We start from the raw sequence: 57,671 nt of genomic DNA, 5'->3' as shown, positions 1-57,671 counted from the left end.
TGTAGGTGTCACCAACACGCACGGTAGTGCCCGAGGTGACGGTTGCCACACCGGACGGGTTTGGTGTGTCGGCGTAGCGTGCGCCAACGGTGAGGGTGATTGCCTGAGTTAGCGGCACATCCTGACCGGTTGGGCTGACGCTGAGCACAGTGCCCGCCTCCGCATCAACGACTGGGCTGCCCTCCTCACAAACAATGTTGGTGAAACCTTTAGCCTGTAACGCTGCAAGCGCTGCCTCACAGGTTTGACCGACATAATCAGCGCCGGTAATAGCAGCACTGTCTTTCTCTTCTTCGGTCTTCTTTTCCGGTTTCTTCGGGGCGGTTGGGGCCGGCTCAGGCTTGCTATTCTGATTCGCGTTTGTCACCGCCCACAGTGTGCCGCCACCAATAAGCAGGAGGAACACTAGCAGAGCAATAAGCGGCCAGCGCCACGGGCTTTTCTTTTTTTCTTGCGGCTCAGCTTGGTTAGCGGCGCCGTTTACGCTCGCTGCGGCAGGAGCCGCGCTCGTCATTCCGGCAGCCGCCCCGAGGGGTGCGCCAGCTGCGGCGCTCGTGCGAGGGAGCGCGACAGTCGTCGCATCGTTCCCAGCCGGTGGCTGCAGCAGTTGCGTCTGCGCGGAGGTTTGTGCCGGCATTACAGTGGTTGCTGCATCGTTAGCTGTGTCTGCTGCGGCAGCGCCAAGCACCTGGGGCACAACCGCCGCCGCTGCATTAACGTCGCCACGGTGCAAAGCTGTGGCCGCACGGGCAAGTTTTGCGCAGGTTCCTGGCCGATCCGCAGCCTTTTTTGCTAGGCAGCTGTAAACCAAGTTGCGCACGGCAACCGGCACCTCAGCAGGTAGATCAGGCGGTGTGTCGTTTATCTGCGCCATTGCGATCGCAACCTGACTTTCGCCGGTGAAGGGGCGGCGGCCAGCGAGGCACTCGTATGCGACAATACCGAGTGAGTAAATGTCGGTGGCGGCGGTCGCGATTTGCCCTGAAGCCTGCTCAGGTGCGAGATACTGGACGGTTCCCATCACCTGCCCGGTAGCGGTGAGCGGCACCTGATCGGCGATGCGGGCGATCCCGAAATCTGTTATCTTCACGCGACCTTCGGGCGTGATCAGCAGGTTGCCCGGTTTCACATCGCGGTGCACGAGACCGGCATCGTGCGCAGCCTGCAGCGCGGTAGCAGTCTGCGCAATGATACCGAGCACCCGGTTAGCGGGCAGCTTTCCCTCACGTTCGATGATCGACGACAGGGGCTCACCCGGCACCAGCTCCATCACGATGTAGGCAGAGCCCTGCTCTTCACCGTAGTCAAATACGTTCGCGATGCCCTCATGGTTGACGAGCGCAGCGTGCCGCGCCTCAGCGCGGAAGCGTTCCAGGAAGCCTGGATCACCCATGTACTCGTCTTTTAGAATCTTGATCGCGACTGTGCGACCGATGACGCTGTCACTCGCCTTCCAGACCTCACCCATACCGCCTGTGGCGATTCGTGAGCTCAGCTCGTAACGGCCACCGAAGATAATTCCCGCTGTAGGTCTCATTCGCTCAACACCGCTTCCATCACTTGTTGTCCAATGCTTGTAGGTACATCACCGCTTAAGGCAGAGAAATTGTGTGCGGCACCGCCGCCCTCTTCGACCACCACCGCAACGGCAATTTTGCGCCCGTCACGCTCGGCAAAACCGGTAAACCAAAGATTGTAGGGGAGAGGATTGCCCGCCGCATCGTTGCCAATCTCTGCGGTGCCTGTTTTGCCACCGACGACAGCGCCGGAAATTGCAGCGTTACGCGCCAAGCCAGCAGGGTCGACAACACCGGCCTGCATCATCGCTTTGAGCTGCGCAGCAGTGACTTTTGAGATCGGGGTTGCAAGCACACTTTCCTCACGCTGTGACTCAACCCGGAAATCTGGGGTGATGACGCGCTCTACCAGTGTTGGCTGCATCATCTCGCCACCGTTTGCGACAGTCGCGCTAATCAGCGCCATCTGCAGCGGGGTGACTCGCACATCAAGCTGGCCAATTGCGGTGATCGCGCGCTGCGCTGCGTCACTCGGAGCGCCCACTGTGCTCGGCGCTACCCGTAACGGCACCTGAATTTCGTTTCCAAAACCAAACTTTGCAGCCATATCTTGGATGGCGTTTGCCTCTAGCCCACCCGCCAACTCAGCAAACGGAATATTGCAGGAGCGCACAAACGCTTCGGTAACGGTCGCCTTCTCACCGTTTACACACACCCCGCGGCTGGCATTGCGCATCACAGAAGAAGTGCCAGGCAGGGTGAAGGCCGCAGCGTCATCAAGAGAACTGTCGGGGGTGTATTTACCACTCTCGAGAGCCGCCGCAGCAGTGATGATCTTAAACACAGATCCTGGCGTGTAGAGATCACCGCTAACGGCACGGTTAAACAGCGGCTTATCAGGGTTCTGCTCAAGCGCCGAATAGTTTTCGATGACCTCGGCGTTGTTGTTCAACGACAGAGTGTTTGGATCATAGCTCGGAGTGGAAGCCATGGCGAGAATCGCGCCGGTTTCAGCGTCCAGCGCAACAACCGCGCCCTTCATTCCCTGCAAACTCTCAAACGCTTTTTGCTGCGCGACCGGATCAATAGTCAGCTCAACCGCGCTGCCCATCGGCGGCTGGCCGGACAGCACACGCTGAATACGAGTAAAGAACTGATTGCTGGCAACCCCAGAAAGCGCCTGATTCTCAGCCTGCTCGATACCGGAAGAGCCTTGATAGTGCGAAAAATACCCGGTAATTGGCGCATAAAGCTCACCGTTTGGATACTGCCGTTGAAAACGGAATGTGTCGTTGGTGGGGATCGAATAGGCCACAGGCTGACCCGCAACAAGAATCGTGCCGCGTTCAACAAGAAAAGCGTTGCGGTGAGAGCGCTCGTTTAGCTCGTTTGCGCGATACTCATCAGCTCGCACAAACTGCACCATCGAAACCCCTAAAAAGAGAGCCAAAAATAGTGCGAAAATAACGCGGGTAACGCGCTTCAACTGTTTATTCATGCGCGGATCACCAACTTCGGACGGTTTCGAATAGCGTTTGACATCAGCAGCAGCAGGCCAACAATTAACCAGTTAGACAGCAGCGATGAACCACCGGCGGCGAGGAAAGGAGTGGTGAGACCTGTCAGCGGAATAATGCCGGTCACACCGCCAACAATCACAAACACCTGCAGCGTAATAGTGAACGCGAGGGCAAGCGCGAGAAGTTTACCGAAATCGTCCTGCACCGCGAAACTAATGCGCATACCGCGAGCCACCAGTATCAAATATGTGGTGAGAATCATGAATGCGCCCACCAGGCCGAGCTCTTCAGCAACGCTCGGGAAGATGTAATCGCTGTATGAGAGAGGCGTGATTTGCGGATATCCGGCGCCTAAGCCCGTGCCTGTGATCCCGCCATTAGCCATGCCGAAGAAACCCTGCACGAGCTGATAGCTGGCACCCTGCGGGTCGCGGAAAGGATGCAACCAGTTATTGAAGCGCGCCCCAACGTAGCTAAAAGTCTGCGCAGCAATAAACCCACCCACAAGGAACAGTGAGAGACCGATCAACACCCACCCAATACGACCGGTAGCGACGTAGAGCACCGCAAGGAACAGGCCAAACACGAGCACCGAGGTGCCAAGCTCACGCTGAAAAATAAGGATGCCCATAGCGATCAGCCACACAATCAGCAGTGGGCCGAGGTCGCGCGCTCGCGGTAACCTGACCGGGCCGATTTTGCGCCCCACCAGCGAGAGCGCATCGCGGTTGCGCACAAGGTAGCTGGCAAAGAAGATCGCAAGCGCGATTTTTGCCAGCTCAACAGGCTGGAAGGAGAAACTGCCGATCCGAATCCACTGTTGCGCACCGCCAGCAGCGTGGCCGATACCTGGAACGAGGGGCAGAACTAACAGCAGCACGCCCACTAGCCCGAAAATATAGGTGTATCGCAGCAGTGTGCGGTGGTTCTTCAAAAGCCACACGAGTGCACCGGTGGCGACCATTGCAATTATCGACCATAAAATTTGACGCGCCGCAGCTCCCGGCAGGTCACGCACCTCACCGGATATTTCAATGCGGTAAATCATGACGATGCCCAGTATGTTGAGGATCGCCGCAAGCGGCATAATCAGTGGGTCGGCATCTGGTGTGATTCTGCGAACCACAAGGTGCAGGCCGAAAAGAATTGCAATATATGCCGCACCGGGAATAAGCAAAGCGGTGCTGAGAGTTTCTTTGACTGTCAGGTCGACGATAACGATAGCGCCGATACCTATTGCAATCACAGCCAGGAGCAGCACAAACTCGAGCGCACGCAATTTACGTGGCGCACGAATTGCGGTGAGGCGCTGCAGCACATTCTCACTGCGCGTGGCGCTCGCAAAGTCACGTTGTGCGGTTTCGGTGGTCATTATTCACTTCCTCCGCTCAAACGCAGCACGATATCGCGTGCCTCTGTGAGTGAGTTGGCGCTGATTGTGCGCTCAACCTGGATGCGTTCATAGATGCCGAGCTCACCCAGCGGGATGCTTGTGTTCTCTTCCTCTTTGTTGAGAGAAATAGGGCCGAGATCTGCCTGAATGCCCTGGTAGATGATGACGTTAACGCCGTCAGTTCCAACGTAGTAGCGTGATTGCACCCACTGGTAACCGACAAAGATAACACTTAGCGCGAGTGCAATGGCGACCATTGCGCCGAGTGCCCAGATTGCCCGGCGCCGCCAGGTGCGGCGTTTTGTTTCTGCGATGAGTTCTGCGAGATACTCATCAACTTTTGGCTCGAAGTGTGCTTCGGGGGCGGGCGCAACTTTGCGCCTACGGCGGTTTAGAATACGCGTGCGCTGAGTTGAAGTTTGCAGAGCCGAGTCGTCGCCGTCTCGCGCGGCTGAACCAACGAACTTAGTGACCGGCAGGGTGGCAGTGTCGGCGAGCTCGCCCGCAACAGGTTTGGGGGCGGCACTTGCCCGCACAAGCGCGATGGTGACGTTATCTGGTGCACCCACCTCGAGAGTGCGGTCGATGAGGTTGTCGACGGTCTGCTGGAGACCCAACTCACGACGCAATTCGTTGGTGATTGTTTTTTCGTCGACATAGCCGCAGAGACCATCTGAGCACAGCAGGTAGATATCGCCCGCCTCAGCGTCAAGCACTTCAGTGTCGATCAGGGGCCGTGAGTCAACATCGCCGAGCACTCGCATCAGCACTGAACGGCGGGGGTGCACGCGCGCCTCATCTTCGGTTATCTGCCCCGCGTCGATCAGTTTTTGCACGAATGTGTGGTCTGAAGTGATCTGCCGCAACTTGCCGTCGCGGAAGAGGTAGAGGCGGGAATCCCCAATGTGGGCGACGCCAAGCTGGTTTCCGACGGTGAAGAAGCCGGAGAAGGTGGTGCCAAGACCGGAGAGTTCCGGACGTTCTTCAACCTTCTCAGCGAGTTTCAGATTTGCCTTCAGCAGTTGCTTACGGAGCGCTTCAGAGGCATCTTCGGCGGTTTCAAACTGTTTTGCGGTGGCGTCTGCGTCGGCAACGAAACGGGTGACGGTTGCGCTTGCAACATCGCCTCCTGCGTGCCCTCCCATGCCGTCTGCCACAAAGAAGAGGTGCGCGCCAGAAAACCCGGAGTCTTGGTTATTGCTGCGGGCGAGGCCTACGTGCGAGGCGATTGCGGCGTCAAAGTTCAGGGTCACGTTGGTTACGGCCTCAACTCGAATGAAGTAGCCCCGATAGTTACCGGAGTGAAAGTCTTAAGGTCTACCGCGCCGGTGATGCGGGTGCCGTCAACCTTTGTCCCGTTTGTTGAGTCGAGATCGACTAGGCGCCAGCCGTTGCTGAGGCGCTCTAGCTTTGCGTGGTGGGTTGAGGTGTATTCATCGACGATTACGAGGGTTGAATCTGCGGATCGGCCGATGGTCACGATCTCTTCGTCGAGAGTTATCTCGGTGCCGCTAGCCACACCTGAGGTGATCACAAGACGGCGAGCCGGCCCGGTTGTGCCCGCTGACGGAAGCTCGTCGTCACTGTTCGACTGCGTGACACCCGCGCTGGCACCGCCAGATGTGGCGCTACGCTGCGGGGCGGGCTGTGGCGCGGAGGCTCCCGCTGGTGCCAGACTTGGCGCTTTGAGGACTGCGGCTGCGCTGTCGTCACGCACGCGCCGCACGGGCGCACCAAACAGATCGCTGCGCAGCGCGTAGATTGTGCCGAAAACGAAGAGCCACAGCACGATTAAGAATGCGATGCGAATGATTATGAAAGTAAGCTCACTCATGCGCCCTCCCAGAAAGAGCTGTTGGCGGATCGAGTAGGGGTCGGTTTGTGCGACCCGACTGCGGGATCGGCGGTTGGGGTGAACCGGAATGTTAGAGGGGTCTGGCCGATGTAGACGACAGAATCGGGGTGCAGTTGCACTTCTTGAAAACGCTGCCCCTCGATTTTCGACCCGTTGGTTGAACCAAGGTCTCGAGCGATTGCCCGTTTGCCGTCCCAATCTATTTGGAGGTGTTGGCGGCTGGCGGCGCTGTCACTGATCTTGATATCGGCGGCAGAACCGCGGCCGATAATTGTTGTGCCGAGCTTGAGCGGGTGACGCTGCCCCTCAAGGTCTAGGGTTGCCGCCCAGCTGACGCTATTGCTCGGTTTGTGCGACTTTAGTTCAAAAGTGCCTGTGGGGGTGTGCTCATCGGCACGCAGCTCAATAACCGCCGGCCCTATTAACTGGTAGCCCTGCTCAGATGCGTGATTGGTGACCACGCGACGCAGCTCGTCGTCGAGTGTTTGGCCGATCTGTTCGAGGTGTGCGAGATCTGCCGTCGCTAATTCGAAGGTGAAAATGTTGGGTGCGAGGACGCGGTCGCGGTCTACTGCAACCGCTTTTACATCAAGCTCACGTTTCAGCGCAGCTGCGAGCTCAACGGGCTGCACACTGGCGCGGAATGTGCGGGCAAAAGCACCGTTTACGGCACGCTCAAGACCTCGCTCAATGCCGTCTAACAGTCCCATCTCGCCTCCTTAAAAGCATGGATCAACTTTCGATGCTACCTTCTTTGGCTGGAAATACCGATCCGAAGAGCTGTTTTTTCGCCTATTTCTGGTGTTCTGTAGTCAACTTGTAACCTTGCGGCTTAGGTGCTGCTGTGAGAATCTGTTGTCGTTAGAGCGCAATGAACATTTCGTGACGCAGCGCGTCAATGTGCTTGCGGGCCACTGCGACCGCTGCAACAGGGTCGTGTTTTTTAAGTGCAGCAACTATTTGCCGGTGTTCATCGAGTCCGTGTTCGAGCTGCTCTTGCGGGTAGGGAACAAAGTAATTGTGCAGCGCCGTATAGACGGCTAGATATGTGTCAGTCTCGGGTAGGCCGCTAATTTTTGCGATGTGCCGATGGAAGGCCATATCGGGTTTTGCGTGCTCGATCCATCCGGGTGCGGCCGCTGAATCGGCAATGAATTTTTCGAGCAGCTCGCAGTCTGCCGGAGTTGCGTTTAAAGCGGCGGCGTGCACAATGGCAGATTCCATGAGGCTGCGCTGATCTATTAGGGAGTTGATCGCGGCATTATCAGCACGGAAGGCCGCTACCGCTGTGTCTTTTGCGCTTGGGGGAGGATCGGCGACAAATGTGCCGCCCCCTCTGCCGCGTTTGCGCAGCAGGTAGCCGTCAGTGACGAGCGACTCTAAACCCCGTCTGGCGGTAATAATGCTGACCTCTAGCCCCTGCGCGATCTCTTCAAGTGCGGGTAGCTTGTTTCCTGGCTGCAGCAGACCGTGCTCGATTGCGAGAATAATTCTGGCGCGCACCGTTTCAACGGCAGACAGCCGACTTCTGTGCGCTGCGCCGGGCGCTAACTCGAGTACCGCAGGGAGAGCTTGCTTGAAGTGCACCGCCCCTAGAGCTTCAGTCATGCTGTTGAGTTTAGCGGGATATCACATATACTCATTTATGATCATATTGATCACTTAAGAGTACTGAGGCGCGAACACAGCGACAAGGGGGCCGCTATGACTGGCAAACTAACCATTGGATTGGCGCAACGCCACCCGTTGCCGTTTGGGAGTGGACTGCCTGAGTTTGCCGCAGACGTTGCTGCGACGCTGGCAGCGCACCCGCAAATCAACCTGCTGGTCTACCCGGAAATGCACTTGCATGACGCACATGCTCTGCCAGAAGCGCAGCGAGATAGCGCACTGCGGAGCCTCGCCGTGAGTTTAAAGAGCGACTTTATACGTGAGATCGGAGCGGTCGCGCAGCAGCATAAAATCTGGCTTGTGCCGGGCAGCATCGGCGAAATTACTGCAGGTGGCAAGTATTACAACACCGAGTTGGTGTTTGATCCGCAAGGAAATCTGGTTACCCACTATCGCAAAATGTTTCCCTGGCGGCCCGATGAGCCCCACGACTATGGCACAGAATTTGTCACCTTTAACGCGGAGCGCATCGAGTTCGGTCTCTCAAACTGTTACGACAGCTGGTTCCCTGAGCACACCAGACAGCTTGCTTGGTTGGGATCCGATGTGATTTTAAACGTCGTAAAAACCACTACACCAGATCGCGAACAGGAGTTAGTGCTGGCGCGCGCAAACGCTATCGCAAACCAGGTTTATTTTCTAAGCATCAACTGCGCCGGCCCAATCGGGCAGGGGAAAAGTATCGCGGTTGGCCCTGAGGGAGAGGTGCTCGCCCAAGCAGGGACGGATCAAGAGACCCTCGTGGTTGCAGTTGATACGGAAATCAACCGGCGTGTGCGCCGCCTCGGCACTGCGGGAGCAACCCGCCCCTGGTCGCATTTTCACGCAGCTGACCCTGAGATTCCACTGCCAATGTACGGTGGCGCAATTAGACCGGCACACTGGCAGCCCAAAAAACACCACGAAAAATAACCATCAACACACAGTGCAACGGAGCAATCTTGACTAACACAACCCTCGAACGAACCCTAAATCTGCGCTCACTCGTTCTTTTCGGGCTGGCATATCTAACACCCTTGATCGTTATTGGTATTTTCGGTGTTATCGCCTCGACATCCGCAGGCGCCAGCGCTAGCGCATATTTACTTGCGCTGGGGGCAATGCTCTTCACCGCCGCAAGTTATGGGCGCATGGCGGCTGCCTATCCGGTATCGGGCAGTGCATACAGTTATGTGCGGCGCACGATTGACGGTCGGGTAGGGTTCCTGGTTGGTTGGGTGACCCTGCTTGATTATCTCTTCCTGCCGATGGTTATTTGGCTTATCGGCGGTTCATATCTGCAGGCGCAATTTCCCGCTGTGCCAATTTGGGTTTGGATCTTGGCCTTCATTATCCTAACTACGACCCTAAATATTATTGGGCTCAAAGTTGCCGACAAAATTAATTTGGTGCTGATGAGCTTCCAGACACTCGTAATAGTGCTGTTTGTGGCCTTCTCACTCGCTGCTGTTGTGAGTGAGAAGGGCGCAGCCGGTGTTTTCTCACTCGCACCGTTCACCGGTTCGGGGGCAAGTATCGGCGCGATCGCAGCTGGGGCGGCGGTTGCAGCGTACGCATTTCTTGGGTTTGATGCGGTCACAACTCTGACTGAAGAAACTGTGAATCCGCGCCAAACTGTGCCGCGCGCAATTATGCTTGTAGCGCTGATTGGCGGCGGAATTTTCGTCGTGGTCTCATACGCTGTGCAGCTTGTGCACCCGGGCGGAATTTTTGAAAATCAAGACGCAGCAGGTTTCGAAATTGCAGAGCGGATCGGCGGGGCATTCTTCAGTGCGGTGTTTGTTGCCGCCCTGGTTATTGCACAGTTCACCTCAGGGCTTGCGGCGCAGGCTGCGGGCAGCCGCCTGCTGTTTGCGATGGGGCGGGACGGTGCGATACCTGGAAAATTTTTTGGGATCCTAAGCGAGAAAACCAGAACCCCTGTTTTCAGCATTGCCGCAATTGCGGCTGTGGGGTTGATTGCGATCTTTATGGACGTTGCCACTTCGACATCGTTTATTAATTTTGGTGCCTTTACCGCCTTTGCGATGGTAAACCTGTCGGTCATTGTTTACTGGGCTAAAAATCGTAAGGACCAGCGACTAAATCCGCTGCTCTATATTGTTTTCCCAGCGATTGGTTTTCTTGTAATTATTTATTTAATGCTGCAGCTCGACAGCAATGCGCTGATACTCGGCAGCGTCTGGTTGTTAGTGGGTGCGGTGATTTTAGCTGCCACAACCCGTGGTTTTACGAAACAGCCGCCTGAGCTGCAGGTTGCCGGGCGCGCGTCTTAAATTTTGCTGTGCAACAGGACGCCGTTGGCCTCCGCCTTTTCAATCTCACGCTGGAAATTATCGAGCGCGAGCTCCAAAACCTTTGAACGCTGTTTAGAGCCCTCGGTGGTTTCTTTCAGGCGGTCTCCGGCATAGCGAATCCCGCGCTCAACGCCAGCCGATCCGAGCAGTGAGAAAGCCCACCGCAGCGGAGCGGGCAGCACCTTAATTTTGCCGCTGAACAAAGCCAGAGCAGCAAAGCTTGCGCCTTGCACGAGCATGCTTGTTAGCGGTGCCGGAAGAGCCAGACGTTTCGCCCATTTCATGTGCCGTTCAAACGGGAGCACCGCCGCTAACGGCAACAGAATTTCTAAGCCGTTCGGGAGATTGGATCTGCCGCGCCCTTTATGACTGTCGGTCGTTATCTGCTGCAGCGTGTCTGGGTGGGTTGAAAGCAGTAGGTAGTCTTCACCAACAGAGAGCGCCTTATCGACCTTTGCATATGTCTTGATCGTTTCATGCAGGGCGGCAATCTCATCGCTCGCGTGGCGCAAGATCAGTTTACGAAGCTGCGCAGCAGTGACATCCGGCAAAAGGTCTGCCTTGCTTAGACCGATAACCCAAATGCGTGGAAACTTAAGCAGCTGTTTCCCATTTTCGAGAATATCGTCGCGTGCGTCCACCAGGGCTCGGTTGTAGGTGCTGAGCGCCTCGCGCAGATACGAACCCTCGTTACCTGTGTGATCCGCCAGCTTTTGACCGTCTATGAGCAGCAGCGCAACCTGTGCGGTGAGCATCGTTTTTAGCGTGCTGATGCGCTTTGCGCGCTCCGCCTCGTCGGTGGGTAGTTCTTCTAACCACTCACCCGGATAGTCGTGCCACACCAGCTGCATTGCTGCAAACGGCTTGGAGTTTTTAGTGGGGGTGATTTCTCTTGTGCGGCCGAAAAGACCCGTGGTGATGTCGTTGCGTAAAAATACCGAAAAGCGATGTTCGTGTGCGCCAAGCCTGTCGGTGACCTCTGGGAATGCGCCACTGTCGCGCACCTTTGTGTAGTTGCGCTTAAGCTCTGCCGCCTCGCCGTGATTGCTTGGCACAACTGTGTATGGCTTATCTCGGAGGTATCCCGCCTCCTGCGTAATCCCGTAGAACGCCGACAGCAGAGTGGTTTTACCGCTGCGAGCCGTGCCAAACACGGCGATATGCTGCTCAGCGATCGGTTTAGTCTTTGCCTTTACCATGCAAAATAGCCTAGTCTGACCCGGGCGCAAACCCTGAGCAAACCATCACAACATCTGTGCGCGAGGGGGGACTTGAACCCCCACGCCCTTGCGGGCACTGGCACCTGAAGCCAGCGCGTCTACCAATTCCGCCACTCGCGCGTTTGCCACCCTCAATGGAGACAACTATCGAATTTTACCAGGTGGCGGCAAGCGGTTGCAAATTTTATGCTGGTTTCTGCGATGGCGGGCTAAGGCTGATGGAAACTCATATATCCGGGTGGTAACTTAGCTAGCAGCTAGAGACGCTTACCGGGCGCGGTTAACCCGGTAAATTCAGTGGCGTCAACCCTATTTTAAGGAATGATAAAGATGTCTCAATACCGCACACAAAACCCGGCAACCGGCGAGATTCTTAAAACTTTCGATGCGCTAACTGACGCGCAGGCGGCAGAGGCTATCACCAGCGCCGACGCTGTTTATCGGGAATGGCGCACAAAGAGTGTGCAAGAGCGTGCAAAGGTTGTGCGTCGTGTCGCAGAGATTTTTACAGAGCGTGGTGAAGAGCTCGCGCGCGCTATCTCTATCGAAATGGGAAAAGAGCTGCAGGAGTCGCGCGAAGAGGTCGAGTTTGCCGCCAGCATTATTGACTACTACGGTGTGTACGGCCCCGGCTTGATCACCGACTATGAAATTCCGAGCACAGTGCCGGGCAAAGCCTACATTGAGCATCTTCCGCTCGGTGTGCTGCTTGGCGTTATGCCGTGGAACTTCCCCTATTATCAGGTCGCGCGTTTTGCCGCGCCAAACCTGCTGCTCGGCAACACGATTCTGCTAAAACACGCAGAAGTGTGCGCGGGATCGGCCCTTTTAGTGCAGGAGATTTTTGAACAGGCGGGCGTGCCCGTCGGCGGTTATCAGAATATTTTTGCGACACACGAGCAGATCGCTAACATCATCGCAGATCCGCGCGTGCAGGGAGTTTCTCTCACCGGCTCCGAGAGAGCGGGTGCGATTATCGGCGCGCAAGCGGGCAAACACTTAAAAAAGTGCGTGCTCGAACTCGGCGGCATAGATGCGATGGTGGTGCTCGATGCTGACAGTGTCGCAGAGGTGGCGAAGCAGGCGTGGGATTTCCGCACCTACAATGCTGGGCAGGTGTGCAACTCAAACAAGCGCATCATTGTGATGGACACAATCTATGATGAGTTCGTTGCTGAGCTGCAGCGTTTGGCTGACGGCTTGCAGCCGGGTGATCCGTTAAATCTTGGTGATGGCGAGTTTGTGCCGCTGTCTAGCCGTGCGGCGGCTGAGAACGTTGATAAGCAGGTGCGAGCGGCGGTCTCTGAAGGAGCAACTCTGGTTGCTGGCGGGGTGCTTTCTGAAGGCGCAGGCGCATACTACTCACCCGCTGTGCTAACCAATGTGAGCCGCGACAGCAAAGCATACCGGGAAGAGATTTTCGGTCCGGTTGCTACCGTTTATAAAGTGTCGAGCGATGCAGAGGCGCTGGAAGTTGCCAACGACTGCGCGCTCGGCCTGGGAGGCTCGGTGTTCTCCACCGATGAGGCGCGTGCGCGCAAGGTTGCCAGCCAGTTAGAGTGCGGAATGGCGCACGTGAACACAATTGCAGCCGAGGCCGCTGAGCTCCCATTTGGCGGAGTAAAACGCTCCGGCTTTGGGCGCGAGATGGGACCATTGGGAATTGGTGAGTTTGCTAATAAGCGATTCTTTTTCATCGCAGACTAAAAAACGACGCTAACTAATCATTTCAGTAACAGCAACCCGGAGTAATTAAGACAATGACTATCAACTATGCAGCGGCTGAGACCGTTGAAGATTTTAAACACAACCTCGCGGTGGTTGAAGAAAAGATCGCAGCCGCCTGCAAAGCTGCCGGGCGTGCGCGCGATGAGGTGCGTCTGCTGCCGGTGAGCAAAACTGTGCCGGAAGAGCGCCTGTTTAACGCCGTTGCCGCCGGAGCTACTCGCCTCGGAGAAAACAAAGTGCAAGAGGCGAAACGTAAGTGGCAGAACATGCGAGAGGCCACGAACGACCAGCTGGAGTGGGCGGTCATCGGTCATCTGCAGCGCAACAAAGCAAAAGACGTCGCTGAGTTTGCGGCTGAATTTCAGGCACTCGACTCGGTGCGTCTCGCAGAGGCCTTGCAGCGCCGTCTGGAGATGGTCGAGCGAGACCTAGAGGTTTATGTGCAGGTGAACACGAGCGCAGAAGAGTCAAAATTTGGTCTCGACCCGCAAGATGTTGACGCCTTTTTAGACACCCTGCCAAACTACCCGAACCTAAAAGTGCAGGGCTTTATGACCCTGGCGATATTCAGTGACGATAGTGACCGCGTGCGCACATGCTTTGAACTGCTGCGTCAGATTCGGGATCGTGCGCTCTTAACCCACGGTGACTTGATTGGGTCGGGTTTGCTTTCGATGGGCATGTCGGGTGATTACGAGCTTGCAATAGCTGAGGGCGCAAACTGCGTGCGCGTCGGGCAGGCAATTTTCGGATCCCGCAAATACCCAGACTCCTACTACTGGCCGGGTGCGGCGGGCACCAACTAACCTGCATCGGGCCGGTTATCGCCCGAGTTCCTCTTTAATCTTTGTGGTTGAAATGCCCTCTGTGCGCTCTAGAAATATGAGCTCGCAGTGCTCGCGGAGGATCTCGAAGCGCTCATCACCGGTCCAATCGGCCCCCATTACAACCGCGTCAATCTCATAGCGCTTAACGTCGGAGACTTTCTGATCCCACCGCTCCTCAGGAATCACTAAATCTACGTAACGCACCGCTTCAAGCATTTTTTTCCGCGTCTCATAGTCGTGGTAGGTGCGTTTACCCTTGCCCGCATTGAACTCTTCAGTAGACAGCGCGACAATTAAATAATCGCCCTGTGCCCGTGCGCGCTTCAAGAGGCGAATATGCCCCCAGTGCAGTAGGTCAAATGTGCCGTATGTGAGAATGCGCCGCATTAGTTTGCTCCCTGCAACAGCCCGATGACGCCGCACACGAGGCTTGCCGCCGCTAGTGTTAGAGCGCTAACAATCAACACCAGGTGCACCTTAAAGAACCGAGTTGGGCGACCAGCGGTGTCAAAAGCGCGCGGATCCTGCTTCACCCGACGTAAAAACGGTGGCCACACAACACAGTTAAACACTGCGTTAATAATCAACAGAATCGAAAGCAGAATGTGCACACTAAACTCCAGCCTCTAACTTGCTTGCGGTAATTTCTTCGCCACCGAGCACCAACTCAACAAATTTGCGCAAAATAACCTGTTTTGCAGAGCCCGGGTTCAGCTCGATTGCGACAAATGGCTGCGTGCGGATCAGCGCTAGCGCTTCTTGAGCCGGCATAATTGCGCCTTTTGCCTCACCTTTAACAACCGCTTTGCGCAGTTCATTCATCGAGGTGAAGATTGGTAGCACCAGCTGACCTTTTGCGGTGCGCAGGGTGCGGGTGCGCGTCCCTTTTCGCTTTGAATTTGTGCCACCTGTCACATCAACTACGAGCTGTTCGGTGCGCAGCGCATTCAGGAGCGCGGCAAGTTTTGCGTAATCTGGCGCGGTTAACAGGTCGTCTAGTGCGCTCTCTGCCGGCAGGTTGACGTAGTTTGGAAGATCTATTTCTGGTGCGCTCATTTGCTTCTCTAATCGTTTCTGCCGTTTAAAACAGTGCGTTCATATCTTCTATGCCGCGCATCGCGTCATAGTCGAGAGTGACACAACGGATGCCGCGATCCTCTGCGAGAGTGCGCGCCTGCGGTTTAATCTCTTGGGCAGCGAAAATACCCTGCACAGGTGCGAGATTGGGGTCGCGATTCATCAGCTCCAGGTAGCGGGTGAGCTGTTCTACGCCGTCAATCTCACCGCGACGTTTTATCTCAACCGCGACGGTTCTGCCGTCACCGTCGCGCGCCAAAATGTCGACCGGCCCGATTGCGGTCATATATTCGCGGCGCACAAGCTGAAAGTCGGTGCCAAGCAACTCAATTTGATCCGCAAGCAGTTCCTGCAGGTGGGCCTCCACACCGTCTTTGCGTAAACCAGGATCAACCCCCAGTGACCACTCGTGATCGGCAATTATTTCATAGATAGAAATTAGTAGACGGTCTGCGGTTTTTGTTTGTGTGATCTGCCAAACTTCTTGAATTCCTGCTGCCGTCTGCTCTGCGGTAGGGGTGAGTGTTTCAAAACTAGCTGGCGGGTTCATCCAGTTCAGCGGTTTGTAGCTGCCGCCGTCTGAGTGGATGAGGATCGATCCGTCCGCCTTTAAGATTAGCGCGCGTCGTGCTGGTGGCAGATGCGAGGTGAGCCGACCGGCATAGTCTACAGAGCAGTTTGCAACAACAATTCGCACGCCTTTAAGGGTAGCGGAATCTAGCTGATTTAAATCCCCATCCACGCAGAACCGCGGGTGCGCAGACTGAGTGTTGTGAGCCGTGACAGCATCCACAGATGATAGTTAGCGATCAGCAGAATAGAGATGTACGTAATTTCGGGGAGATTTGCGCCCCAGATGAGAAGCGAAATTGAGACCGGGGCGAAGCACGCGAGGTTTATCAGTGACGTGAGGGCGAGATAGCGTGAGTCGCCGGAACCCATGAGAATCCCGTCGTAAACAAAAACAAGCCCGCAAACCGGTTGTGCTAACGCGAGAATAATCAGGGCTGGTGGGGTGAGCGTCAGCACTCTAGGGTCGCTGGTGAATACGTGGCCGAGCACGGGGGAGAGCAGTAGCAAACCAGTGCCGATTATTGCTCCAAAACCCGCACCCCAGCGCAGTGTGTAGCGCATCACCTGCCGCACATTATCTTCGCTGCCGGATCCCAGTTCTTTACCCACGAGAGCCTGCGCCGCTATTGCAAGAGCGTCCAGTGAGAGCATGAACAGGCCAAAAATTGCGGTACTAATTTGGAGGGCAGCGGTGACCTCATTGCCGCGGATCGTGGCGGCTGCCAAAACCAGCAGCAGCCCGACACGCATACTGAGTGTGCGCAGAAAAAGCCAGCCGCCGCTGATACCGGCGGCGCGCACGCCCGTAAGATTTGGGCGCCAACTGGCCTGTATCTGTGTGACGCGCCGGGCAATTATGACGAAAAACGCCACAGCCATGCCGTATTCAGCGATAACAGTGCCGATTGCGCTGCCGGCAACACCGAGGTTAAAACCGTAAATAAAAATTGCGTTGAGAATAGCGTTTGCGGCAAATCCAACAACGGTGATGATGAGCGGTGTGACCGTGTTTTGCATTCCCCGCTCGAGACCTGTGGCGGCCATTGAGAACAGCATTGCTGGAATACCCAGCGCGCAGATTGTTGCGTATTGCACAGCGAAGATCGGGCTTTCAGCACTGCTATCACGCATCATCAGTTGTGTGAATGGTGTCGCGATAGCCGCTGTGATAAGAGCAGCGGCAAGACCGACAGCGAGCGCAACCCAGATGGAATCAACACCCGCTTGGACTGCGCCTTTTGTATCCCCAGCGCCGAGCTTGCGCGCCACCAGCGGTGTGGTCGCGTAGGCGAGAAATATCATGAGACCAACAACGGTGTTGACCAGTGTTGAACCAACCGCAAGGCCAGCGAGGGCCGGAGCACCAAGATGGCCAACCATTGCTGTGTCGAGCAATACAAACAGTGGCTGGGCGATGAGGGTGCCGAGCGCAGGTAGCGCAAGCCGCAGAATTTCGCGTCGCATAACAGTAGTCTAGTTGTATGAAAAAATCAGGTATCGATATTGCCGAATTGAACCCAGATATCAGGCCACAAGACGACCTGTATCGACACGTTAACGGGAAGTGGCTGGATCGCACTGAGATTCCTGCTGATAAGGCGCGATACGGCTCATTCCATATTTTGCATGAAAACGCTGAAGCAGCGGTGCGAGACATTATCACTGGAAACAGCGAGGTTAATGACGAGACAACCGACGACGACCGTGACGCTGCTGATCTTGTGAAAATTCAGCTGCTGTTTAACAGCTACATGGATGAAGACCGGCTGCGTGAGATCGGCCTAGCGCCACTGCAGCGAGAGCTTGACCGCGTGAGTGAGGTTGAGTCGTTAGATGATCTTATTCGCCTTGTTGCGGCGAACGATATGCGCGGGTTTGCAAGTTTTCTTAGCGCCTACATTGATAATGATCTTGAAGACCCAACAAAATACATGCTCTTCGTCAACCAGGGCGGCATCACTCTGCCGGACGAGTCTTACTATCGGCAAGAGCAGTTCGGCGAGATCCGCAAGAAATTCATTGCACACATTGAGCGTATTTTTACGCTTGTCGGGGTTGCGGATGCGGCTGCGAGAGCGCAGGCGATCTTTGAGTTGGAGACCAAAATAGCGGCGGCACACTGGGATCAGGTGCGCTCGCGGGATGTGCAGCAGACATACAACCCTATGTCTTGGGCCGAGTTTGATAAGCTCACACCTAATATTCTGTGGGAGGAATATTTCGATATTCTCGGTGTCAAGCTGCCTGCTGAGGTGGTTGTGCGGCAGCCCTCTGCGGTGGCCGAGTTCTTTAAACTTTTGGGCAGCGAGCCCCTTGCAGCTTGGATCGACTGGTATCGCTGGCGTGTTGTGCAGGGTGCGATAAGCAGCTTGCAACCGGAGCTTGCCGAAGCAAACTTTGAGTTTTTTGGCACCGTGCTGACAGGCGCACAAAAGCAGCGCGAGCGGTGGCGGCGCGGCGTGAACCGTGCTGAGGGCGCGATGGGTGAGGCTGTCGGCCGCATTTACGTTGCTCAGCACTTTAATGAGCGCGCTAAGTCTGCAATGGATGAGCTCGTCGACTACCTGATTTTGGCCTACCGGCAGTCGATTCAGGCGCTTGACTGGATGAGCGAGGAAACAAAGGCGAAAGCATTAGATAAACTCGCTAAATTTACGCCGAAGATTGGCTATCCGGTGAAGTGGCGTGACTATTCAGAGCTTGCAGTGAGTGAGGATCTGCTTGCGACATCCGCCGCTGTTGCGGAGTTCCACGCGCGCATTGAGTGGGCAAAGTTAGGCTCGCCTGTTGATCGCGAGGAGTGGTTTATGACTCCGCAGACTGTGAACGCCTACTACAACCCTGGTTTTAATGAAATCGTATTTCCGGCCGCTATCTTGCAGCCCCCTTTCTTCAGCGCTGATGTTGACGCAGCAACAAACTTCGGAGCAATCGGGGCTGTTATTGGGCATGAAATTGGCCACGGTTTCGATGATCGGGGTAGCCAGTATGATGGCGACGGTCAGCTCAACAACTGGTGGACGGATGCGGATCGGGCAGCTTTCGAGGAGCGCACCGCAGTTTTGATCGGGCAGTATGATGCGCTTTCCCCGGAGGGAGCCGAGGGGCAAACCGTCAACGGCTCACTGACAATCGGTGAAAACATTGGTGACCTGGCTGGCTTGTCGATAGCGTGGAAGGCCTATCTGCTCTACCTTGCAGATCAGGGTATTTCGCTCGCAGAAGCGCCTGTGATTGACGGTCTGTCAGCTGCAGAGCGATTCTTCTACTCGTGGGCGCAGTGCTGGCAGCAAAAGTCACGACCGGAAGAGACGGTGCGACTTCTAACAACCGATCCACACTCCCCAAATGAGTTCCGCTGCAATCAAATCGTGCGCAACCTCGATGTGTTCCATGAAACATTCGGCACTAAGCCTGGTGATCAACTCTGGCTAGATCCCGCCGATCGCGTGCATATTTGGTAGGTTTTGTGGTTTCCACCGTGCCCGTTCCGTAATGTCTGCGGGGCGGGCACAATAATTTTCATCAGCTTGCTGTGTGTGCTCGATCAGATCTGCGTAGAGCACTCAACCCGCGGGTGTCAGAGATAAGAGTGAATCACGATTCAGTTCAGAAATCTCCGTAGCGCCAAGGGTATTTTCCTTCGCAGGATTTTTAGAATAGGCCCTTCGTATCGCAAGCTTTCCAGGAATGGCTTGGATACCAAAGATTTCAGCCGCAGTTGTAGTAGCAAGCGTGACAGTGTCAGCTGCTGAAATCCCGATATGGGCAAGAAGCGCAAGCTCCTCTAATAAACCGTAACCTGGAATCACAGCAAGTTGTGGGGCCTTTGAGGCAGGTAAGAAGATTACCCCTGCTTGCGCTGCATTCCCAATCCAGCCAACGAGTCGCTCCCACCCTTTGTCCAGTCCTTGACGTTCTTTCCCGGTAGGTTCTCTCATTCCTGAGTGAGCCTCAAGAGCTCGCTTTCCCGTAAGATACCCCATTCCTTGCCTCATCTGCTGCAGGTACCGAGTGTGAGGCACTATACTAGACAACTCTTGAAGATAGGGTGCCTGAATCGCCTCTTTAAGAAAGACTGCACGACGTAGCGACACGAGACCAGTGCAAATAGGCACTCCATGCTCTAGAAGCGTATTCGTTAGCTCAGACCATGAATCTTCTTTAACGTTGGAAGCAGAAGTGAGCGCCTCCCTAGGAGAGCTTTGACTCGGAAGTAAGGCGGCTACTCCATCAATAATTTGCACGTGACCAAGACGCGTCGCTTTAAGTGCCCCAGAACCACGTCCAGAGACTGAGATACCCTTCGGATTAGCTGTTTCCCAAACAGCTTGAAAGAAATCAGGGCGCGATGATCTAACACCAATCCAGCGCTCACCTGTTGCTAAACATAAAGAAACTATTCCATCCAATTGCGATCTGTTTGCAATGACAATTTCACTCCGAGAGAGCGGAGTCGAGTCTGTGATGGTTACAGTTCCACCTATAAGCCTAACCGGATTTAAATTTGCGTTAAATCGGAAACTTGCCGCTATTCCTGAACCTGTATCACGAATGGCAGCAACACCAAATTTCCGACATTGCAAAGCAATACTTTCAGAGTCAGCACAGAGGTTTCCGCATAGATCTTCAACATAACCCGTCACAGCACATGAGGAGTCGATGAGCATATAAGATGAAACGGCTATCATGAGCAGTTCCTTTCTTTCACCCTGAATTGCAGCAGGACGAGGAATTGATAGAACAGGTGGACTAACAGTGAAGCAATTGGTCCGCCTGCTACGGCAGTAACCCCAAGAATCAAGCCCAAAACAGACTTTCCGGCGACGGCTGGGATGCCGAACGCTATGTGGTTTACTCCGTATACCATCGCTTGTAGCAAAAGAAGGTGGAAGAGTAAATCTTCGTGCAAAAAGGTGAAGCCACCAAGAAGAAAAACTCCCCGGTAGAAAAATTCTTCTCCTCCTGCAGAAAGAATAGAAAGAGCGGTAAAAATAATTGAGTTTCGTTGGGCGAGCTGTCCAACTGCATTCATTGTCTCAGAGCGTCTAGCTACTGGCATATACAAGAACGATAAGTCACGACTAACACGGTTGCGGTACCAGCGCTGTGTGATAATCGCTTCCAGTCGAAACGCAAGAAATGCTGATATAGAGCCACCGGCGATGCTGAAAATAAAAATTTGAACATCAAAAACGCCTACGGCACCTGCAATAAGAACCTTTGATGCAATATTTTGAGTCACAATAAAGTAAGTACCGACAGCAAATGTTGTGGCGGCAAGTATGACAGGCATTACGCTAACAGTGCGGTGTCGCCATCTTGGCAGTACTGTTAAGCCGACGCCGACGAACGCCACTGTCATAGAGATGGCAAGGGCGCCACCGATCAAGGTTTGCAGATCCACGGGGGTATTTCCCTAATGTGGCTGGCGTGAGAGTAAAGGTGTCGCAGGTTTTCCCACTCCGATTACAAGTGACACATATTTATCTAAACCGTTGTATCCGAGTAGATCGTTTATTGGTTCGTCAAGAAAACCTGCTACCGCGCAGCAGCCGAGACCTGCAGAGGAAGAAGCTAAGTACAAACTTTGCATGGCAGCACCAACATCAATGTGAGCAATTCGATACCCACGCGTATGGTACTTCCATAGGAAAGAGTTCGCATCATGAACTAGGACTACAACAAAAGGTGCATACAGCAGCCAATCAGATTCAAAAGTCACATCTTGGAGAGCAAGACGAATATCTCCCGTGATCAGAGACTCAAGTTCATGACCTACCTGATCGTATCGATAATATCCCTGCGGAATACCATCAACGTTTTGTACGACAATTCCTACGTCGAAAGAGGAGAGTCCACCCATGGACGGGTAGGGGTAAAGCGGAATATCTCGAACCCCATAACCATCCTCTGAACCATTTTTGCCAAAACTGCGCTTGAGGACAGCAGCGAACTCTTCCTGTGAAAGGGCTGTGGCCATATAGTCGCGCACAGAGCGTCGCTGCCTAACTACGTCATCAAAAGAAATATCTACAGGCGCGTCAGTATCTGGGAGTTGAATCTGATGTGGATTCGTTGATGCCCGGTATCTTTGAAGACGCTCTTGCGTCATCTGCATACTTACATGTTCTGCTGTGAAAAATTCGTTAACCGAACGAACAAATATCCGTTGAATGATTCGTTGAAGGGTGACTTCGGAAATGCCGCTATTCACGATGTCATACGCAGACTCCGCAATTTCCTTCAGAGGTATTAGTGCGTGATCTGGTAGTGAGCCGATGATTTCATTGAGCTCAGCTTGCAGCATCTCACGTGGCGTCAGTGACAATTCAGTATCAGGCATAATCTCCCTTTCATGGTTAGTGGCCTGACAGTTTTACGTGTCGGCAACCGTCGCAGCAAAAATAGTTGCGACGGCTCGATCCACGCCATCAGCAGAAACAAGCCTATTTAGCGCGCTATTGTTGAAGTGTGAAATAATACTGGGACGCATGTGCAATGAGAGTGCTTGGTTAGTCAGTGCGCCAATTACCATGCCTGCTGACTGCATCATTGCTCGAGTGGCTTGGACTCCGTGAGTAAACTGCACGCGTACATGAGATCCCACTAGGATAAGAAGCGGACCGTGGGATAGGTCTTGTGAACTGTCATGAAGTTGTGCTGCTACTTGTTCAGCAAAATTTGATGGAACATTTTGCTCGAAGATAGCACCAGGCTTACTAGGGATTTGTCGCCAAAGTTGATCTTCGAACAGAACTAGTAAATCCACACCAAAAAGTCCTTGCGCGACTACCGGATTTGTCCATGCGGGACTCAGAAGTTGTCCTAGCGGTTCGTTCGGAGACCAGTTGCGCGCCCAGCGTGTTTCTAGAGATTTCTCGAAACCTTCAACTGTCGTTGAAAAGAAATAGTTACGGATATTCTGCGCTTCCTGAGCTGAAGGAAGCCTCTTGAGATCAGCCGCTGTAAATTCTGAGTTAACGAGATAAGACTCTGATGGTGAGCCAGATGTTGAGCTTAGCCGTGTTACTGCCGACTCAATGATGTCTGGATCAAGTTCTTGTACACTGACAGGAGGGATCAGCGTCTGTTCAAGAACACGATATATATGTTCTGGATGAAGTTCATTACGGAGTGTCATGCTGCTTCCTTACAGGAAAGGACTGCGAATATCAGCGCGGTTTTCGGTGCAGGCAGGGCAGCGGGCAAGACGGGTTGCGCGCTGCCTAATAATTTCAAGACGATCTAGATCAATACGAAGGAAATTTCCTTCGAGGTGGGATCCAACACCAAGAATATGCTGGAGAACTGAGGACGTAAGATATGATGCTGCAAGCGATGCTACAAATGCAGGAATTTGCGTCGGTATGCTAGCGGAGCCATTCATTTTCATATAGAGATGGTTGAGCTTCATGGACCGCCCAGCTTCTTCCATGACATCGAAATCATGATAACAACCTGTTTCAGCTGGGACAAACAACGGTCCAACAACAATCTCAGGACCATCAAGATAACCGCCATGCCATGGCACCCCATAAGAGAGCGCATATTCATTCATGTCATAAAACAAGCCGATGTTTGGGCTGTCAGCAACACAAACTGTGAAATCAGCCGGTTGTTCGGAAACCTCTATTTTTGATGATACAGAAATGGCAACTTTGTCTCCAAGCGCATCTTCAAGTAAGCGAGTGCACTCTACTGCGAATTTTCCTTCGCCGATCACCGCTAGTGAATCGATATCAGGAATCGCCGTGCCGTATCCAATCGTAAGGAATCCGAAATCGAGATCATCTGCAGGAACAAGAACTCCGTTGTTAACAAGAGCCTCAAGGAGCTCAGCACCCTCTTCACCATATTGCGTAAGAACACTATGCCGTGAAGCGCCGTTATCAAATGAGAATGCGAGGTCAGAGAGAATTCCACGACGACGAGGATCTACAATTCTTCTGGATGCACGTCCACGACTGCCGAATCGCACTATAACCTCATCGTTTGTTGAACGAATAAGTTGGATGGCAGGATTCAGAACAAGACGCGAATCTAAAGAAGTAGTCATGTCATTCATCTTTCGTTAGATAATGAGGGGTGTTTATTTGACGCAAGCCAAGGATAGTAAGGCCAACGAGCGCGAGGCTAGTAAGTGCTGCAATGGCAGACCATGCAAGGTAGTGGCCTGTAATAAAAGAAGACATTGCACCGTAGAAAGTAAGAGCACCGAATGTAGCGGTAGAGGCAAGTCCCAGTTTTGGTTTGATTGTAAGGAATACCATGCTTGATAAAACAAAAGCAAGAGCTACCCCAACTACAGCATTTGATGACTTAGGAACCCAGATCCAACCAGCTGCATGCGAAATCGCGGAGATTGCGATGCTAATGAGCTTAATAACAAGCACAGCATAGAGATAAAGTAGGGTATTCCTTGGAATTCGCATTCTACGCTCCATCACGGGTACGGGAGAGGATCGGCGGTGAGCTCAGAAAATTCTTGCAGAGATGACGATTCACCTATGAGGCATCGATACGTTGCGTACCGTTTGTGACCAAGCATTTGCATGTTCGGAGGAAAAGCTGGGGCAAGCTCTGGAATGAACACCTTTGTCAGGGAAATTGAACTGAAATTAACAGGAGTAAAATCAAATGCGATTGGTGTCAAACCTGAGCGTCTGCAAATCTCAAGAGCCGCATCAAGTTCGTTCATGTGTGCAAACTTGATAGATAGTTCACTTAGTCGAATAGGCTCGATAGTCTCGTCTCGCAAATACCAATCGAGTTTCTTTTGATTTTCCGCATAGCCATAAAAAGGAACTACTTGGATGAAATTGTCAAAATCATGATTACTTGCATCTCTGTTGATGCCAAATAGGCGATTGAATCCCTGGACGATTCTCCAATTAGGGGCAAGGCGAGGAATTCTAACCATTCGTTCTGATTGAACTAATTCCGCAATTGCGCTGCGGATTGCCTGCTCAGGTGTCACCCCTACCCCGCCACCTGCTAGATAACAAAAGTCATCCAGGCCTTGCTCCACCGATATAGCTGTAACTACAGTAACGCCCTCGCAGTCCGTACGGTGAGCATAAAAGGTGACGTCTACACCAGCGCGTTCAGCGCTTTCAATCCAACGGACAATATGTGGATCTGTCAATTTTCGGTCAAAAATGATAGGACGTGGTGGAATTTTGCAGTACCACGACAGATTGGCAGCATCGCGTTCAATGAGCTCTAAAATGCCGTGTGCTAAAGATGCTGCGGAGTCACGATGCGTTGCTAAACCACCTGAACTTGATACTCCAACTCGGGCTTCCCCTGATTGGCGGATGTAAAAAAGGTGAACGAGTTGCGAAGGCACATAGATTTTATCTCCGCTCAACAGATTTGTTCCGGAAATCCACAAAAGTTTTGCATCCTTATGCCAAGGTTCGCATAGGAAATTAGGATCTTCGAATTGCTCCGGTGCAAATAGTTGGATGTCATCAGGGCCGATAAACTTTTCGCCAGCACATTCAAGCTCATTTGCCGAAGCCCATCGCTCCAACTTGTCTGTTTGTGACGTCAACGAGGAAAATGAACCAATCATACGTTCAATGGCTTCGCCTAGGGATGACAAGATGGCATCTTCAAGAGTGAGACCTTTTCCGCCACCGTAAATATCTCTATCAAGACCAGTAGGGAGTGCCGGTAGGCCGATTAGGCGTCGAAGTGTGTGGTCCAAGGACATAGCAGTAGCAGAACCTTGATAGCCATTGAAACCAATGCCTGGACGAAGGGAGGTTAACACAGTGCGTACTTCGCCGAAGGGACTGTATGAATCGAGCATGTCTCCAATTGAAGACCATTCACGAGAAGTGTGCCGTACGTTTAACCAAGGTATGTCACGGTTATATTCTGTGACATTCAACGGCAAGATTTCAGCTGACTTTGCTTGTGAGAAAGGTTTAGTCATGGTAGGTTATTCCGTTCTCCGCCAACTTCTGAGAGAAATCAGTCCAAGGATGAGCCCTAGAACAAAAGTGATGGCGAGCTTCCACACACCGCCCGATGGGAACGGCGAGCTTGTGTATAAAGACACAAGACAGTCGAACCAGATTTTTAGCGGGTTCCACTCCAGTATCTTCTGTAAGAGTTTTGGCAGCGCATCTAACGGAGCCGCTGCACCGGAACCGAAAAACATGATGAAAAATACTGCGGCGGTGAGGGCATTAATCGTGCGTGTTCCAAATGGTAGCGTCCCAAGGAAAAAGCCAACACAGCATAAAAACGCGATAAGTCCTACGTTCAGCAGCAGGAACACGGGATTGATTGCTTCCTGGCGAAGACCGTGCATAAAGCTAACAATTACAACAATAAGACTAGAAGCGGCGATGGTTAACGTAAGCATCGCTAGAATTACCGCAGAACCGAAATTCAACCCAGATAGAGGTAGCGAGCGATATCTTTTGTCTACCTGCCGTGCACGTAATTCCGCAACATAAACCGGCAATCCCATAAGTAGTAGATTCGCTGCCACCGTTCCAATAAGTGAAGGAAACATCATATCGATAAATTTGATCTGAGTTCCAGGAAGTATTTCTTCTGCGTACGGGACACCGATGAACATGTAAATGATGATCGGAAAGGCCAGTGAAAAGAATACTGCTATCGGTTCTCTAAACAAAAGCACAAGTTCCTGCTTGTACCATACCCACAGTATTTTTACTCGTGATCCGGCCTTGCCATGCTGCACCATCATCATTCGTCTCCGGACATTTGTTCTATACCTGTAATGACAGCGAAGACATCTTCGAGCCTAACCGGACCGGTTAATATATCGGCAGCACTGTCAAGGTGATTTATTTGAGCGGATACGGCAGCAATTGCGTCCGCGTTTCCGATAGCAACGATGGACAATCCAGTATGACCGTAGTGAAGACCTGACTTTTTTATCAACTCGGTTATATGTTCGGGTGGTTCCGTTATGCGAAGTCTCCGATCTCCTCCAAGACTTGCTAGAACCTCGTCGACAGCTCCATTAAGACGAATTTTCCCTCGATCCATGACAAGAAGCACATCTGCAAATGCTTCCGCTTCAGCCATGTCATGAGTTGAGGCTAATACAGTACAACCTTCAGAGGTTAAGGAACGCACAAAATCCCAGACAACTGAACGCCCTTCGGGGTCGATACCGGAGGTGGGCTCATCAAGCACAAGCAAAGAAGGGCGGCCAATAGCAGCGCACAAGATATCAAGACGACGCCTCTGCCCGCCAGATAGATTGTCGACTGTTTTGTCAAGATAATTGTCCACGCCAAGCTTTGATGCCATTGTACGCCAGTCTGCGGGATCCGAATATAAACATTCAGTAGCGCGGATCACTTCCCTAGTTTTAATTCGCGAGGGAAAACCAGAGCTCTGAAGTTGGACTCCAGTATAGAACCTATGTTCTCCACCTGGGACAACTGGGATGTTGAGGATTGTAGCCGAACCTTTAGTTGGGGCGCGCAGCCCAACAAGCATCTCCATAGTGGTTGTCTTACCAGATCCATTTGGCCCCACAAGAACAGTAGTCTCGCCAGCCAGGAGGTCGAAGGATATCTCATTGACAACACTGAGGCCGTTGTAAACTTTTACAAGACCAGAGACTGACGCGATCTTCTGCTTCGTCCCTACGCAATCATCAGTTTTTGCGGATACTTCTAACATGGCTACCGCTTCTGCGTTCGAGTCGTTGTTTTGTATGGATGCTCAAAATTTAAGTTATTTATGGTGCGCAGAACTTGCGTACCATAAATCGAATTCTTATTAGAAGTTGAAGATGTTGATCCAGCACCAGCAGCAACAACAGCAGCACCAGCCACCCGGTGCTACAGCGGATTCTGCTGAGAAATGCTTCTCTTCTGCGAGAGGCGTAAAGTCCATGAGTTTCTCCAATCCAAATGACTAATAAGAATAATGAGTATTGTTATCACAATATAGCAAGAACTTAAATCTGCATAGAGTTTGTATTGACATTACGCTAAGTGAATAAATCTTTTACTTCCCTCAAAACCCGGCCGCGGGTATAAAAAAATGCTGGCTTGGAATGTACCCAAACCAGCATCTAGTTGGTGGCGAGTGAGGTGTGTGGTTTCATGACATCGTTCCGCCCTGACTGATCACCATGACAGCATTGATGTCTCACGAGATCGTTCCGGGGTGTCTCACGTGATCGTTCCGCTTTAGCAGGCATCGTACGATCATGAACAACACACAAAAGAACCGGGTCATCGTCATGGCCATTATCGAAGGAAACATGAGCACCACTGAAGCTGCTCACCGTTTCAAAGTCTCAACCAAGATGGGTACGAAAACTTCTCCAGCGCTACCACGAAGGAGGCTTAGAAGCCGTTGACCCGCAATCGAAAGCACCCCGATCAAACCCGCACCAATACACCGATACAACCACCACTCAGGTAGTGAGCATCCGAGACCAACTCACCAATCAAGGACTAGACAACGGACCACATTCCATCTGGCTTCAATTGCCCCAAGCCAACCGCCCGTCAGTAGCAACAATCTGGCGCATCCTCAAACGCCACAACCTGATCACACCCCAAGCCCAAAAAATGGAACGATGACGCGAGACATGCCAACACAAAATAAAAAATGTCTCGCGACACAGCCGGAACTATGTCGCGAGACATCACACTGTGGCGAGTGAGGGATTCGAACCCCCGAAGCTTGCGCGGCTGATTTACAGTCAGCTCCCTTTGGCCGCTCGGGCAACTCGCCAGTGGTCGAAAGTATTACGACCGAGTATTTATCTTACGGTAAACACACACGCTTTGTAAAGTTAGCGTGGGGTTTATGAACACAAGGGAGTGTGATGAGCGGTTTTATGAGGCTAAGGTTAATAGTCGCGCTCAGGAAGCACAGTATCGGGTGTGCTGAATTGTTCGGCGGCCGCGTCCAGAGCATATGCAATGGTTGTTAGCGCACAGTTAACCAATAGATCTAGCTGTGCGTCTGTCGCCCCAGCATGGAAATCGTGCGCAAATAATGCACGTAGCAATAGGTCACCGTCTGCTGTATCTTCATAAATTAGTTTTGGCCAATGGCGCTCACGATGCCAGTCGTCGATGAACGCCTCTAGTTCATCGCGCCGTGCCGGGTCAACTGATTCACGGGCAAAGGCGGTTATATGCAGGATATTGCTAGTGCCCTCATCGAGGTGGAAATAGTGTAGATAGTTGTTCCAAAGGCCTTTTATGTAGCCTTCCTCGTCAAGCTCATAGTGCCACTCGTAACTATCAAATAGTTTGATTAAGCGCCCCAACGTTACGACTGTCACCTGCTGCTGCAGAGGCTCCGGTGCGTCGGGATTTGTCGTAGATGATTCACGCACTGTTATCGCACCCCCTCTTTAAACATTAGATCTTCAAGCTCTGTCACAAAGTCGAGTGTGTTAATGACTGCGCGATCAATGTGTGTTTGCAGTTGATCGAAAGTTAATCCGTATTCATAGTCGACTGTAACTTCGGTGATGGTCTGCAGAGTGCCGTCATCATCTATACGTATATAAGCTTTTGGGAAGAGCTTATCGCGGTGCCAGTCAGAAATGAATGCACGCACTAGCTCTAGTGCATTAGCGCTGATTATGCGGTGCCACTGGCCAGATATGCACAGCAGCTCCTGCCTGTTGCCGGTAATTGCAAACAAAAACTGCACATCACGGAATGTGGCACCGAGCAGGCCCCTATCGGTTGTGAAGTAGTGAATTCCCTTATTGGTGAAGTGTTTAATTATGAGCTCTTGAGACAGCGGGTGCAGTTTATCGTCGAAACGTATCTGGTCGCTGCCGCTGGGTCGATTAGATTGCGTCGTCATGCCAGCCTCTCTGTTTATTGATATTTCCACTCTAGCTGTGGGGTGTATGACTTTATATCGGTCTTAAGCGCGGCAGGATAAAATAGGATCGTGACTTCGAAGATTTTGCTCTACTATGCTTTCCAGCCAGTTGCTGATCCTGACGCTATCCGTCTGTGGCAAAAAGAGTTGTGCGAAAAACTCGGCTTGCGTGGTCGCATTATTATTTCAAAACACGGCATCAACGGCACGGTCGGTGGTGAACTCGACGCATGCAAGCTTTACCTGCGTGCGACACGAGAGCGTTTTAATCTTGACGTGAAGTGGAGCGACGGCACCGGGCTCACCGAAAAACCACAGGTGATGCACGGCAAAGATCGCTCTCCGCGGTGGTTGCAGAGCGTAGATTTTCCCAAGCTCAGCGTTAAAGTGCGCGACGAGTTAGTTGCTTTCGGGCTGCCTGACGAAACTGAGGTTGACGAGAATGGTGTAGTCGGTGGTGGCACTCATTTGAAGCCCTGGCAGGTAAATGAGATGGTTGAGAACCAGGGTGATGACGTTGTGTTCTTTGACGGTCGCAACGCTTGGGAGGCTGAAATCGGGCGTTTTAAAGACGCGATAGTGCCAGATGTTACAACCACCCATGATTTCATTCGTGAAATTGAGTCGGGCAAATATGACCATATTAAAGACAAGCAGGTTATCACCTACTGCACTGGTGGAATTCGATGCGAGATTCTCTCTGCGGCTATGATCAAGCGCGGTTTTGAGAATGTGTACCAAATTGACGGTGGTATCGTGCGCTACGGTGAGCAGTTTGGTAACGACGGCCTCTGGGAAGGATCCCTCGCAATTTTTGACGGCCGTGAATCTATGGATTTTGCGCCGGGAGCTAAAAAGCTGGGTCACTGCAGAGTTTGTGGCACCGAATCAGTTTTCGTTGCAAACTGCAACATTAACAAGTGCAAACAGCGTTTTGTGTCGTGCGAAGAGCATAAAACCGCTGGTTGTGTAGAACACTCAACGCTCACTGCGACAAACTAACTCTGGGGTGCGAAGCGCGAGCTACCTGCGCTTCAGATAGCAGACGCTAAGCGTTAAAGAGTGACTGCCCGATATATTCGCCCGGCCCAACTCCCGGGGGCACCAACCACAGCCCTGAGCCGATATGGCGAATGTACTCGTTGAGCAGATCACTCTTCAGCGAGTTTTGCACGCGAATAAATTTTGCGGGGTCGTTTTGAAACGAGATAAAGAAGAGCCCGGCGTTAAGCTGCCCTAGATCATTCGAGCCGTCAACATAGTTGTAGCCGCGTCTGAGCAACTGCACACCCTCATTGTTTTCTGGATGTGCGAGCTTCACATGTGCATCAACGTCGATCAATGGTTCCCCCGTTGCGTCGCGCGCTGTAAAGTCTGCGGCGTCGTGCTCGCGCGCCTGCGATCCGCCACTGAGATAGGCGCCCTCAAGCTTGTTGCGCCCGATAACACGCTCCTGCTCCGCAAGATTCTGCCGATCCCATATTTCGATTGTCATTTGAATTTTCCGCGCCACCAGATATGTGCCTCCAACAAACCACTGGGGCACACCGACGCCTGCCTGCACAAAGACGTTGTTTGCGAGCGCCTCTGAGTCTTCAGCCTTAATTGAGGTGGTGCCGTCTTTAAAGCCGAAGAGATTGCGCGGTGTTGCTTGCGCCCTGGTGGTAGCTGATGTGCGCCCAAAGCCCAGCTGACTCCAACGCAGATGCGCACGCCCAACCGCAATCCGAGCGAGGTTGCGAATTGCGTGCACAGCAACCTGCGGATCATCCGCGCAGGCCTGCACACAGAGATCGCCGCCGCTAATTTCTTCTTTTAAAAGGTCGAAAGCAAACAGCGGTAGTTCCACAAACTCCGGTGGCAGCTGAGCGCGCAAACCGTATGGATCTGCAATAGTCTCACGCCCATTTTTCTTATCTGCAAAGAGTGAGCGGCCGAAGCCAAATGTGAGTGTGAGGTTTGCAGCACCCAAGCCGAGCGCTTCTCCGGTGTCATCGGGTGGCAAGAGAGCGGCTTCGGGTATTGCGCCGGTGCCAACCTCTTTCCCCTGTGTGAGCAAGCGGGCAGCGGCCGTCCAATCCTTTAAAAGTGAGATCAAATCATCGCGGGTGGCGCTGCGCACTAAATCAAAGGCTGCAAAGTGCAGCCGATCCTGCGCTTCGGTGGTGATGCCCGCTTGATGCTCTCCTTCGAACGGCACTGTGCCGTGCAGCACATCTACGGTTTTACTGCCACCGACTCCATTATTTCCCGAGAGGGCGCTCGCGGTTGCGATAGACCCGAATGCTGCTCCGACAACGCCGGCACCCAGAGCCCCGAGCACCGCACGCCGAGACGGCGCTAGGGCCGACGGCGTAACAGACTCGGGGCTGCGGGAGTTTTCTGGCATTGTCCTTAAATTTTCTTAGAGACCGAGCACGGTGTTTGTTAGCTTCGAGAGTGGCTCGCTGAGTGCCGACAGCTGGGCGCCCAGTTCGTTGCGCTCGGCGGTGGTAACAGTTTCATAGTTTACGAAACCTTTGTCATATGAGCCGTAGGTGTCAAGCAGTGCGAGCATTGCAGCAAACTGCTTATCTAGTTCGGCAACCAGGTTAGCACCTGTCTCACCCTTTGATTCTGCAAGCTTGCGCACAGATTCATACGCAACGTTTGCGCCCTCAACATTTGCGTAGAAATCAAAGAGATCGGTGTGCGCGAACTCATTTTCTTCACCGGGGAGTTTGCCGTCAGGGGCGGCTACCTCGTCGAGCAATCCGACAGCGCCGTTAGTGACGTCTGCGAGTGAGAGCTCAAAATCATCACTTGTTACCAGGTCGTGAAGTTCCTGCACAGCGCTCTTAAGGCCCGCTCCAAGCTCTGCTCGCTCGGCTTCTGTGAGAGGCTGAATATCCTCATCAGGGTAGTTAGCGCGGGCGGCATCGATCCACATATCCATTTCGATCCGGTGGAAACCCTCAAACGGAATATTTTCGGCTTCTGCGCCGGGCTTGCGGTAGTCGATCCGTGGATCCAGGTCACCAAACTGCTCTGCCGTTGGTTCGATGCGCTCATAGTGCACACGGGTGGTTGGGTAGAGTGTCTTTGCTGTGTCAAAGTCGCCGGCAACGTAAGCCTTCACAAACGCTTCGGTTTTTGGCAGAAGCTCTTGCACCTGCTGTTTTGTGTAGGCAATGTATTCGTTTAAGGCAGCGTCAATGGCTTCTTGCTCATCGGCTGGGAGTGCTTGCACTTCACCGCTCACCGTGAACTCTGCTTTGCCGATATCGGCGCCCACCATGCCGGGTTTGCAAGCGGTGAAGTAGGTGCCCGGATCGGCGACGTATGTGAGATCGCGTGAGGTGCCGGGTGCGATATTTTCTATTTCTGTTTTGATTGTGAGACCGTTCTCACCCAAGAGATAGAACTCGTTTACCTTGCTGCCCTCGTTTTTAATGCTGAACGTGATAACGCCCGCTTCCGCTTTGCTCATGGATACTGCGCACTCGGTGTCGGTTGCGGTAACGGCGATATTTTGGCTCGGATCGCTTGCGGCATCAACGTTTGGCACACAGCCAGCGAGTAGGAGGGATGCTGCTGCGGGCAGGGCGACACCGGCGCCGAGGTGTTTCTTAGTAGCGTTCAACGGCTGTCCTTTCGAAAGAGGCGTTGGTGGTGCCGCCACCCACTAACTGCTTTTTGTTAGAGGTGTGATTTGGATTTCGTGCTTCGACAACGCAGCGGGTTGCGGCGGCTGCAACCGAGGGTTTAGCCGGGCGTTTTTGGAGCACAATAAAGACTGTGAGGGTGATTGACAGATAGAGCAACCAGCCGAAGATTTCGAGTTTTGTCATTTCTGGGCTGAAACCGATTGTGCCTTTTAGCAGGGATCCCAGCAGGCCGTCTGGCGCAATAATATGGCCGATTTGGAAAGCCCAGGCATTTTCGCCCCATAAGCCGTGTAGGGCTGCGGGCGCCCAGCCCGGAGGCAGCGCAAACGGGCCGGGAAGCACGTCTGCTTCTTGGAGGTCGTGGATCGCATACGCAAGTATTCCGGCGGTAAAAATGATTAGCAAAAGACCCGACCAGCGGAAGAAGCGGCTAAGGTTGATGCGCACAAGCCCGGCCTGCAGCGCCCAGCCGAGAAGAGCAGCAACTGCGATGCCGGCGACCGCGCTGGCAAACCCTGCAAGCGGGCCAAGCTCAAAAGTTTTTGTGGTTGCCCAGATAAAGAGGGCTGTTTCAAGCCCCTCACGCCCAACCGATACGGTGGCGAGGGCGACTATGCCCCACGCAGAGCCCGTAATCATTTGTGTTGCGAGTTTTCCCTGTAGCTCGGTTGCGAGTGTTTTTGCGGTGCGCAGCATCCAGAAAATCATGGAGGTGACCATCGCGACTGCGATTAGGGAGAGGGTGCCACCAATGATTTCTTGCGCCTTAAAAGACAGTCCGTAGGCCCCATAGGTGAGAATGCACCCTGTTATTAGAGATAACAGAATCGCGAAACCAACTCCGAACCAGATGCGCCTTACAACATCGGGCCGTTCGCACTTCCTGGCGTATGCGATCAAAATACCCACGATGAGCGCAGCTTCAAGCCCTTCGCGAAAGCCGATGAGGAATGTTGCGAGCATCTGATCCTTTAGTGTTGGTTGCTTGTTTGAGCACATTGGTGCCCGAACTTAACCAATTGTACATAGATCTGATGAAGTTAGGAAGTCCTAACTCTAGCTAGCGACCGAGCTCGAGCAGCCAGTCGCGCACCTCAGGCAGTTCCCACATAATCCCGTAGCGGTGATTCGTTATCGAAAGCGACTGCTCTGCCAGGAATGTCAGCAGCTCTACCGGCCCTGCCAGAGTTACCTCCTCAGCCCAGACGCCAATATTTGGGCGGGCACTCAGCCACTCAGAGAGCTGGGCAGCATCACCGCCAATTAGGCGGATCCGCTCTGCAGGCCGACCGCCGGCATCAGGATGTGACACCGCAACACTCTCAAGCCACACGTCATCGCTCTCGAGACGGTAGTAGGCCTGCTGTCGTTCGAGCAGCTCTAGTATCGAGTCCGGGAGCACGGTTCCCGTTGAAACAGTAATTGGCGCGCCAACCAACAATGCGGCAGACAGCACACGCACAAGCGGTTCTAAGGGTTGGTCTTCGGCCAAACGAATCACAGTGGGCACCGGCCAGTATCGCAGCACATTGTGCTCGACACCGAGCGCCGCAACATCGCGCACAATACCTAATTGGGTGCGCCATGTCAGCGCATCCGAAAGGGCAGCGCGTCGCAACATGTCATACTCGTGGTAGCTCAGCCACTCCTGTGTGGTCTCAATCAGCGCGGTAATTTCTGGATCAAGGCCGCGTAGGTGCAGAGTTGAGCTGGCGGTTCCCTCGCGCAGCTTCCAAGCACCCAGACCCAGCAGCTCATGCGGGCCACCTGAGAGGGTGGCAACACCCGATCCGGCTAGACCCCAGGCTCCGCTCGGCAGACGCTCCACTCTCGCCTCAGTAGTGGCGCGATTGACGGTCAGGCTCGCCGCACGCACCTCTTCAGCCCACGGAATAATCTCATCGGGATCCCAACTGAAGAGCGCTGCCACCGCCCCAGAACTCACCTGGTTGCTGACAGAGATAACCTCCTGCATAGTGCTTACGCGCAGCACGCCAAGCACAGGAACTGTCGCCGCAACATCCCAAAAATCGCTCTCGGCTCGCACACCCAGTTTCACGCCCGGCGACCACACCAATCCGGCATCGTCAATCTGCCGCGGAGTGACAAGCCACGTTTCACCGCGCTCTAATGTTGTGAGCGCTCGCAACTGCGCTGCCGTCGGCGGGGTGCCTAATTTTGGCGCGAACACCTGCAAACTATCGACACCAACGCCCGATCCGCCCGTGAAAGCTGCTGCGGGGAAGGGAGAAACCTGCCGCACCGCATCAGCGAGCTGAGCGCGGAAGTGCTCAGAGCGATACATCGCACCCTGTGCCACCACTGCGCGGATACTCCGTAAACCGCTATCGGCGCCGGTAAATGCCGAAGCAACGATAGCGCGCACACTGCTGTCGATATCTGCCGCTGTTGTAACTGCCGCAACTCCAACCTGGGTGAAGCGCCCCTGCGTGCGCAGCCCCGGCGCATACCGTTGCAAACTCTCGCGCAGCGCAGAGCTGCCAAGCACAACAGAGTTTACGAGGCTGTCATCTAAGGCAAGAGCAGCTGGGTCGCTCGACGCAGTAATAGCGGCAGCCCCTGCGGGAAGCCCCGCGCTGCGCCACCCCTCTAACGCCTCATTAACGGCCTGTGCAAGTGCGTTAGGGGCGCCAATCAAATTGTGATTCCCCGCGGCAAAACTAGCTAAAAAGCTGACAAGCAAATCACCGAAGAGATTGGCAGAATCGCTAAGCAGCAGCGTGTTACCGAGCGGTAAAAAGTGGGCGCCGCGCACGCGGATCAAGTGCTCGGCCTGCTGCGCCAGATAACGCGCTGAGTCAATTAGCTTATTTACCTCAGCATCAATTGCGGCCGCACTCAGGGTGGTGGTGCGCGCAAAAAGCTGCGTGTAAGAATCGCGCTCAGCCGCGGTTGTTAAAGCAATCCGCCGCAGCACACGGGCGCGCAGAGCAAGATTGTCGTGCAGTGGTTTTGCGCCACTCTTGCGGATCACGGTTGGTTCCGTGGTGTCAGAGAGCTGCCCCGCGGCTGCAGCAGCACGATCCTGCAGCTGTTGCTTGAACCAGTCCCGGTTAACGGCAACTGTTGCATCCGTCTCCGGCTCATTAGCAAAACCAGAGTCGGAAACAATCGGCAGGCTGCGAGTCTGCGCCGCCTGGTCAAGAATAATCTCACCCGTTTCCTGGTTGCGAGAAAGCCCGAGCACGGCAGCGGTGAGCCCGCCCGTTTCATACATGTGGGTATCACCGGCGGGATGGAAAAACAGCGACGAATCCCGCACAGACGGATCCCACTCCGCAGTGCGATCCTGCGTGCGATGAGGCAGTGGTGGTGCGCTCGCCGCCAACTCACACACCCGTTCGAGATTGGCGAGTTCTGCTTCGCGCGCTGTCGCAGCGCCCGGGTGCAGCGGGTTCAGAGCGTGGCGGTACGCTAGCGCGGCCCCAGGATCGGCCGCTTCTGCCACCAAGCGTAGAATCTGCGGTACCACACCAGAAAATTCGTCCCGGCTGAGTACCGGCAGATGAACGCGAGTTGGCACCGCCGCAGCACGCAGGGCAATCAGTAGTTCAGCCGCCAGCCCGGAACGCACCTCAACTGTGAGCTGCTCTGAACCAAAGAGCTCCAATGCCGCAGCAACCAAGTAGGCAGAATCGCTCGCGAGCACAGTGCTAAGACCCGGCGTTAGGTGTGCCTGTCGCAGCAGCCGCAATGCTGCTGCTTCAACCTGCGCACGCGATTCGAGGACTGCAACCGGCTGCCCCGAAATAATCGCAGTGATGGATTCTTCCGACAGAGTGGATGCTGTGGCAATGCGCAGCTCCAGCGGGGCACCACCGTTTTGCATGCGACTTGCTGCCTGCACACTGTAGACGGTCAGCATCGACGCGGCCTCCGGCATCTCCGCTTGCAGAGTGACACCAAAGCGGTGCTGTAAAAGATCTGGTTCAGCCAGCAGTCGCAGCACGATACTGCGCAAAAGCTTTGCGTCAGCGTAGTTTCCGGCGGTAATGGTCACCTGCGTGCCGTGTTCGCTGCCTTCTTGGATTAACTGCCTGAGCGCGGTCACTGCACGCTGTGTGCGAGTTGCGGCACCCCATACAGAGCCCGGCACCAGCCGGGAAATATCAACAAGTAGGTGCTCTATCTCAGGTCGATAGGCGAGAGCGAGCAGCCGGCGCAGCTCGTGACTGGCGGCCACAGGCCCGAGCACCGGGGTGCCGGTTAAGGCGACCACAGCTGGGGTCTGCTGCGCAGTCAAAGCCTTGAGCGGTTCGAGCAGTGCTGCTGCGGGACTGTTTTTAGTTGAATCGCCCGGAAGAGTTGTTGTGACAACCAGGTGAGCGATGCGCTCACGCATCCATTTGCGCGCCAACGGCATCACCGCCCACGGCATACCTAGCGCCCCGATCGAGCCGGCTTGGAGTGTTAAACGGTCGCGGAAATTAACCGATTCGGGAATCTCTTGCGCAAGCTCACGCAGGCCAAAGGCAGCGGTTACTGCATCTTCGGTGCCGGCAATAAGTTGCAGCAGACGGTTTGCAAACGACAAATTATCTGGGTCTTGACTGACCTCTTCAAACAGTGAGTGCTGCTCAGGCTCGGCTGCTTTCACCCAGAGAGCGACGCGCGCTGCGGCACGGGCGGGAATCTCTGCCCACACTGCAGCAACTTGATTTATATCTTTGCCGGTTAGCTCTTCGGGAGTCTCCATAAATTAACTTTATGCGGCAAATGGCATATAGGCAGTTGTGACGCGCGAGTCTAACTCAGCATTGCCCGATCGTCGAGGCTAGCGCCCTTAATCTTCGCAAATTCACCAAGCAAATCTGCAACAGTGAGCTGGGCTTTTGCGGCCGCATCGGCTGTGAAAACAATCTGCCCCTCATGCATCATTAAGAGCTTGTTTCCCAGGCTTAATGCCTGCTGCATGTTGTGCGTCACCATTACGGTTGTCAGCTTGCCGCGTTTCACAATTTGATCGGTGAGATTTGTAACAAGCTCTGCACGCTGCGGATCAAGTGCCGCTGTGTGTTCATCGAGGAGCAAAATATCAGGGTGTGTGAACCCTGCCATTAGTAGCGACAGAGCCTGGCGTTGACCACCGGAGAGCACACCAACTTTTGCGGTGAGACGGTCTTCCAGCCCGAGGTCTAGACTTTTAAGCTCTTGACGGAAGAGATCACGCTTCGCAGCGTTTAAGCCGAGTCGCAACCCTCGCCCCTTGCCGCGTGAGAGTGCGAGCGCCATATTTTGCTCAATCGTTAGGTTTGGTGCCGTGCCCGCCATTGGGTCTTGAAAGACGCGGCCGACAAACTTAGCGCGACTGGGCTCATCAAGTTTGGTGACGTCACGACCCGCAATTGTCACACTGCCGCGATCCGGACTGTAGCGGCCTGCGAGTGTGTTTAACAGAGTCGATTTACCGGCACCGTTTGAGCCGATGATAGTGAGAAAGTCTCCCGGCTCGAGGCTCAGATTAATATCAACGAGAGCGCGCCGCTCATTGACCGTGCCAGCAAAAAAAGTCTTGTGGATGCCTGTCAGTTTAAGCATTAGCGAGTGCCTCCATCCGCGGGGATGAGTTTGCCTTTGGAGTTTAAGCGCGGGATCCACAAGTTTTTGAAGATACCGATGCGCGGTAACACCAGCGCCGCGAGCACCAAAAGTGCGGTGATAAGACGCATATCGTTCGGATTCAACCCGACTGCCAGCGCAAAGAAAATGATCACACGGTAGAGCACGGCACCAACCACAACAGCGAGCGTGGCCTGCCAGATGCGCGACTGACCGATAACCGCCTGACCGAGGATGACAGACGCGAGACCGATAAGGATCATGCCCACGCCCATGCTCATATCGGCGAAGTTTTGATACTGCGCGAGCATTGCGCCGGCGAGCGCGACAAGGCCGTTGGAGAGCGCCAGAGTAAGTATTTTGGTGGCGTTGGTGTTAACACCGAATGAGCGGATCATCGGTTCATTGTCACCGGTTGCCTGCACGGCTAAACCGAGGTTGGTTGAGAGAAACCAGTCGATGACGAGTTTTAATGCGATGGCGACCACCGCAAGCACAAAAACGCCACCCCAGGAGCCGAGACGCAGACCCAAGTCTGCTAGTGCGCCGTCTCGAAGCGGCGTAAACACTGTGTCTACCCGAGTTAGCGGGAGATTTGGCGAGCCCATGATGCGCAGGTTAATAGACCAGAGCGCAATCATCGAGAGAATACCGGCTAGCAAACCGTCAATTTTTAGGTATGTGTGAAGCACTCCCGTGATGGCCCCTGCAATAAGACCGGCGCCGAAACCAGCAAGGGTTGCCAGGAACGGATTTATGCCAGCCGTAATCAGGATGCCTGCGGTTGCTGCGCCGGTTGTGAAGCTGCCGTCTACCGTGAGGTCGGGGAAATTTAAGACCTTGAACGTGAGGTAAACGCCGAGCGCTACGACGCCGAAAATAAGGCCGAGTTCGAGGGTGCCAATCATGGGTTCTGCTTACCTAAATAAAACACAGTCGGGGGCGACCCGAAAGCCGCCGCCCGTTAGTGTTAGTGATGCGATTTTACTCGCTGATCTTTTCTGCCTTATCGAGGATCTCTGCCGGGATGGTCACACCCTGGCGTGCGGCAGCAGCTTCGTTCACAACATAGGTGTATTCGTTAGCGAACTCTACTGGGGTTTTTGCTGGGTCTTGCCCCTTGAGAATTTTCAAGGCCATCTGCCCGGTCTGGTAGCCGAGTGCGTCGTAGTCAATGCCCAGGGTTGCAACAGCGCCACCCTCAACGGTGCCTGCCTCAGCACCGATTACAGGGATCTTCTTCTGCTCAGCGACGTTAACGACAGCTGCGATACCTGATACAACGAGGTTGTCTGTTGGAACGTAAATTGCATCAACGTCACCTAGGGCATCGGTTGCCTGCTGCAGATCGCTTGCTACGGCAACGGTCTGGGTAACAATCTCAAGATCAAGATCTGCAGCTGCTTTTTTGGCGGCGTCAACCTGAACCTGTGAGTTTACTTCACCGTTGGCGTAAACGATCCCGACCTTCTTAGCGTCGGGCACGATTTGCTTCAGCAGCGCAAGCTGGTCTTTGATCTCAGCTAGGTCGCTGGTGCCGGTGACGTTGTTGCCGGGGGCGCTATTGCTTTTAACCAGCTCTGCAGCCTCTGGGTCGGTGACAGCAGAAAACAGCACCGGGATGTCAGTGATGGTTTGTGCGGTAGCCTGCGCAGCTGGGGTTGCGATTGCGTAAACCAGGTCAAGATCGCTGTTCGCAAAGCTTTGTGCGATGGTTAGCGCTGTGCCCTGCTCGCCGTTCGCGTTCTGCTCTGTCCAATCAACATCAACACCTGCATCGTCAAATGCGCGCTTGAAGCCAGCGTTTGCAGCGTCTAGGGCTGGGTGCTGCACAAGCTGGTTGATGCCAATCTTGTAGCTGTCAGCAGCGGTGTCGCTTGCGCCGTTAGTTTCGCTAGTGCCGTTCGCGCAGGCTGCTGTCGCAACTGCGGCGGCTGTGACCGCGACCAGGGCGGCCGCGCGCATGAAGGTTTTACGCATGGTTTGGGTCCTTTGTATATGAGTCACTAAAGTGACTATTTAACTGACGCATTTATTCTAACTTGAACGCAGCATTAAAGGTGAGGTTGTGCGCGCGTATTTGCCTCTTCCGCGGTTATACTTGTGAGTTAGTATTCAGTGACAATTACGGGAGCGAAGATGGCGACAGGTTCTGAGCGGGCACGCAGCTCACTGTCTTATTTACGCCGCAAAATCACAACAGGTGAGTGGGCGGTTGGGTCCCGTATTCCAATTGAGCCCGAACTCGTTGAGCAGATGGGTGTCGGCCGCTCCACAGTGCGTGAGGCGGTGCGTTCGCTCGCCAACATGGGAATGCTTGAAACGCTGCCGGGGCGCGGCACTTTTGTGCGTTCGGCGACCCCCTCAAGCGCGCTGCTGAATGAGTTTTTGAACGCTTTTACGCTTGAAGAGATTCTGAGCTATCGCCGGGCCTTAGAGATTGAAGCGGCGCAGCAGGCGACCATTCATCGCACCGAAGAAGACATTCAGGCGATGATTGTTGCTGCTGAAGAAGAAAAAGGCTGTTCGCTCTGCCCTATTGCCACAGCAAACAGCGCGACTAATGCTTTTGAGAGTAAGTTCCATTTGCTGATGTTTGATGCGGCGAAAAATCGCCTGCTTTCTGCGCTTTATGCGGGTATCAACGAGCAGCTGCGCACCCCACAGCATCGTGGCCGCCTGGTTAATATGGCCTCCGCGCAGGAGATGGAAAAGTATCACGCAAAGTTAATTGATGCGATCCAGCGACAGGATTTTATCGATGCCGTGCACGTTATGGCCGCGCATGTTGACCACGATGTTGTGATGGTTAGCGAAGAACAGCAGATTGTGCCCACGCTCGCACGCTCAGACGAACAGCAGCAGCGCATTGATGATCTTGGAATCGACGATTAGTATCGTCGCAGACGTGACAGAGCTTGAGATTAATTAATTAAAGGAGCTATTAAATATGAGCAACACCCCAGTTATTCCACACTGGATTAACGGTGAGCGCCGCGAAGGAGCAGGCGCTACCAGCCCGGTGTTTAACCCAGCCACAGGTGAAGAGATCGCCGCAGTCTCGCTGGCTACTGAGAGCGAAATCGCAGAGGCTATTGCTACCGCGCACACCGCGTATGAGAGCTGGAGCCGGCAGTCGGTGGCCCGTCGCCAAGCTATTATTTTTAAGTTCCGCGAGCTGTTGAACGAGCGCAAGGGTGAGCTGGCTGAGATTATCACTCGCGAACACGGCAAGGTGTTGTCTGACGCTATGGGTGAGATCCTCCGCGGGCAGGAGGTTGTCGAGCTTGCAACCGGGTTCCCGCATCTGATCAAGGGAGCTTTCAGCGAGAATGCATCAACCGGTATTGACGTCTATTCAATTAAACAGCCGATCGGTGTTGCAGGAATTATTAGCCCGTTTAACTTCCCTGCGATGGTGCCAATGTGGTTTTTCCCAATTGCCATTGCTGCAGGTAACGCGGTTGTTGTAAAACCATCCGAGAAGAACCCGTCAGCTTCAATCTGGCTCGCAGAGCTGTGGAAAGAAGCGGGGCTGCCAGACGGTGTTTTCACAGTGCTCAACGGTGACAAGCTTGCGGTAGACGGTTTGTTGCACTCAGATCAGGTTGCTTCTATCTCGTTTGTGGGATCCACCCCGATCGCGAAATACATCTACGAAACTGCTGCCGCAAACGGTAAGCGAGTGCAGGCGCTGGGCGGCGCAAAGAATCACATGCTGGTGTTGCCTGATGCTGATCTGGATCTGGTTGCGGATCAGGCTATTAACGCCGGATACGGTGCAGCGGGTGAGCGCTGCATGGCGATCTCAGTTGTTTTGGCAATTGAGAGCGTGGCTGATGAGCTCATCGAGAAGATCAAGAGCCGCATGGCAGAACTGAAGATCGGTAACGGTGCTGATGAGCAGGAACCGGATATGGGGCCACTGATTACCGCAGAACACCGCAATAAGGTGGCGGGATACATCGATATTGCTGAGGAAGATGGCGCAGATGTTGTTGTCGATGGCCGCGGCTTTAAGGTTCCTGGCTGTGAAAACGGGTTCTTCCTCGGGCCAACACTGCTCGACCGCGTGCCGACTGACTCTCGTGCCTACACCGAAGAAATCTTCGGCCCCGTGCTTAGCGTTGTGCGCATCCAGAGCTTTGATGAGGGTGTTGAGCTGATTAACAGCGGCGCTTTTGGCAATGGTACTGCGATTTTCACGAATGATGGTGGGGCTGCTCGTCGCTTCCAAAATGAGGTGCAGGTGGGCATGATCGGAATTAACGTGCCGATTCCTGTGCCGGTTGCTTACCACTCATTTGGCGGTTGGAAAGCTTCTTTGTTCGGTGATTCCAAGGCCTACGGTGTGCACGGCTTTGACTTCTTCACTAGAGAAAAGGCTGTCACCAGTCGGTGGTTGGATCCGGCAAAGCACGGTGGTATTAACCTCGGCTTCCCGCAGAACGACTAGTTTTGCGTAAGGGGAGGGGGCTAAGGCTCCCTCCCCTTTTTGTGCCCTAAATTCTGTGTTTTTCGGGGGGGGGGAGTGTTTTTGAGCAATTACCGATTTTATATTTATCTTTCTTGGGCGTAGGATTAATTTGCCTTACATAAATCTAAATATTGGAATTGATGATAATGCCTAGAAGAAAGTCCCCTCTTTCAAGCAGCCTCCATAAAGCTTTAAGCGCTATAGCGGCTGTATTTATCGGCAGCAGTTTGGCTTTTGGTACCGTCGCCCCCGCGATGGCGCAAACAGGCACTGCTGCTCTTAACGCTACTTTGACTGCGTTGAATCCAAACATTCGCTCGGGCGAGCAAGCGACATTTCAGGTTGCATGGGCCTGTAGCTCAGTCACTGTGGACTGTGCAGGAATGACGGTTAGTGTGCCCATCGATATGCCGAGCCCGGCAGATCGACATATTGAGAAGAGCCACCCGACCTTTGTGTCAGCTTCGCCTTCGTCAGGCGGCTTCTCCGGCAACCCTGTTTACAACGCTCAGACCAGAACCATTACATGGAAGATGAGTGACACTGTGCCGGCGGGTAGATCTGGCACGATGAACTTTACTCTGCAGACTTCACGTCCTTACACTATGGACGGGGCGACAATCTCACCTGTGGTTACAGTCGACGCTGACAACGTTGCCACTCCTGCAACTGCTACTGCATCTACAACGGTGACGGGCGAAGCCTACGTTGGAACCAGTTTTACACAGCCAACTGCTGCTACGCCAGCCGTTGGCTCTCCGGTTGAATATAGGGTTGTTGCTTCTCGCACCCCCAGCAGTGGGGCAACGCAGCTTGAGAACCCAGTGAGTCCAGATAAGAACCGAATTATTACACCGGGCACAATCGGGCTTACCGAGGTAGAAACTGTTGTAACTGTTCCTGCCGGAGTTACCAGCGTCGAAGCCTCACACGGTGGTGTGTATGATCCGGAAACTAACACAGTCACATGGCCAAAATGGAATGACAATGACGAGGGTGGCGACTACCTTGGGCGACCTGATTACACCTTGAAGGTTGTCTACCCGGAGTCCTTTATAAATCAGCAGGTAACTCTAACTGCTAAAACAACCGCAAAAGAGTTCGGAAGTGGTGAGCTTTTAACGAGCAACACAAGGACGATAACACACTCGTTCACAACGCCAACTCCGCGTGGAATTTTTGCCAAGTGGAACGGGGTTAGCTCTCCAGGTGATCCTGTTAGCGGTAACAGTTTGGCAGTGAGTGCGCGTGGCCTTGAGTTGCGGTCGTCTTGGTCGGTTTCGGCTAATAATACCGGAAACGTGCCGATTCACGTGCACACCGTTGACTACGTGCCGTGCGGTTTTGTGTCACCGAAAGACGGTTCGACTAACTGTAAGAATCCCGACTCGATTATTACTGCATTCAAACGAGCCGGCGCTGGTAAATCAGCGGCTTCGATGCAGGTGAGCTGGGTAACCAATCTCGGCAACACCGGGCAGGGCGTTATCACCTCTGATGAACCGTTAAAGGTTGAGGGGTTGGCGTCTGGCGAAGCTGTTACAAAGTGGGAAGTTCAAGCAGACTTGGGTGTTGCTGAACAGGCTCAAGTTGAAGCGGTGGCGACCACTGCAACGACTGTTCCTGAGTTTGCGCCAGACTCAACGCAGTATGCGCGGGCAGATGTGCCAAAGGGTAAGGGTGCGCCTGTTATCGTTGAAAACACTGCCACCGCAACCTTTACAAACCCAGCTACGGGCGCTGTTGTAGGGGAAACAACTGCTAACGCTTACATGCGTGTTGAGAACAACCCTCGGCCAAGCTTCAGTGTCGAGAAGGAAATTATCGGCTCAACTAACCTGCAGCCGGGGCAAACTGTTGGATTCTCATTAAATATTCGTAACAGCGGCCTTGAAAAGGCTTATCCTGTCTACACCGATCTGCTACCTAAGGGTTTGACATTTACGTCACTTCGAAGTGCACGTGCGCAGCTCCCGCAAATTTTCAACAACAGGGAATTTACTACAGCCAATGTCAATGTTGAAACAGTTGATGACTGGAACGGCACCGGCCGCCAGTTGGTGCGCTTCTCATTCCCTGAAGATATGGGATTCATAGGCGGCGGCTCCTTCTATCTGACCTTTAATGCTTTAGTAGGGAAAAGCGCTCCTGAGGGTGTAAACACGAACACCTTCCAGGTATTCGATCGCTTTGCAACGGGAATTGGTACTGAATCAGATCCAACTATCTGCAACAGAGGTAGAGGAATCTCTGAGCCTGATGCTGATAATAAAGCAAACCTTGGTGACCCTAACCGTGTTGGCTGTGAAGCATCTGTAAACTACACCGTTGCACCTTCACCAGCCATCGGTGGTGTGAAGCAGGTTAAGGGTTCTCGTGATAAAGAGTTTAAAAACTCACCTGACTTCGGTTACGTAGATCTTGGTGCCCCTGCCACCTTCCGATTGAATGTGACTAACGAGGGTAATACACCACTCAAAAACGTGATCGCTTATGACCTGCTGCCATTCGTTGGTGACACCGGTGTTGGCCCTGCTCATATGCTGCCGCGTGAATCTGAGTGGACGCCTGATTTGACCGGTCCAGTCAAGATTGCAAGCAACGGAGTCACCGCAGAGGTGCGCTACTCTACATCAAATAACCCGTGGCGTGAGGAAGTTACCGGCACAGGTGGAGCGGCCGCTCTCCCTGCAGACTTTAACCAACAGTGGTTGACTGCAGATCAGATCACAGACTGGTCCAGTGTTAATGCAATTCGTATCCAGTTTGATAAAGATCTTGTGCTAAAGCCACAAGAGACGTGGGTTGCAGAAGTTTCTATAAAGGCCCCAATCGAAGCGGAGGGCGTTGCGTGGAACTCATTCGCTGTAACCGCGCAGCAGGCTGCGAATGATCGGTGGTTGCTCCCTGTAGAGCCTCCAAAGGTGGGTTTGCAGCTCCCGGTAGATCTGAAGTTCTCTAAGAGCCTCAACCCGGGTTGGGTGATCGACGGGCAGGGCACAAATGCTACTACGGCGTCAAAGGGCGCTAAAGTGCGATACTCCTTAACCGTCAATAATGAGGGTCAGGGCCGTGCATCAGGGATTGTGGCGGTCGATAAGTTGCCAGCGGGCTTAACACTCCTACAGGAGGAAACAAAGGCCGATAACGGCACCTTTGATCCGGAGACATTCACGTGGACTCTCGCCGATCCGCTTGACCCGTTGGTGCGTCAGGGTGAGGAAGGCACATTCCCGAACACTGCGACTTTGGAACTTGTCGCAACAGTTACCGGTGAGCCTGGCCAGGAAATTTGCAATACTGCGACGATGACTTCAAGGCAAACTCCTGATCCTGTTGAAAGCAAGGCGTGCTTTACGATTGGTGCTGCTGTTACTGGCACGCTGTGGCACGACTCGGATGATGATGCTGTTATCGATGAGGGTGAGCAGCAGCGGTTTGCTGGTGTGACTGTTGAGTTGGTCAACGGCAAGGGTGAGGTTGTTGCTACTGCCGTTACAGCAGAGGACGGTAGCTACAAGTTCACTGGTGTCGAGCTTGGTGATTACACTGTGCGTGTAAACCCTGCTGGTCTGCCTGAGTCGGAGACTGAGTGGCTGAACAGTGCGAAGCAGTCTAATGAACGGAAGATCAGTGTTAAGGGTGACCTTAACGGTGTTGATTTCGGGTTCTTACAGCCTGCTTCTATTGGTGATACTGTCTGGCTTGATGAGAATAATGACGGTGTGCAGGGTGCGGGTGAGCGTCCGCTTGCTGATGTTACTGTCAAGCTTGTTGATGCCGGTGGTAAGACTGTTGCGTCTGTGAAGACGGATGCTGAGGGGAAGTACAGTTTCCCTGGCTTGCGTCCTGGTGCTTACACCGTTGAGTATGAGACTCCTGCTGGTTATGTTCCTGCGTCTGCTGAGCAGGGGGCTGATCGTGGGGTTGATTCAAATCCGAATAAGAGCGCTGTGACTGTGGTTTCTGGTGAGACTAATAACAGTGTTGATTTCGGTTTTGTTGGCGCTGGTGTTATTGGTGATCTCGTTTTTGAAGACACTAATGGTAACGGTAAGCATGATGCTGGTGAGCCTGGTGTTGCCGGTGTTGTTGTGACGCTGTTGAACGCTGCTGGTGAGCCGGTTGATGTGAACGGTAATGTGCTGGCTGATGGGGCTGAGCCTGTTACCGCGGTTACTGGCGCTGATGGTAAGTACCGTTTTGAGCGTGTTGTGCCTGGTGATTACAAGGTGCGTGTTGCTCAGCCTGATGGTTTTGTGCAGTCGTTTGGTCCTGGTGAGGGCGAGCTGTCTTTGACTTCGGGGACTGTGAGCCTTACGCCTGCGGCGATGACTAATTTGGATCAGGATTTTGGTTTCTATCGTCCTGCTTCTATTGGTGATACTGTCTGGCTTGATGGTAACGATAATGGTGTTCGTGATGCTGGTGAGTCTGGTATTGCTGGTGTTGAGGTGCATCTGCTTAATGCAGCTGGTGACCCTGTGACCGATGCAGCTGGTGACCCTGTTGTTGTGACCACCGATGCTGAGGGGAAGTACAGTTTCCCTGGCTTGCGTCCTGGCGACTATCAGGTGAAGCTAGTGCTGCCTTCTAAGAATGCGTATGCCGCGACTGTGACCGGCGCTGATAATAAGCTTGCTGAGCTGAATGCTGGTGAGGGTGTTATTACTCCTGTGACTGTTGTTTCTGGTCAGGAGCGTCTGGACGTTGATGCTGCTGTGAAGAATGCTGGTGTGATTACCGGCAAGCTCTTCAACGATGACAACGGTGACGGTGTGCAGGATGCCGGTGAGGGTCCGTTCAATGGTGTGACTGTTGAGCTGGTTGATCCTGCTACCGGTAATGTCATTGCTACCGCTGTGACGAATGATGCTGGTGGGTATCGTTTTGCTAATCTTGCTCCTGGTGATTACCAGGTGCGGGTTAAGACAGATACTCTGCCTGCCGGCTACTCGCAGTCTTCTGGCCCAGCAGCCGGTGGTGTTTACGATGTTGCTTTGAGCGATGAGTCTGCTGAAAGCATGGTTGTGAACGATCGTGACTTTGGTTACGCGAAACCGGTTAGGGTTGGTGACCGTGTCTGGCTCGATAAGGACGGTGACGGAATTCAGGATCCTGCTGAGCCTGGTCTTGCGGGTGTAGTTGTGAACCTGCTTGATCGTAAGGGTGAGCCTGTGCTGAATGGTGATGGTGAGCCGTTGACTGCGACTACCAATGAGCAGGGTCTGTACAGCTTTGATGAGCTGCCTGCCGGCACCTACACTGTGAAGTTTGATTTGCCTGCTGGGTTTACGGCTTCGCCAGCTGATGCTGGTAACGGCCGTGACGACTCACGCGGCGAGAGCTACACCTTCACTATCAGTGGTAAGGATGTTGCGCGTAGCGATATTGACTTCGGTGTTGTTGGCACCGGCGTTATTACGGGCAGCATTTTCAACGACGGTGATCGCGACGGTGTTTTTGATGGGGCTGAGAATACTTTCGAGAATGTTGTTGTAGGTCTTTATGATGCTGACGGTAATCCGGTGCTCGACTCTGAAGGTAAGCCGATTACTGCGGTTACTGATAAAGACGGCGGTTATGTAGTTGAGAAGCTGTGGCCGGGAGAGTACACCTTGCGCATTGTTGATGTGCCTGCTGGTTACAAGTTGACCACTGATGAGGTGCTTTCGGTAGAGCTTACGCCTGAGCAGATGACTGCTGAGCAGCAGGACTTTGGTCTGATTGGCGCTGGCAAGGTGACCGGCACTGTCTGGAATGATGCGGATCGCAGTAATCTGCCTGACCCAAGTAAGGGTTTCCCGAATGTGAAGGTTAACCTTTTCGATGCTCAGGGTGAGCTGATCGGGACTTCTGAGACTGATGAGAATGGTTTCTTTGAGTTCGGTGATCTTGAGCCTGGTAGCTACACGGTGAAGATTGATCCTGATACTGTGCCTGCTGGTTTTGAGTTCAGTTTTGGTGCTGACGGCTGGTCGGTTACCTTGGATGCGGGCAATGAGTGGACTGCTGAGGCTAATTTCGGGCTTGTGAAGTCGCCTGAGCCGATTAAGGCTGCGCCTCGGAAGCCTGGTCTGGCTATCACTGGTTCTAGTGGTGAGTTTGCTGTGATCGGTGTGATCTTGGTTGCGCTTGCTGCTGGTGTGCTGCTGGTGGCCGGTCGCCGCAAGGAGGAGCAGGAAAGCTAGCTAGCTGACTAGGTTAGTTGTTGGGGGTTCGGGTGTTACTCGGACCCCCAAACTATTACCCCAAGCTACCGCTATTTGTGAACGATTATCATTAAGGGGTATGCTGGAGGGTATGCTAAAAAACGGTTTACGAAAGAGAATCGCCACCCTAATCGGTGCTTTCGCAGTCTGCGGTCTCGCGCTTGCTGGATGCGCCACAGGCGGCACCTCTGACACCGGAGCAGCACAGAGTAGCGGCAGCGCAGAAGGCAAACTTAAAGTAGTTGCGAGCACCACCCAGGTGCAAGACTTTGTTGCGCAAATTGCCGGTGATCGTGTGCAACTCACCGGGCTTTTAAAACCGGGTGCCAGTGCGCACAATTTTGATCCAACCCCAGCTGATCTAGTCGCACTCGGCGAGGCAGACATTCTCTTTCTAAACGGAGTCGGGCTTGAAGAATTTCTCGACTCGGCAATTAAATCGAGTGGCTTTCACGGCAAAATTGTTGAGGCGGCAGACGCTGTAGACCTAGAGGCCGCTGCAGAGATAACCGCAAAATCTGCCGCGCAGGGTGAAGCTGATCACGACGGTCACGCTACCGAAGCTGAGGATCACGATCACGATCATGATCACGATCACGGTGGTGTCAATCCGCACATTTGGACAGCACCGAAAATGGCTCGGCAGATGCTTGACCCAATTGCAGAGGCGCTGAGTAAAGCAGACCCAGAAAACCGGGAGTACTATCACGAAAACGCGACAGCCTATGGTGAAAAACTAGCTGCGCTTGACAGCTGGATTGCGTCAGAATTCGCGAAGGTGGATCCTGCTAAAAAACGGTTTGTGAGCAGCCATAATGCTCTCCTGTACTACCTTGACAGTTATGGCATAGAGTTTGTTGGCAGCGTGATCCCGAGCTTTGAAGATAACTCCGAGCCGAGTGCTGCGGAAATTAACGAGCTTGTTGCCAACATTAAAAAATCGGGTGTGCAGGCTATCTTCTTTGAGTCAAGCGTTAGTGATCGGCTCAGCAAAACCGTTGCAAACGAGGCAAACGTGGTGCTTGTCACAGATCCGATTTATGCTGATGCTGTCGGTGTAGAACCGCCGGCAAACACCTACATCGGGGCAACGATCGCCAACACAGAAAATATCCTGCAGGCGTGGGGATACGATCCTTCTCCTGTGCCACAAGAAGTCACAAACTAGTGCGGGAGTAAAAGGCGGCATTCGATCTGGCACAACCTTGTTCGAGAACTGTCTAACCTCACACCCCAGTCAAGCGATACAGCGAGATGAGTAAAACTTTAACAAGACCGATCCCGCCACGAAAGCCTGCGCAGGCAGCAGCCGTGGTTGATCTGCGAGACGCCAGTTTTGGCTACGCCGGCAGGGCAGCGGCAGCAAACATCACCGCCACCCTGCATGCGGGCGAGTCGGTTGCTTTAATCGGGCCAAACGGCAGCGGAAAATCGACGCTGCTGAACGGTCTCGCCGGGCTTACTGAGCATCTTGGCGGCAGCGCGCAGGTGCTCGGGGTGCGGCCCGGATCCGCAAACAAACAACTGGGGCTGCTGCCTCAAGCAGACAGTCGCAACCTGCAGATTCCTGTGTCTGTGCAGCAGGTCCTCGCAATGGGTCTCTACAGTCACCGCCGTGCGCTGCAACCGATCGGAAAAAACGGCAAAGCCGCCATCAGTGAAGCCTTGTCGACTGTAGGCCTGACAGAGCACGCGAAAAAACTTTTCTCAGACCTCTCCGGCGGGCAGCAGCAGCGTGCAATTCTTGCTCGCGCTCTCGTCGCAAAACCACGCCTACTGCTGCTAGATGAGCCGTTTAACGGTCTCGACCGGCCCAATCGCGACGCCTTACTGCGCACTATTACAGCTCTTAGAGAGAGCGGATGTGCCGTTGTTGTGAGCACGCACGACCTTGAGATAGCGCGAGATGCCTGCACTCACGTGATGCTCCTCGACCAGCGTATGATCGCGTTCGGCACTATTGCCCAAGCGCTCACCCTTGAAAACGTCGCGGCCACATTCCACGACACAACTGTTGAGATAGACGCGCACAAACTCACTACTCGCCACGAAGACACCGGGCATCAGCACCACGTGCACCACGGCGACCACATTCACGAGATGCACACGCACGCCGCCGCAGATCCTGAAGAGTGCCCGTGACCTTCACAGACTTACTTGCCGCCTTTCAACTGCCGTTCATAATGCGCGGTTTATTAACCATGCTCATGCTCGCAGCTGCAGCCAGTATTATCGGGCTTTTCGTGAGTTTTCGAGACCTCGAGTTTGTCACTGACGGGCTCGTGCACGCGGTGTTTCCCGGTCTAGTAATCGGCTATATTATTGGCGGATCAACACTCCTCCTACCTGGCGCGCTTGTTGCCGCAACGATCGCGGTCGTGCTTATCACCCTCCTCACGCAGCGCGGCAAGCTCGGTAATGATGCGGCTGTCGCGGTGATCCTCACCAGCGCGTTCAGCCTCGGCATCGTGCTCGTTTCACGGCAGCAGGACTATGTGAGCGCCTTGAATGCGCTGTTATTTGGGCATCTGCTGACCGTCACCGCGACGCAGCTGATCGCCCTTAGCTGTGTAGCGCTGCTCTCAGTGCTCATGATCCTCATGACTTGGCGACGACAGATCTTCCGTGCGCATGATGTGAGCGGTTTCCGCGCCGCCGGTTACAGTGTGCTGGCTACCGACCTCATCCTCGGGGTTGCGATTGCGTTTCTGATAGTGGCTGGTGTGCAAGCGCTCGGTAATCTGCTGGTTACAGCGCTGCTTATCGTGCCAACAGCAGCCGCTCGGCAGCTCACTAACAGACTCTGGGGAACGGTGCTCCTGGCGTTTCTGATCACCGCATTCGCCAGTTTCGTAGGCATTGCTTTTGCAATTTGGTCGTCATTCGCGCTGGGCGTAAACACCCCCGCGGGTGCAGCGGTAGTGCTTGCCCTCATCGCAATATACGGGCTGACCCTGCTGCCTTCTCTAGCTCGCAAACTACAGAGCAGAAAGGTTGCGCAGTGACACTAAGCTATCTCGAACGCGCAGCCGTTGAACTTCTGCTGCTCTCCATGCTTGCTGCGATAGTCGGGCCGCTGATTGTGATGCGTGGGCGGGCTTTCTACTCGGTAGCGCTCAGTCACGCAACCTTCCCCGGTGGCGTAATAGCCGCAATGCTGGGGATTAATGTGCTTTTCGGGCAGGCGGTTGCTGCCCTCCTCCTGACAGTGTTGCTCGCTTTGCTCAGTCGTGTTAAGCGACAGGGGGCGGGCACGGCAACGGGTATCGTGCTGGTTTTCGGTTTTGCGCTCGGATCCCTGCTCGCTTCCCTGCAGGGTGGCAGCTCAATTCCGGTTGAATCGCTGCTTATCGGTTCTCTATTCGGTGTGCAAACAACAGATATTGTGGTTGCCGCAGTAGTGCTTGGCAGCGTTGTCGCAGTGCTCGGTTTCACACATAGAGCACTGTTTTATGACACATTCGATCGCATCGGATTTCGGGCGGCGGGCGGCAATCCACTGCTGCCTGAGTTAGTGGCGACAGCCATCACCGCCGCAACAATCGTTGTGGCAATGCCGGCCGTGGGCGCAATTCTTGCGGTCTCGCTTGTTGTTGGGCCGGCCGCAACCGCACAGCTTTTAGTGCGAAACATCGCCTGGGTGCCGCCGGTCGCATTCATTTTGGCGGTTACCGCCAGCGCAGTCGGCCTGTGGCTGTCATGGCATTTTGCAGTTGCCGCCGGAGGCGCAATCGGCCTGGTTGTCGCGCTCTTGTTTTTGCTGTCACTCGGTGTGCGCGCGATCCGCACCTGACATATTTAAACTAAACACATTACAATCTTGTGCAGAGCCCTAAGGAGCGAAAATGGTTGTAAAGCGGAACACCTGGCAGCGTGAGGCTGTGCGGGCGGCCATGGCGGCCGAGACCGGGTTTGTGAGTGCCCAACAGCTGCACGATCGTTTGCGCGCTGAGGGCAGCACCATCGGGCTTGCAACCGTCTACCGTTCGCTCGCCACCTTGGTGGAACTGGGTGAGGCAGACATGCTGAACTCACCCGAGGGTGAAAACCTCTTTCGATTTTGCAGCACAGACCACCATCACCACCACCTCATTTGCCGCAAATGCGGGGCAGCGGTTGAGATTGCGGCCGCCCCAGTTGAACGCTGGGCGCAAGAAGAAGCAAAGCGACACGGCTACAGTGACGTAAAGCACGTGATCGACATCTTCGGTATCTGCGCTAAATGTCGTTAATCTAGCGCGGTAATCAAACTTGCGCAGGCTGTGCTAACTAGCGTAAGCTTGATTCTTGGCTGTGTTCTCTCCTAGGAGCGCAGACCGTGACCCGTGCCAACCGGCCGGGACGCAGACAAGAGATCTTGGGAAGAATCACTGCGATTCTTCGGTACTGAGAGGAAACATTTATGGCAGCAGTGTGCCAGGTGACCGGAGCCGTTCCAGGCTTTGGCCACAACGTATCACACTCACACCGCCGCACCAAGCGTCGGTTTGATCCAAACATTCAGAAAAAGACCTACTTCGTGCCTTCACTCGGCCGCAAGGTTACCCTGACCCTGTCAGCAAAGGGAATCAAGGTTATCGATGCGCGCGGTATCGAAGCCGTAGTTGCAGATCTGCAGAAGCGTGGGGTGAAGCTCTAAAATGGCAAAAGCTCAAGACGTTCGCCCAATCATTAAACTGCGCTCTACCGCAGGCACCGGTTACACCTACGTAACCAAGAAGAACCGCCGCAACACTCCAGATCGACTCGTGCTCAAGAAGTACGATCCGGTAGTTCGTAAGCACGTTGAATTCCGAGAGGAGCGCTAATCATGGCGAAGAAAAGCATGATCGCTAAGAACAAACAGCGCCAGGAAGTTGTTGCGCGCTACGCAGAGCGTCGCGCAGAGCTGAAGAAAGCTCTCGTAGACCCAAACGGCACCCCTGAGAGCCGTGAAGCTGCTCGTCGTGGCCTGCAGAAGCTGCCACGCAACGCTTCTCCAGTGCGTGTGCGCAGCCGCGACGTAATCGACGGTCGTCCACGTGGCGTACTTTCAAAATACGGCGTCAGCCGTGTGCGTTTCCGCGATATGGCACACCGCGGTGAGCTGCCAGGCATCACCAAGTCAAGCTGGTAAACGCTTATACATATACTGACGTAAGGGCGGGCACTGTTAAGTGTCCGCCCTTATGCTTTTGCATTCTAGGTGTGCGGATGAAGCGGTATCGTTATGGATGGATTCAAAATCGAGAGCTGGGAGAAGTAAATGCTGCGACACGTTGTGATGTGGAAAATGAACGGCGCCACCGTCGAGGCGCGAGCTGAGCAAGCCGCCGAGTGCGCTGCGGCGCTTAAGGCTATGGACGGTAAAATTCCGACTCTAGAGCATATAGAGGTGCATGCGGAGAGTCTTGGAGCTGAGGGCAACTGGGATTTAGTTTTAATCACTGACTTTGCAGACGCGGCAGCCCTTGCAGAATACAGCGTGCACCCGGAGCATCTGCAGGTTGTCGAGATAGTGAAACCGCGCTCTGCTGCGCGCGCCGCAGTTGACGCCGAATATTAAAGACGATGTAACCCTTGCGCCTATCTCAGCTATGGAAATCGAAGATATTTGCAAGCCTCGAAAAGCGCAAAATCGGGTTAAAAACCATAAAAAACTCTGAGAAACCGGAAAATTGCGGGGCAAACACTAAAAAAGTCGCCGCAAAACACCGCTAATAGGCGATTACTGGGGTAAATTAGCGTCAGATCAACTGATCGACTCCGTGGCACCGTCACGGTGGAAACTCCCCTTGTGGGGCTTCCCTTGAGTCTTAAACAATTAGGGTGGATACCCCACTTTGAAAGGATGACAAATGTCACTCAACAAGACTGAACTCGTTGCAAAGGTAGCTGCAGAGACCGGTCAGAGCCAGGCAGCAGTAAACAGCGTAATCGACGGTCTCTTCAGCGCAGTTGCTGAGACCCTCGCTAACGGCGGTAAAGTTTCAATCCCAGGTTGGGTAACCTTCGACACCATCGAGACCGCTGCTCGCACTGGCCGCAACCCACAGACCGGCGAGACCATCAACATTCCAGCTGGTAAGCGTGCAAAGGCTACCATCGGTTCAAAGCTGAAGGCAGCTGTTAAGAAGTAAATCTTTTAAAAGAATTTAGATCCCGGGGTCGCAGCTATCGCGGCCCCGGGATTTTTGTCTCCGGTAGGCTAGACGGGTGAGTAAATCTGTCCGTATCTTTATACCAGCGCTAATACTGCTGCTGGTGACGACAGCGCTCACACTCGCCGCCGGTCTCGATATGGGTGGTGCTAGCGCTGCACGAGCGCTGCTGGATCCCGGTGTTTTTGTGCGTTATGCGGTGCCGGCCTCGCGCACGGTTGTAAACGTGGCTCTGGCGATAACGGTCGGCTCTCTCGTTCTTGCACTCTGGGCGCTCGACCCCAAGAGTAAACTGTGGGGAAAAACGATCGACCTTGCCGCCGGTGCGGCAGCAGTGCTGACAGTTGCCGGGATGCTCGCAACAGTGACAACCTTTATTGATGTCAGCAATCAGAGCTTCAGCGCAGACGCACAGTTTGGCGCGGCGCTGCTTCAGTTCATTACCGAGTTCGAGCTTGGACAGTACTGGTTCTTACTGGTTTTAAGCGCGGCTCTCACAACTGTGCTCTGCTTTGGAATCCGCTCTCGGAAGCTCCTGCTGCTGCCGCTTCTCACAGCTGGGCTGACACTGCTGCCGCTTGCGGCGCAGGGCCATGCCGCTGGCGCAAGCGGGCATAGTCTCGCCGTCAACGCAATTTTTATGCACATAACAGGCGCTGCAGTCTGGCTCGGTGGGCTGGTAGCGGTGTCTTTAATAGCAAGCAGTGCAAAACCACAGCAGCTCGTGAATATCGTGCAGCGCTACTCATTTTTAGCGCTGTGGGCGTCGTTTATCGTCGCTGCATCCGGCGTCGTTAGCGGCGTTATTCGCCTGTCAACTGTAGACGATATTTGGGGCACTGGTTACGGCAGGCTGCTGATCGCCAAAGCTGTCACCTTGGTGTTAGCTATTGCCTTCGGGGCGTGGCAACGGCTGCGCATTATTAACTCACTGGAACGCGCAGCAACCGGGGCGGTTGCCGGAAAGCAGGGGTTTGCCGCGATCCGCAAGACTTTTGTAGCTCTGGTGCTTTTGGAGCTTGCCGTGATGGGAGCAGCCTCTGGTTTTGCTGGTGCCCTCGGCCGCACTGCAACCCCGCAACCTATCGAAGTAGCGCGTGAATCACAGCGCGAAATCACCCCTGCAGAGTATCTAACGGGGGATCCGCTCCCGCCTGAGTTTACACCTGCAAGCATATTCAACGCGTGGAAATTCGATTTGCTGTGGGCTTCTTTCTCGCTAGGCGGTATTGCGCTCTATCTCTTCGGGGTGTGGCGCTTGCGAAAACGCGGCGATAGATGGCCGATTCTGCGCACTGCATCTTTCATAACCGGAATGCTGCTTTTGGCATACGTCACGAACGGCTTCTTAAATGTTTATGAGGCATATCTGTTTAGCATGCACATGCTCGGGCACATGTTCCTGACTATGTTGATTCCGACCCTCCTGGTGCTTGGCGCGCCGGTAACTCTGCTGCTGCGGGCGGCCGCAAAACGCCGCGACGGTTCTTGGGGTGCGCGTGAGTGGGTGCTGTGGCTGACTGAGACCCCGTGGGCAAAGTTTGTAACGCACCCGATTGTGGCGTGTTTTATTTTCGCAGCCTCACTCTGGGTGTTCTATTTCACGCCGGTGCTGCGCTGGGCGATGGAGTCCCACCTCGGGCACCAGTGGATGATTGTGCACTTTTTGCTCTCCGGCTATTTTTTCACCCTGACGCTGATCGGCATAGATCCGGTGCCGAAACGCTATCCGCACACACTGCGCATGGTTTTATTACTCGTCACTATGGGGGCGCACGCCTTCTTCGGAGTTACGATCATGAGCGGCACCGGCCTGCTTGCGGCTGATTGGTTTGGTGCGATGGGGCGCACATGGGGGGCGGATCCTTTACGCGATCAGCAAAACGGCGGCGGTATCGCTTGGGGCATTGGAGAGCTGCCAACTCTTTTGATTATGCTGGTCTTGGCGTGGCAGTGGGCGCGTTCGGATGAAAAAGAGCAGCGCCGCCGTGACCGCGCCGCTGAGCGCTCCGATGAGGCAGAGTTGCGCGCTTATAACGAGATGCTGCAGCAGCGTGCGGCACGCGACGCT

Annotated in this window: 51 protein-coding genes and 2 tRNA genes (1 of these 53 running past the window's edge); 20 read left to right on the top strand and 33 right to left on the bottom strand. The window is 53.9% G+C overall.

The window, feature by feature from the left end:
* The 7 genes from HCR00_RS06920 to HCR00_RS06890 all read right to left on the bottom strand — a co-directional run.
* On the bottom strand, positions 1–1,537 hold the 5' portion of the coding sequence (locus tag HCR00_RS06920) for a protein kinase domain-containing protein (RefSeq protein ID WP_167143997.1). 335 nt of this gene lie to the left of the window's left edge; 1,537 of the gene's 1,872 nt are visible here — the first part of the coding sequence; its start codon is at positions 1,535–1,537; its stop codon lies beyond the left edge, outside the window.
* Positions 1,534–3,015 (bottom strand): peptidoglycan D,D-transpeptidase FtsI family protein, encoded by a 1,482-nt coding sequence (locus tag HCR00_RS06915; RefSeq protein WP_166987918.1) that lies wholly within the window; start codon positions 3,013–3,015, stop codon positions 1,534–1,536. The genes HCR00_RS06920 and HCR00_RS06915 overlap by 4 nt, the downstream gene beginning before the upstream one ends.
* The gene (locus HCR00_RS06910) at positions 3,012–4,409 is read right to left on the bottom strand and encodes an FtsW/RodA/SpoVE family cell cycle protein (RefSeq protein WP_167143995.1); all 1,398 of its coding nucleotides are present in this window, start codon (positions 4,407–4,409) and stop codon (positions 3,012–3,014) included. The genes HCR00_RS06915 and HCR00_RS06910 overlap by 4 nt, the downstream gene beginning before the upstream one ends.
* Positions 4,409–5,683: a PP2C family protein-serine/threonine phosphatase gene (locus HCR00_RS06905; protein WP_167143993.1), complete on the bottom strand. Its 1,275-nt coding sequence runs from the start codon at positions 5,681–5,683 to the stop codon at positions 4,409–4,411. Before HCR00_RS06905 ends, HCR00_RS06910 begins: the two co-directional genes overlap by 1 nt.
* Positions 5,684–5,688: 5 nt before the next feature.
* Positions 5,689–6,264, bottom strand: coding sequence for an FHA domain-containing protein FhaB/FipA (locus HCR00_RS06900; protein ID WP_167143990.1), 576 nt, complete (start codon positions 6,262–6,264; stop codon positions 5,689–5,691).
* Positions 6,261–6,995 carry an FhaA domain-containing protein gene (locus tag HCR00_RS06895; RefSeq protein ID WP_167143986.1) on the bottom strand — a complete coding sequence of 245 codons (735 nt, stop codon included), beginning with the start codon at positions 6,993–6,995 and terminating at the stop codon, positions 6,261–6,263. The genes HCR00_RS06900 and HCR00_RS06895 overlap by 4 nt, the downstream gene beginning before the upstream one ends.
* Positions 6,996–7,146: 151 nt before the next feature.
* Positions 7,147–7,893, bottom strand: coding sequence for a FadR/GntR family transcriptional regulator (locus tag HCR00_RS06890; protein ID WP_167143984.1), 747 nt, complete (start codon positions 7,891–7,893; stop codon positions 7,147–7,149).
* Positions 7,894–7,989: 96 nt separating this feature from the next.
* Between HCR00_RS06890 and HCR00_RS06885 the strand changes: the two genes are divergently transcribed.
* Together HCR00_RS06885 and HCR00_RS06880 are read left to right on the top strand one after the other, a co-directional pair.
* A complete protein-coding gene (locus HCR00_RS06885; protein ID WP_166987936.1) occupies positions 7,990–8,868 on the top strand; it encodes a carbon-nitrogen hydrolase family protein in 879 nt (292 codons plus the stop codon).
* A 29-nt stretch (positions 8,869–8,897) separates the two neighbouring features.
* Positions 8,898–10,232, top strand: coding sequence for an APC family permease (locus HCR00_RS06880; RefSeq protein ID WP_167143981.1), 1,335 nt, complete (start codon positions 8,898–8,900; stop codon positions 10,230–10,232).
* Here HCR00_RS06880 and HCR00_RS06875 read toward each other — a convergent pair.
* Positions 10,229–11,452 (bottom strand): hypothetical protein, encoded by a 1,224-nt coding sequence (locus HCR00_RS06875; RefSeq protein ID WP_167143978.1) that lies wholly within the window; start codon positions 11,450–11,452, stop codon positions 10,229–10,231. The genes HCR00_RS06880 and HCR00_RS06875 overlap by 4 nt on opposite strands.
* Before the next feature lie 57 nt (positions 11,453–11,509).
* Positions 11,510–11,593 (bottom strand) — tRNA-Leu (locus HCR00_RS06870).
* Positions 11,594–11,803: 210 nt separating this feature from the next.
* On the opposite strand from HCR00_RS06870, the gene HCR00_RS06865 reads away from it, so the two are divergent.
* Together HCR00_RS06865 and HCR00_RS06860 are read left to right on the top strand one after the other, a co-directional pair.
* A complete protein-coding gene (locus tag HCR00_RS06865) occupies positions 11,804–13,180 on the top strand; it encodes an NAD-dependent succinate-semialdehyde dehydrogenase (protein WP_167143975.1) in 1,377 nt (458 codons plus the stop codon).
* A gap of 53 nt (positions 13,181–13,233) precedes the next feature.
* The gene (locus HCR00_RS06860) at positions 13,234–14,007 is read left to right on the top strand and encodes a YggS family pyridoxal phosphate-dependent enzyme (RefSeq protein ID WP_167143972.1); all 774 of its coding nucleotides are present in this window, start codon (positions 13,234–13,236) and stop codon (positions 14,005–14,007) included.
* Positions 14,008–14,022: 15 nt separating this feature from the next.
* Here the strand turns inward: HCR00_RS06860 and tagD are convergent, their stop codons facing one another.
* Genes tagD through HCR00_RS06835 form a run of 5 tightly spaced genes read right to left on the bottom strand, consistent with a single transcriptional unit; the run spans position 14,023 to position 17,142 of the window.
* On the bottom strand, positions 14,023–14,415 hold the full coding sequence (gene tagD / locus HCR00_RS06855) for a glycerol-3-phosphate cytidylyltransferase (RefSeq protein WP_167143969.1): 393 nt from the start codon (positions 14,413–14,415) through the stop codon (positions 14,023–14,025).
* Positions 14,415–14,639: an SCO4848 family membrane protein gene (locus tag HCR00_RS06850; RefSeq protein ID WP_167143967.1), complete on the bottom strand. Its 225-nt coding sequence runs from the start codon at positions 14,637–14,639 to the stop codon at positions 14,415–14,417. The genes tagD and HCR00_RS06850 overlap by 1 nt, the downstream gene beginning before the upstream one ends.
* A gap of 1 nt (position 14,640) precedes the next feature.
* A complete protein-coding gene (locus tag HCR00_RS06845; protein ID WP_166987957.1) occupies positions 14,641–15,084 on the bottom strand; it encodes an SseB family protein in 444 nt (147 codons plus the stop codon).
* 25 nt (positions 15,085–15,109) lie between these two features.
* Positions 15,110–15,802 carry an endonuclease NucS gene (nucS, locus tag HCR00_RS06840; RefSeq protein ID WP_166987959.1) on the bottom strand — a complete coding sequence of 231 codons (693 nt, stop codon included), beginning with the start codon at positions 15,800–15,802 and terminating at the stop codon, positions 15,110–15,112.
* A gap of 29 nt (positions 15,803–15,831) precedes the next feature.
* Positions 15,832–17,142: an MATE family efflux transporter gene (locus HCR00_RS06835; RefSeq protein ID WP_166987962.1), complete on the bottom strand. Its 1,311-nt coding sequence runs from the start codon at positions 17,140–17,142 to the stop codon at positions 15,832–15,834.
* A 17-nt stretch (positions 17,143–17,159) separates the two neighbouring features.
* On the opposite strand from HCR00_RS06835, the gene HCR00_RS06830 reads away from it, so the two are divergent.
* Entirely contained in the window at positions 17,160–19,142 is a 1,983-nt protein-coding gene (locus HCR00_RS06830) for a M13 family metallopeptidase (protein ID WP_167143964.1), read from the top strand.
* Between the two features lie 102 nt (positions 19,143–19,244).
* Here HCR00_RS06830 and HCR00_RS06825 read toward each other — a convergent pair whose 3' ends face one another.
* From HCR00_RS06825 to HCR00_RS06770, 12 genes are all read right to left on the bottom strand, one after another.
* Positions 19,245–20,369, bottom strand: a complete 1,125-nt coding sequence (locus HCR00_RS06825) for a hypothetical protein (RefSeq protein WP_166987968.1) — start codon at positions 20,367–20,369, stop codon at positions 19,245–19,247.
* Entirely contained in the window at positions 20,366–21,085 is a 720-nt protein-coding gene (locus tag HCR00_RS06820; protein ID WP_166987971.1) for a CPBP family glutamic-type intramembrane protease, read from the bottom strand. Before HCR00_RS06820 ends, HCR00_RS06825 begins: the two co-directional genes overlap by 4 nt.
* A 12-nt stretch (positions 21,086–21,097) precedes the next feature.
* On the bottom strand, positions 21,098–22,024 hold the full coding sequence (locus tag HCR00_RS06815; RefSeq protein ID WP_166987974.1) for a SagB/ThcOx family dehydrogenase: 927 nt from the start codon (positions 22,022–22,024) through the stop codon (positions 21,098–21,100).
* Positions 22,025–22,057: 33 nt separating this feature from the next.
* The gene (locus tag HCR00_RS06810) at positions 22,058–22,822 is read right to left on the bottom strand and encodes a hypothetical protein (RefSeq protein ID WP_166987978.1); all 765 of its coding nucleotides are present in this window, start codon (positions 22,820–22,822) and stop codon (positions 22,058–22,060) included.
* A 9-nt stretch (positions 22,823–22,831) separates the two neighbouring features.
* On the bottom strand, positions 22,832–23,737 hold the full coding sequence (locus tag HCR00_RS06805) for a TOMM precursor leader peptide-binding protein (RefSeq protein ID WP_167143961.1): 906 nt from the start codon (positions 23,735–23,737) through the stop codon (positions 22,832–22,834).
* 1 nt (position 23,738) lies between these two features.
* Positions 23,739–24,113, bottom strand: a complete 375-nt coding sequence (locus tag HCR00_RS06800; protein WP_166987984.1) for a hypothetical protein — start codon at positions 24,111–24,113, stop codon at positions 23,739–23,741.
* A gap of 11 nt (positions 24,114–24,124) precedes the next feature.
* Positions 24,125–25,498 (bottom strand): YcaO-like family protein, encoded by a 1,374-nt coding sequence (locus HCR00_RS06795; RefSeq protein ID WP_167143958.1) that lies wholly within the window; start codon positions 25,496–25,498, stop codon positions 24,125–24,127.
* Between the two features lie 132 nt (positions 25,499–25,630).
* Positions 25,631–26,413: an ABC transporter permease gene (locus HCR00_RS06790; RefSeq protein ID WP_208317188.1), complete on the bottom strand. Its 783-nt coding sequence runs from the start codon at positions 26,411–26,413 to the stop codon at positions 25,631–25,633.
* Entirely contained in the window at positions 26,410–27,360 is a 951-nt protein-coding gene (locus tag HCR00_RS06785; RefSeq protein WP_166987990.1) for an ABC transporter ATP-binding protein, read from the bottom strand. Before HCR00_RS06785 ends, HCR00_RS06790 begins: the two co-directional genes overlap by 4 nt.
* Before the next feature lie 987 nt (positions 27,361–28,347).
* Positions 28,348–28,428: transfer RNA gene (locus HCR00_RS06780), tRNA-Tyr, on the bottom strand.
* A gap of 118 nt (positions 28,429–28,546) precedes the next feature.
* Positions 28,547–29,041 carry a type III secretion system chaperone family protein gene (locus tag HCR00_RS06775; RefSeq protein ID WP_167143955.1) on the bottom strand — a complete coding sequence of 165 codons (495 nt, stop codon included), beginning with the start codon at positions 29,039–29,041 and terminating at the stop codon, positions 28,547–28,549.
* A 2-nt stretch (positions 29,042–29,043) separates the two neighbouring features.
* Positions 29,044–29,523 (bottom strand): type III secretion system chaperone family protein, encoded by a 480-nt coding sequence (locus HCR00_RS06770; protein WP_167143952.1) that lies wholly within the window; start codon positions 29,521–29,523, stop codon positions 29,044–29,046.
* 87 nt (positions 29,524–29,610) lie between these two features.
* Here HCR00_RS06770 and trhO point away from each other — a divergent pair, with 87 nt between their 5' ends.
* On the top strand, positions 29,611–30,546 hold the full coding sequence (trhO, locus tag HCR00_RS06765) for an oxygen-dependent tRNA uridine(34) hydroxylase TrhO (RefSeq protein WP_167144020.1): 936 nt from the start codon (positions 29,611–29,613) through the stop codon (positions 30,544–30,546).
* 46 nt (positions 30,547–30,592) lie between these two features.
* Here trhO and efeB read toward each other — a convergent pair whose 3' ends face one another.
* From efeB to HCR00_RS06730, 7 genes are all read right to left on the bottom strand, one after another.
* Complete coding sequence (gene efeB, locus HCR00_RS06760; protein ID WP_167143949.1) at positions 30,593–31,933, bottom strand: iron uptake transporter deferrochelatase/peroxidase subunit; 1,341 nt, start codon at positions 31,931–31,933, stop codon at positions 30,593–30,595.
* A 15-nt stretch (positions 31,934–31,948) separates the two neighbouring features.
* On the bottom strand, positions 31,949–33,166 hold the full coding sequence (gene efeO / locus HCR00_RS06755; protein WP_167143946.1) for an iron uptake system protein EfeO: 1,218 nt from the start codon (positions 33,164–33,166) through the stop codon (positions 31,949–31,951).
* Positions 33,153–34,154: an iron uptake transporter permease EfeU gene (gene efeU, locus HCR00_RS06750; protein ID WP_167143943.1), complete on the bottom strand. Its 1,002-nt coding sequence runs from the start codon at positions 34,152–34,154 to the stop codon at positions 33,153–33,155. The genes efeO and efeU overlap by 14 nt, the downstream gene beginning before the upstream one ends.
* Positions 34,155–34,251: 97 nt before the next feature.
* Positions 34,252–37,908, bottom strand: coding sequence for a proline dehydrogenase family protein (locus HCR00_RS06745; RefSeq protein WP_167143940.1), 3,657 nt, complete (start codon positions 37,906–37,908; stop codon positions 34,252–34,254).
* A gap of 50 nt (positions 37,909–37,958) precedes the next feature.
* Positions 37,959–38,750 carry an ABC transporter ATP-binding protein gene (locus tag HCR00_RS06740; protein WP_166988011.1) on the bottom strand — a complete coding sequence of 264 codons (792 nt, stop codon included), beginning with the start codon at positions 38,748–38,750 and terminating at the stop codon, positions 37,959–37,961.
* Positions 38,750–39,679: an ABC transporter permease gene (locus HCR00_RS06735; RefSeq protein ID WP_167143937.1), complete on the bottom strand. Its 930-nt coding sequence runs from the start codon at positions 39,677–39,679 to the stop codon at positions 38,750–38,752. Before HCR00_RS06735 ends, HCR00_RS06740 begins: the two co-directional genes overlap by 1 nt.
* Positions 39,680–39,755: 76 nt before the next feature.
* On the bottom strand, positions 39,756–40,751 hold the full coding sequence (locus tag HCR00_RS06730; protein WP_167143936.1) for an ABC transporter substrate-binding protein: 996 nt from the start codon (positions 40,749–40,751) through the stop codon (positions 39,756–39,758).
* Between the two features lie 138 nt (positions 40,752–40,889).
* Between HCR00_RS06730 and HCR00_RS06725 the strand changes: the two genes are divergently transcribed.
* The 14 genes from HCR00_RS06725 to HCR00_RS06660 all read left to right on the top strand — a co-directional run.
* Entirely contained in the window at positions 40,890–41,666 is a 777-nt protein-coding gene (locus tag HCR00_RS06725; protein ID WP_243854588.1) for a FadR/GntR family transcriptional regulator, read from the top strand.
* A gap of 55 nt (positions 41,667–41,721) precedes the next feature.
* A complete protein-coding gene (locus tag HCR00_RS06720) occupies positions 41,722–43,227 on the top strand; it encodes a CoA-acylating methylmalonate-semialdehyde dehydrogenase (protein ID WP_167143933.1) in 1,506 nt (501 codons plus the stop codon).
* Positions 43,228–43,475: 248 nt separating this feature from the next.
* Complete coding sequence (locus tag HCR00_RS06715) at positions 43,476–49,439, top strand: SdrD B-like domain-containing protein (protein ID WP_167143930.1); 5,964 nt, start codon at positions 43,476–43,478, stop codon at positions 49,437–49,439.
* Between the two features lie 100 nt (positions 49,440–49,539).
* Entirely contained in the window at positions 49,540–50,628 is a 1,089-nt protein-coding gene (locus tag HCR00_RS06710; RefSeq protein ID WP_167143751.1) for a metal ABC transporter substrate-binding protein, read from the top strand.
* 86 nt (positions 50,629–50,714) lie between these two features.
* On the top strand, positions 50,715–51,602 hold the full coding sequence (locus HCR00_RS06705) for a metal ABC transporter ATP-binding protein (protein ID WP_167143748.1): 888 nt from the start codon (positions 50,715–50,717) through the stop codon (positions 51,600–51,602).
* A complete protein-coding gene (locus tag HCR00_RS06700; protein ID WP_243854576.1) occupies positions 51,599–52,465 on the top strand; it encodes a metal ABC transporter permease in 867 nt (288 codons plus the stop codon). The genes HCR00_RS06705 and HCR00_RS06700 overlap by 4 nt, the downstream gene beginning before the upstream one ends.
* The gene (locus HCR00_RS06695; RefSeq protein ID WP_167143745.1) at positions 52,462–53,253 is read left to right on the top strand and encodes a metal ABC transporter permease; all 792 of its coding nucleotides are present in this window, start codon (positions 52,462–52,464) and stop codon (positions 53,251–53,253) included. Before HCR00_RS06700 ends, HCR00_RS06695 begins: the two co-directional genes overlap by 4 nt.
* 52 nt (positions 53,254–53,305) lie before the next feature.
* Positions 53,306–53,692 carry a Fur family transcriptional regulator gene (locus HCR00_RS06690; RefSeq protein WP_166986647.1) on the top strand — a complete coding sequence of 129 codons (387 nt, stop codon included), beginning with the start codon at positions 53,306–53,308 and terminating at the stop codon, positions 53,690–53,692.
* A 170-nt stretch (positions 53,693–53,862) separates the two neighbouring features.
* Positions 53,863–54,099: a 50S ribosomal protein L28 gene (gene rpmB / locus HCR00_RS06685; RefSeq protein WP_166986650.1), complete on the top strand. Its 237-nt coding sequence runs from the start codon at positions 53,863–53,865 to the stop codon at positions 54,097–54,099.
* Between the two features lies 1 nt (position 54,100).
* Positions 54,101–54,268, top strand: coding sequence for a 50S ribosomal protein L33 (rpmG, locus tag HCR00_RS06680; protein ID WP_166986653.1), 168 nt, complete (start codon positions 54,101–54,103; stop codon positions 54,266–54,268).
* Positions 54,269–54,270: 2 nt separating this feature from the next.
* On the top strand, positions 54,271–54,576 hold the full coding sequence (gene rpsN / locus HCR00_RS06675; RefSeq protein ID WP_166986656.1) for a 30S ribosomal protein S14: 306 nt from the start codon (positions 54,271–54,273) through the stop codon (positions 54,574–54,576).
* 129 nt (positions 54,577–54,705) lie between these two features.
* Positions 54,706–55,005 (top strand): Dabb family protein, encoded by a 300-nt coding sequence (locus HCR00_RS06670; protein ID WP_166986660.1) that lies wholly within the window; start codon positions 54,706–54,708, stop codon positions 55,003–55,005.
* A 292-nt stretch (positions 55,006–55,297) separates the two neighbouring features.
* Entirely contained in the window at positions 55,298–55,579 is a 282-nt protein-coding gene (locus HCR00_RS06665; RefSeq protein WP_166986663.1) for an HU family DNA-binding protein, read from the top strand.
* 76 nt (positions 55,580–55,655) lie between these two features.
* Positions 55,656–57,671: bifunctional copper resistance protein CopD/cytochrome c oxidase assembly protein (locus tag HCR00_RS06660; protein ID WP_208317319.1), on the top strand; the 2,016-nt coding region annotated here is incomplete at its 3' end.

This window comes from Canibacter zhoujuaniae (genome assembly GCF_011752005.1).
Taxonomy (GTDB): domain Bacteria; phylum Actinomycetota; class Actinomycetes; order Actinomycetales; family Microbacteriaceae; genus Canibacter; species Canibacter zhoujuaniae.
The sequence above is the reverse complement of the archived record's forward strand: the minus strand, read 5'-3'. Positions and strand labels throughout refer to the sequence as shown.

Bases quoted from the DNA above. Each gene is read 5' to 3' on its own strand.
- HCR00_RS06915 (WP_166987918.1), bottom strand. From the start codon at position 3,015: ATGAATAAACAGTTGAAGCGCGTTACCCGCGTTATTTTCGCACTATTT.
- HCR00_RS06910 (WP_167143995.1), bottom strand. From the start codon at position 4,409: ATGACCACCGAAACCGCACAACGTGACTTTGCGAGCGCCACGCGCAGT.
- HCR00_RS06900 (WP_167143990.1), bottom strand. From the start codon at position 6,264: ATGAGTGAGCTTACTTTCATAATCATTCGCATCGCATTCTTAATCGTG.
- HCR00_RS06895 (WP_167143986.1), bottom strand. From the start codon at position 6,995: ATGGGACTGTTAGACGGCATTGAGCGAGGTCTTGAGCGTGCCGTAAAC.
- HCR00_RS06890 (WP_167143984.1), bottom strand. From the start codon at position 7,893: ATGACTGAAGCTCTAGGGGCGGTGCACTTCAAGCAAGCTCTCCCTGCG.
- HCR00_RS06885 (WP_166987936.1), top strand. From the start codon at position 7,990: ATGACTGGCAAACTAACCATTGGATTGGCGCAACGCCACCCGTTGCCG.
- HCR00_RS06875 (WP_167143978.1), bottom strand. From the start codon at position 11,452: ATGGTAAAGGCAAAGACTAAACCGATCGCTGAGCAGCATATCGCCGTG.
- HCR00_RS06865 (WP_167143975.1), top strand. From the start codon at position 11,804: ATGTCTCAATACCGCACACAAAACCCGGCAACCGGCGAGATTCTTAAA.
- HCR00_RS06860 (WP_167143972.1), top strand. From the start codon at position 13,234: ATGACTATCAACTATGCAGCGGCTGAGACCGTTGAAGATTTTAAACAC.
- tagD (WP_167143969.1), bottom strand. From the start codon at position 14,415: ATGCGGCGCATTCTCACATACGGCACATTTGACCTACTGCACTGGGGG.
- HCR00_RS06845 (WP_166987957.1), bottom strand. From the start codon at position 15,084: ATGAGCGCACCAGAAATAGATCTTCCAAACTACGTCAACCTGCCGGCA.
- HCR00_RS06835 (WP_166987962.1), bottom strand. From the start codon at position 17,142: ATGCGACGCGAAATTCTGCGGCTTGCGCTACCTGCGCTCGGCACCCTC.
- HCR00_RS06830 (WP_167143964.1), top strand. From the start codon at position 17,160: ATGAAAAAATCAGGTATCGATATTGCCGAATTGAACCCAGATATCAGG.
- HCR00_RS06825 (WP_166987968.1), bottom strand. From the start codon at position 20,369: ATGATAGCCGTTTCATCTTATATGCTCATCGACTCCTCATGTGCTGTG.
- HCR00_RS06815 (WP_166987974.1), bottom strand. From the start codon at position 22,024: ATGCCTGATACTGAATTGTCACTGACGCCACGTGAGATGCTGCAAGCT.
- HCR00_RS06810 (WP_166987978.1), bottom strand. From the start codon at position 22,822: ATGACACTCCGTAATGAACTTCATCCAGAACATATATATCGTGTTCTT.
- HCR00_RS06805 (WP_167143961.1), bottom strand. From the start codon at position 23,737: ATGACTACTTCTTTAGATTCGCGTCTTGTTCTGAATCCTGCCATCCAA.
- HCR00_RS06800 (WP_166987984.1), bottom strand. From the start codon at position 24,113: ATGCGAATTCCAAGGAATACCCTACTTTATCTCTATGCTGTGCTTGTT.
- HCR00_RS06795 (WP_167143958.1), bottom strand. From the start codon at position 25,498: ATGCTCGATTCATACAGTCCCTTCGGCGAAGTACGCACTGTGTTAACC.
- HCR00_RS06790 (WP_208317188.1), bottom strand. From the start codon at position 26,413: ATGATGATGGTGCAGCATGGCAAGGCCGGATCACGAGTAAAAATACTG.
- HCR00_RS06785 (WP_166987990.1), bottom strand. From the start codon at position 27,360: ATGTTAGAAGTATCCGCAAAAACTGATGATTGCGTAGGGACGAAGCAG.
- HCR00_RS06770 (WP_167143952.1), bottom strand. From the start codon at position 29,523: ATGACGACGCAATCTAATCGACCCAGCGGCAGCGACCAGATACGTTTC.
- efeB (WP_167143949.1), bottom strand. From the start codon at position 31,933: ATGCCAGAAAACTCCCGCAGCCCCGAGTCTGTTACGCCGTCGGCCCTA.
- efeU (WP_167143943.1), bottom strand. From the start codon at position 34,154: ATGCTCGCAACATTCCTCATCGGCTTTCGCGAAGGGCTTGAAGCTGCG.
- HCR00_RS06745 (WP_167143940.1), bottom strand. From the start codon at position 37,908: ATGGAGACTCCCGAAGAGCTAACCGGCAAAGATATAAATCAAGTTGCT.
- HCR00_RS06740 (WP_166988011.1), bottom strand. From the start codon at position 38,750: ATGCTTAAACTGACAGGCATCCACAAGACTTTTTTTGCTGGCACGGTC.
- HCR00_RS06735 (WP_167143937.1), bottom strand. From the start codon at position 39,679: ATGATTGGCACCCTCGAACTCGGCCTTATTTTCGGCGTCGTAGCGCTC.
- HCR00_RS06730 (WP_167143936.1), bottom strand. From the start codon at position 40,751: ATGCGTAAAACCTTCATGCGCGCGGCCGCCCTGGTCGCGGTCACAGCC.
- HCR00_RS06720 (WP_167143933.1), top strand. From the start codon at position 41,722: ATGAGCAACACCCCAGTTATTCCACACTGGATTAACGGTGAGCGCCGC.
- HCR00_RS06710 (WP_167143751.1), top strand. From the start codon at position 49,540: ATGCTGGAGGGTATGCTAAAAAACGGTTTACGAAAGAGAATCGCCACC.
- HCR00_RS06705 (WP_167143748.1), top strand. From the start codon at position 50,715: ATGAGTAAAACTTTAACAAGACCGATCCCGCCACGAAAGCCTGCGCAG.
- HCR00_RS06690 (WP_166986647.1), top strand. From the start codon at position 53,306: ATGGTTGTAAAGCGGAACACCTGGCAGCGTGAGGCTGTGCGGGCGGCC.
- rpmB (WP_166986650.1), top strand. From the start codon at position 53,863: ATGGCAGCAGTGTGCCAGGTGACCGGAGCCGTTCCAGGCTTTGGCCAC.
- rpmG (WP_166986653.1), top strand. From the start codon at position 54,101: ATGGCAAAAGCTCAAGACGTTCGCCCAATCATTAAACTGCGCTCTACC.
- rpsN (WP_166986656.1), top strand. From the start codon at position 54,271: ATGGCGAAGAAAAGCATGATCGCTAAGAACAAACAGCGCCAGGAAGTT.
- HCR00_RS06670 (WP_166986660.1), top strand. From the start codon at position 54,706: ATGCTGCGACACGTTGTGATGTGGAAAATGAACGGCGCCACCGTCGAG.
- HCR00_RS06665 (WP_166986663.1), top strand. From the start codon at position 55,298: ATGTCACTCAACAAGACTGAACTCGTTGCAAAGGTAGCTGCAGAGACC.